Raw genomic sequence first — 57,671 nt, 5'->3', positions numbered from 1 at the left:
CAGTTCGTCCGCCACCAGGGCGATGCCGCCGCTGCCCACCTCCAGGTACGCCAGCGTGCGGATCCCGCGGTCGGCCACCTGCACGCTGCCGTTGGACCGGGTGACGCACACGTCCAGGTCGCGGTGCAGCGCCTGGAAGGCCAGGTCGAGATGGCGCGGATCGCCGTCGGCCTCGTACATGCGCTGCAGGAACAGCGCGCAGCCGGACCAGCCGTGCATCAGTCCCGCGCGGGCGGCCGTGGGAGCCGCGGGGTGCCCGGGCTCGTTCAGCAGGCGCTCGATGCGCGCGGCGCGGAGCCGGGCCTGTTCCCGGTGGCCGGCGTCGTCGTACCGGTCGGCGAAGTACAGGTGGGTCAGACCCTCTCCGGCTGTACCGCCGTACAGTCCGGCGTCGACGGTGGGCGGGGGGTCGCCGGCGTCGGCGAGCAGTTTGGCCGCCTCGTCGGCATGTCCGAGCTGGTCCAGGACGTAGGCGATGCCGTACCGGCCGCTGTAGAAGCCGCGCCGCAGGACCGGCCCGCGGGCGAGGGCGTCCAGGAGCCAGCGCTCGTGCTCGGGGAACCGTCCTGCTCCGGTGGCGTGCAGGGCCCACAGCACTCCGGCGGCGCCGTGCGCGAGGTTGAGTCCGTCGTGCAGGAACTGCTGGACGTCGCCCGGGAACAGGCGGTCCGTCCGCTCCGGTGTCGCGCTGAGCAGGATGGCCTCGGTCAGTGAGGTGCCGACGGCGTCCCAGTCCGGGTCGGGCGCGTCGAGATCCACATCCAGCGGTGCGTCGAGCAGCTCGCTGCGGCGTCGCACCAGGGCGGCGGGCAGGGGTGAGGCGGCCGGGACGGTGCCGGGACCAGCGGGTACGGCGGTGTCCTCGCGGAGCCGGGCGACGAACCCGTCCGGCAGGTCGGCGAAGCGTCGCTCGACGGTGTCGATGGTCTCCGCCAGCTTGGTCCGCGACAGCGGGAAGAGGCGGTTGACCGGCAGGAACAGCCACAGCCTGAGCATGGCGAGGGCGTAGCGGTCCACAGCGGTGCCGGTGACGCCGGGGGGTGCCACGAAGCCCTGGGCGCCGAGCGCCGGGCGGGCGGAGTCCTCGGACGCCTCGAACGCGGCCTCGAAGTCGATGAGGGACAGCTCGCCGTCCGGTGTGATCAGCACGTTGCCCGGGTGCAGGTCACCGAAGACCACGCCTCGCTCGTGGACGGCGGCGAGGAGCGCTTCGAGGCGCTGGGCCACGTCCACCGCCTTGGCCGTGTACGCGGTCTCCTCCGCCCGCCCGGTGCCGAAGTGGACCATGGGGTGGAAGGTGGCCAGCCACAGCCAGAGGACGTCGCCCGCCATGTACTCCATGGCGAGGAACTGGTGACCGTCGGCCTCGAAGCTGTCGAAGAGCCGCGGTATGCCGGGTATGCTGGCCAGTCGCTCGAGGGCCCAGCGCTCGCGCTCCAGCCGCTCGACCGCGTCCCGCCCGGACATGTCCAGGCCGGCCCCGGGGCGCGCCTCCTTGAGCACGACCTGCCGGCCGTCCGTCAGCCGCTCGGCGAGGTAGACACCGCCGCCGTTGGAGAAGTGCAGGGCGCGCAGCACCCGGTAGGGGAAGTCACCTCCGCCGGACCTGCGGCGCTCCAGATGAGGGCGCAGGAAGTCGGGGATCTCCACCCACGGTGGGGCGTAGTGCCCGGGGCGGCGTTCGTCCGGTACCAGCGTTCCGTCGGCGTCCTCGATGGCGAGAACCCGGTCACCCTTGGCATCGGTACAGAAACGCTGGCGAAATCCCCCGTACCGGACATGGAGCGGACCTGCTCCCCATCGCAGATCACTGAGGATGTAAGGTCCAGAGGTGCCCTGGAGCAATGACGCCAGCTCCTCGAGCGTGCGCTCGAGCTGTTTGTCGTCGGCAGGGTAAATGGTGACGAGTTTCCCGCTCGCCTGCCGCGGCATGTACTTCGAGTTGTACATCCGAAACAGGTGCCGGTCGCGCAGGAATTTGAAGGGTATTTCTCGCTCGACACAATAGGACCATGCCACGTCCACTATTCGCTCGGCGTCGGCCGTCACCGCGGAGATGTGAATTTTCCAGCCCTGCGCGGGAAGCTCGGCGCCGTCCGGTTTGAGGGACACCCAGACGTCCTGCCCGGTGCGGGACCACCCGACCGGCGCCTCGCGGTCGGCCGCGGGGAATCGGCCCTGGTCAGCAGCCCATTGAGCAGGCGTCTCATAGAAGACGAGGTCTGCCCAGCCGTACAGCTGGCGCTGCTCGATCACTTGGCCTCCTGACAGGTCCATGACGCATAACCCGGGTTGTGCGGCAGAAACCGCGTTCCGGTGCCTCCGTTTTCCAGGCAGACATAGCCTGCAGTTCAGGAGGGTCCGAGCGCGTCATTCCAGCCAGTGAAGTCGGCTAGTTCTTAGGTTTACATTCCGGGTCACCCGAAAGGAGGATTCCTTCACCGAAAGATCATGTTGTGATGATCAGAGATGGGCACACCGGACCCCTCTACCCCACATGGGAGCTCACGGTGTGCCTTCGACTCGGGGGTTAGTTCAGTACATGACCATTCGCATACTGGTGGCACACACCGAAGGACTCGCAAGAGCCGGCATTGTCCGGATCCTGCACAGCGACGACGACATAAGCGTCGTCGCCGAGGCCTCCTCGGGCAGTCAGGCAGTGCAACTCACTCAACGTCTGCGACCGGACCTCACCATCATCGACGGCGGCCGGCTGGGACTCGGCAGTCCGGACGTGATCAGAGCCATCGCCGACCCCGGCACCACCGACGTCCTGGTGCTGACACCGAACCAGGTGGACGGCGCGATCCTGCAGTCGCTGAGCGCCGGTGCCGTCGGCTTCCTGCCGATGGACACCGACGCACAGCAGCTGATCCACGTCATCCGGCTCATCGCCGACGGACTGGGCTTCATGGATCCCACCGTCATCAGGGCCCTGGTGAACGCCGCGACCAGCCTGGGGCCCGAGGAACTGGTGACGTTGGACGACCGGTTCGCCCGCGTGCTGACCCCACGCGAGCAACAGGTACTCGCCTACGTGAGCCAGGGCCTCTCCAATCTTGAGATCGCCGCCCTCTTGACCGTGTCCGAGAACACGGTCAAGACGCATGTCAGCCGCGTCCTGGGGAAGCTCGGCCTGCGCAGCCGGGTGGAGGCGGCACTCAGCGTTCGTGACAGCTGGGTGAGACAGCGGGCCAGTTGACCACCCCGCACAACCCTCAGCGCCCAAACCGACGCACGAAAAGATGGGAACAAACATGACCACTCAGTCCGCCGATGCCCTCGACCAGGAGCTGTTCGGTGCCGTCGCCGACCTTCTCGTGGAGATAGCCGAGATCCCCGCCGAGGACATCACGCCCGAGGCCCGCTTCCGTGACGACCTCGACGTCGACTCCCTGCTGATGGTGGAGTTCGGCGTGTCCATCGAGGACCGCTTCGGTGTGGCCATCCCCGACGAGGAGTTCACGCAGCTGCACACCGTCGGGGCGCTCGTCGCCTTCGTCCAGCGGCACAAGTCCGGCTGAACCCGCGGAGGTTGCCGCGGTCCGGTCCGCGGGCGTCTGCGCGGCAGGCACCCGCGGACCGGGGCCGGTGAGGCGGTCACCCTGCGGTCCATGCCGCGCAGCGCTGACACCCCCTGTCGATCACCCGGCGGCACGAGTACCTCTGCGGACCACCACCGACGGCGCCCCGCGGCAAGGGGCCGGCGGGGCGCGGGTGTCCTGGACGCCGGGCTCCGAGCCGACCGACCATCGACTCGGAGCCCGGCGTCCTCTGCACGGTCCACACCAGTCCTCGTCCCGGTGCAGGGCCTGTCCGGCGGATCATGCCGGCGTCGCGGGGCCTGGCACGCCCATCTGCGCTGATGAGATGCCGTTTCGTGCAGCCGGCCTGATCCGCCGGACAGGCCCTAGGCGGATACGGACGGGTCCGCGCCCTCCGGCGCCTCGGGCCGCAGGACGGCGGCCGCGAAACGCAGCGTGGTGTTGATGTCCGGCATTCCGGCGGCCACCCCGACCTTCGCCTTGTGGACGGAGACGCCCGGCTGCATGGGGGCCACATGGAAGCCGTCCTCCGCCAGCCGGCTCAGGTTGCGCCGCACGGACGGCCGCTCGAAGGCGCCTTCCGGGATGCTGGGCGCCAGCACCACAGGCGCCCGCGTGGCCAGTACGGCGCTCAGCGCGAGGCTGTCCGGCATGCCGAGCGCACACTTGGCGACGAAGTTGGTGGTGGCCGGAGCGACGATCACGAGGTCGGCCCACTCCGCCAGTTCCTGGTGCGGTGTCACCCCGCGGGCGGTGTCCCAGTCAGGGCCCTCGACCGGCGCCTGCGTGGCGGCGGCCAGGGCCTGGGAGGACACCAACTGGGACGCGGCATGGGTGAGACAGGCCCGGATGTGCCAGCCGTACCACATCCTCATCAGCACCGCCCAGCTCGGCAGCGCCGTGACACCGAACGCTCCACAGCCCACGAGCAGCAGCCGTGAGCGCGGCAGGTCGATGGCGGGGGGACCCGCCTTCGCGGTGCCGGCGCGGCTCTTTTCCGGTTCTGCGGCCATGTCACTCCTCAGGGCTTCCTGTTTTCTTCCGCCCCATTCCATCGAAAGCCCCATAATCCCCGGATCCATCGCACGCATGACTCCGGCGTCACCTTTGGAACTACCCGTCGCCAACCTTTCTATGATTTGTCGCCGAAGACCGGGAGACGGCTTGCCGTTTGCGCGCCGACCTGCCTAACGTTCGAGTGCACCGGGCCAGATGAATCCGTTCAGCACATGTCAGGAATGAGACCGGTCACCGATGAATTCCGTTGATTCCGCAGGGGATTCCCGCATCTTATGGGAGCTTCAGGAGGTCGTCGAGAAGGAGCTCAACCGGCACCTTTCGGCAACCCGGGAATGGTTTCCGCACGAGTATGTTCCGTGGAGCCGCGGCCGTGATTTCGACAGCCTGCCCGGCGGTGAGCCGTGGTCCCCGGAGCAGTCCCCGGTCGGCGAACTGACCGCCATCGCCCTCAAGGTGAACCTGCTGACCGAGGACAACCTTCCGACGTACCACCACCAGTTCGCGACGCTCTTCGGAGCGGACGGCGCCTGGGGCACCTGGGTGCACCGGTGGACCGCCGAGGAGGCCCGGCACTCGGTGGTGATCCGCGACTACCTGCTCACCTCCCGCGCCATCGACCCGGTCGACCTGGAGCGGGCCCGGATGGCGCACATGTCCACCGCCCCGCCCAGCAACGACGTCGGAGTGCTGGAGAACGTCGCCTACGTCGCCTTCCAGGAGCTGGCCACCAGGATCTCGCACCGCAACACCGGCCGGGTGTCGGGCGACCCGGTCTGCGAGCGGCTGCTCGCCCGGGTCGCCATGGACGAGAACCTGCACATGGTCTTCTACCGCAACGTCCTGGCTGCGGCGCTGGATCTCGCGCCGGACGAAACCATGCGAGCGATCAACAACGTGGTGTCGTCCTTCGCCATGCCGGGAGCCGGCATTCCGGGATTCGCCCGGGCCGCGGCACGCATGGCCGTGGGAGACATCTACAACATCCGGATCCACCACGACGAGGTGCTCCAGCCGGTACTGCGCCATCTGAACGTGCTCAACCGCTATGGACTCGGTGCCGAGGGCCGGCGATTCCAGGACGAACTCGGCCGCCATCTGGAGGCGGTGGACACACAGGCGAACCGCTTCGACGAAAAGCGCGCCACCGTGCTGGCCCGTATGGCCGACCGGGAAAAGCAGGGCCGGTAGGCCGGCACCGTCAGACGTGAATGCGCTGATCCCGATTTCACGCATTCACCGTGCAGACGGCGACGTACTGCACGACGTTCTCACGAACATCCATATTCGACTCACAGGAGATATCCGTGGACGTAGCCACCCAACTGAACAAGCAGGCCGAGCTCCGCAGCGTCGCCATCGACGACGAGGAGGGCGTGGTCTTCAGCCGCCAGGAGCCGGTTCTCGCCACTCCCACCCTCATCATGGCCGCCCGTGTCGCCGTGGCCACGGCCCTCGTCTACACGGCACGGCGCTGAGCCGGAACTCGAAGAACGACCCTGGTGAGCCGCCCCGTTGACCGGTGGTCACCAGGGTGACCCTCGCCGGGCCGGACCACAGGTCCGGCCCGGCGAGGCGGCTCGCGCGCCCACCCGTTTCCCCCTCTCCACCGCTCGTGGTACCGGAGGCCACCCTGTGAGCATTGCCAGAAAGATCGCCTCGGCGTTCCTCGGGCCGATACCCGTGTCCCGGAGTCGCGCGCTGGGCACCTCGGAGCGGCTGGCCGCCGCGACGGCCCTCACCTCCTCCCTGGAGTACCTCTCCCAGCGCAGGCAGATCCGCAGGGGAGGATTCAACGACTGGTCCGTGGCCCGCCAGGCCCACGTCGACTCCTCCCCCGTCACCCGGAAGCTGCTGGACCTCGTCAGCGGCGAACGGACCACCACCGCCCTGCACCTGGCCCGGGTGGCCGTGAGCACCGGCATGCTGCTGCCCGGCGACAGCCGGCTGCGCGGCGCCGGCAGCCTCTTCCTCGGTGCGACGGCCCTCGCCCTGTACCCCCGGCACCGCTACGGCACCGACGGCTCGGACCAGGTCTCGACGCTGGTGCAGACCGCCATGGGCGCCGCCCGGCTGTCCCGCTCCCCGGCCACGCAGGACGCCCTGATGTGGTACGTCGCGCTCCAGGGCAACCTCTCCTACGTCGTCGCCGGCTGGGCCAAGCTGCTCGGCACGTCCTGGCGGGACGGCACCGCCCTGGGCGGCATCATGCGCACCCGTACGTACGGGCACGGGCCGACGTACGCGCTCACGCAGAAGTACCCCCGAGCCGCGAGGTACCTCACCCACGGGGTGCTCGCCCTCGAGTGCCTGTTCCCGGTCGCCTACCTCGCCGGTGGCCGGCTCGCGAAGCCGGTGATCAGCGCTGCGGCCGGTTTCCACCTGGCGAACGGCTTCGTCATGGGGCTCGGCCGCTTCGTCAGCGCGTTCGTCGCGATGCACCCGGCGATCGCCTACACCTCGGCGCCGAAGAGCCATCCGCTCGTCGCCGGCCGCGACGACCGCGTCCTGAAGACCGCCGCCGTGGTGTTCGCGTCGGCCGTGTCCGCGGCCGGAGCCGTCGCCGCGCACCGGCGGCTGCGGGCGATGGAGGGCTGGCCGCGTTCCCTTCGCGCGACCACCCGGCACGGCAACGAGCTCCAGTACGAGATGAACCAGGGCGATCCGGGCTTGCCCGTCCTGGTGTTCGCCACCGGCATGCTCTCGACCTCCGAGCACTTCGGCTGGATCACCAACAGGATCCGCGAGGACGGCCGGTTCGGCTTCCTGACCTACGCCCGGGCCGGGTACGCGGGCAGCCGGTACCGGAGCACGGCTCCCTACCGTCTCGCCGAAGCGGTGGACGACCTGGTCGACCTGGTCGGCGCCGCCGTCCCGGCGGACCGTGACGTGGTGCTGGTCGGCCACTCCCTGGGCGGCGAACTGGCGCGGCGCGCGGCCGCCGAACTCGGCGGGCGGGTGCGGGCGGTGGTCTACCTGGACTCCTCCCACCCGGGTGAGCTGAACCGGTCGCAGCAGCAGAGCGCGTCGGCGAAGCCGCTGGGTGCGTCCCTCTCCCTCATGGTGTGGTCCCTGCGATGCGGCGCGGGCGTCCTGCTGGCCCGCCCCGGGTGGCTGGAGGCCCTCCCCGTCATGTTCCGCAAGCGGGTCTTCGACCAGTACGCGGACGCCCGGATGTGGGAGGCCGGGCACCGTGAATGGAAGGCCGTGGAACGGGAGTTCCGCGCCCATGCGGGCGACCTGGCACCCGTGGGCAGCGACGCCCTGGTGGTCTCGGCGCAGCGAACCGTCGACAAGGATCCCGAGCACCTGCTCATGCATCACGAGATCGCCGACGCGCACCGCGGTGCCGGGCGCACGGTCGAGACCGTCGTGCTGGAAGGGGCCGACCACGACTCCCTGCTGACCGACGGCCGGTACGGCGTGGAGGTCGGCCGTCTCCTCCTGGACTTCCTGACCCGCACGGCCGAACCGGCGGACACCGTGGAGAGGAAGGAACAGACCGCATGAAGAGGTTCCTCGTGGAGGCGTTCCGCGGCCCGGGGGCGGCGGCTCGTCTCGCCGGCACCGCGCTGCTGCTCGGAACCGTGGCGATCCAGCACCCCAACACCGCCTTCAACCGGCTGGAGGCCAGGGACAGGTTCTCCCTCCTGCCCAACTGGCGCTTCTTCGCGCCCAATCCGGCGACGTACGACTACCACTTCTTCTACCGCACGCAGGACACCTCCGGCTCGACGTCCGAGTGGCGCACGGTCGACGTGATCGAGGGCCGCAAGGTCCACCAGATCCTGTGGTTCCCGACGCGGCGGCCGGAGAAGGCCGTCTTCGACATCTGCACCGAACTGCTGGGGCCGATGAACGCGGGCATCGACGCGATGACCGAGACCACCGGCTACGCCGTGCTCGTCGCCCATCTGCGGGAGCGGATCCGCGCCGAGAACGCCCCGGGGAGCATCCAGGGGTTCCAGTTCGGCCTGGCCCGCGCCGCCGGGTTCGCCGAGACGGATCCGGAGACGATCTTCGTCTCGCCGTTCACCCCCATGGACCCCCGTCCCACACCCCCGCGCGTGCGCCCCAAGGCCCCCGCCGCGCACGCCTGAGAGGGAAGGACTCCTTGAGCACCATCGACGACATCGGCTACGGCCGGCAGTTCAGCGGCTGGTACGACCGGATCTTCCCGCGCGACGAGGCCGCCCGGCTGACGGCACAGCGCCTGGCCGAGCTGCACCCGGCGCCCGGCACGGGCTCCCTCGAGCTCGGCGTGGGCACGGGCCGGATCGCCATCCCCCTGGCCGGGCTGGCCGGGCCGGTGACCGGCGTGGACTCCTCCCCCGAGATGCTCGCCGTACTGGCCCGGGAGGCCGACAGCGCCGACGCCGCGGTGACGGGTGTCGTCGGCGACATCCGCCTCCCGACCGGTGACGACACGTACGGGCTCGTCTACTGCGTCTGCGCGACCCTCTCGATGCTGCTGACCGCGGAGGAACAGCAAGCCGCGGTCGGGCACGCCGCCGCCCGGCTGGCCCCGGGCGGCCGACTGGTGATCGAGACGCACAACCCGGCCGCCGTCGTCGAACTGCACGACGGGCAGCGGCACATCAGCTACTTCGTTCCGTACCCGGAGCCGGGCACCGGTCTGCAGACCTACTCGACGCTGGTCGCCGACGCCGGCATGTGGCATGTCTCCCACATCTGGCACGAGAAGGACGGCACCACCCGGGTCGGCACCGAGGCGAGCCGGCTCACGACTCCGGACGAGGTCGACGCGTACGCGACGGCGGCGGGGCTGCGCCCGGCCGACCGGTGGGCGGACTGGCTGGGCACGCCCTGGGACGGGCGCAGCGCCCTGTTCGTCAACGTCTACGAGCGCCCGGCATGAGCGGATGGGCCATCGCCCGACGGCACGGGCGCCTGCTGGCTCTCGGTGTCACCGTCGGCCTCCTGGGGACCGCCGCCTCGCTGGCGCAGCCGCTGGTCATCAGCGACCTGATCGACGCCGCGGGCGGTGGCAGGCCCCTCGCCCCGGTGATCGCCCTGGTCGCCGCCCTTTTCTGTGCCGACGCGGCCCTGGCCGCGCTGGAGGCGTACCTGGTGGGCCGGGCGGGAGAGAACACGGTCCTCGTGATCCGCCGCACCCTGACGGCGCGGCTGCTGCGGTCGACCCTCTCCGGCTACCGGCGCTTCGATCCCGGCGACGTCTTCACCCGCATGGTGGCGGACACGGCCCTCGCCAGGATCGCGATCACCCAGTCGCTGTCACAGATCACCACGAACGCCTTCATGGTCGTCGGCGGCATCGTGCTGATGGCGTGGATCGACCTGCCCTTGCTGCTGCTGACCCTGCTGTGCCTGGGTGCGGCGGCCGCCGTCTCGCTGCTGCTGGCCCGCCGGGTCCGGGTCGCCGCGGCCGACAACCGGGAGGACACCTCGCAGTTCGGCTCCGCACTGCAGCGGGCGCTCGGCGCTCTGACCACCGTGAAGGCGTCACGCGCCGAAGAACGGGAGACCGAGCGCATCGCCGGCCTGGCCCGCGACGCACACCGGTCCGGCGTACGCGTCAGCGCGTACTCCGCACTGCTCACCCCTGCCATGAACGTCGGCACCCAGGTGGCCCTCACCGCCGTGATCGGCTGGGGAATGACACGGGTCGCCGCCGGACACCTGTCCACGGCCGACCTCACCGCGTTCATGATGTACCTCTTCTACCTGATCTCCCCGCTGGTCACCCTGTTCATGGCCATCGGGCAGTTCCAGCAGGGGCGGGCGGCCGTCGACCGGCTCACGGAGCTGGCGGAGATCGAGCAGGAGGAGGATCCGCGGCACGACGCCGACCCGGATCCGACGGGCCGGGGCGGCGGGCCCGCGCGGCTCGCCGACTCGGACGTCCCGGCGGTCGAGTTCCACGGCGTCACGTTCGGCTACGGCGCCGAACCCGTGCTGCACGACATGACGTTCTCGGTGCCCGCACGCGGCCTGACCGCCCTGGTGGGCCCGTCCGGCGCCGGGAAGACCACCGTGTTCCAGCTGATCGAGCGCTTCCACCAGCCCGACGCCGGCACGGTTCGCGTCGGCGGCGCGGACGTGGCCACCCTGCCCCTGGACACCCTGCGTGGCACGGTCGGATACGTGGAGCAGGAGCATGCCCTGCTCAGCGGCACGATCCGCGAGAACCTGCGCTACGCCGCACCCGACGCCGACGAGGACGCGATCGCCCTGGCCGTGGACCGCGCGGGGCTCGCCGAGTTCGTCGCCCGCCTGCCCGAGGGCCTCGACACCGAACTCGGGGACCGCGGCACCGGACTGTCCGGGGGGCAGCGACAGCGGCTCGCCATCGCCCGGACACTGCTGCAGCAGCCCTCGGTCGTCCTGCTCGACGAGGCGTCCGCCCACCTCGACGGGGAGACGGAGGAGTCACTGCGCCGGGCGGTCGCCGAACTCGCACGGCAGTGCGCGGTCGTCACCATCTCCCACCGCCTGTCGAGCGTGACCGACGCCGACCAGATCATCCTGCTGGAGGGTGGCCGGGTCCGGGCGGTCGGCGTACACGGTGACCTCCTGGCCGACGACCCGCTGTACCGGCGTCTGGCCGGGACGCGGCTCGCCGTCGGCGGCGACGACCCGGCCGCCGGCAGCGGCGCTGCCGTCGCGGAGGCGGTCAGGTGAGCGCCGTGGACGCCGCGATCGTGGGCACCGGACCCAATGGGCTGGCCGCCGCCGTGACACTGGCCCGGGCCGGGCTGCGGGTAGAGCTGTACGAGGCGGCCGACGAGATCGGCGGCGGCCTGCGCACGCGCGCGCTCTTCGACTCCGACGTCGTGCACGACATCTGCTCCGCCGTCCACCCCATGGCCGCCGCCTCCCGGTTCTTCCGCGAGTTCGACCTCGCCGCCCGCGACGTCGAACTGCTCCAGCCGGACATCGCCTACGCCCACCCCCTGCCGGACGGTCCGCCCGGGATCGCCCACCGCGACCTGGCCCGCACCTGTGCGGGCCTCGGCCCCGACGGGAAGCGCTGGCACCGGCTGATGGCGCCGCTCGTGGAGCGCGGAACCGCCGTCACCGACCTGGTCATGGCGGGGGGCCGCGCGCTGCCGGGCGACCCGGTCGCCGGGGCGCGGCTGCTCACCCGTGTCCTCGCGCACGCGAGCCGGTTCGTCCCGGACGGGTTCACCACCGAGCGGGCCGCGGCCCTGCTCACCGGGGTGGCCGCGCACGCCGTCGGCCCCCTGCCGAGCCTGTCCTCGGCGGGCGTCGCGATGCTGCTCGGTCATCTGGCCCACAGCTCGGGCTGGCCCCTTCCCCGCGGCGGCAGCGCGTCGATAGCCCGCGCCCTCGCGGCCGACATCCGCGCACACGGCGGCGTCCTGCACACCGGCACCCGCGTCGACGACCTGCGGGACCTGGGCGCTGTGCCCTTGGTGCTGCTGGACACGAGCCCGAAGGAACTGCTGCGCATCGCCGGTGACCGGCTGCCGCCCGCCTATGTCCGAAGGCTCCGGGCCTTCCGGTACGGGCCCGCGGCGGCCAAGGTGGACTTCCTCGTCTCCCAGCCGGTTCCATGGCGCGATCCGGAGGTCGGCCGGGCCGGCACCGTCCATCTCGGAGGCACCCGCGCCGAGATGCACCGCCAGGAGACGCTCACCGCCCGCGGCACTCCCACCGACCGTCCCTTCGTCCTCGTCGTGGAACCCGCTGCCACGGACCCCGGCCGTGCCCGTCCCGGGAAGTACCCGGTCTGGGCGTACGCGCACGTGCCCCACGGTGACAGCCGGGACCCGACCGCGCTCGTCACACGGCGGATCGAGCGATACGCCCCGGGATTCGGCGACACCGTGATCGCCCACCGGGCGGTGTCCGGCCGGCAGTTCGAGGCCTACAACCCGAACTACGTCGGCGGGGACATCGGCGCGGGAGCCATGACGTTGCGGCAGAGCCTGCTGCGTCCCACCGCCCAGCTCGATCCCTACCGCACACCTCTGCACGGTGTGTACCTCTGTTCCGCCTCCACGCCCCCGGGTCCCGGGGTGCACGGGATGAGCGGCCATCTGGCAGCCCTGTCCGCCCTGCGCCGCGCCTACGGTGTGCGCAGTCGGCCCTCGTTGGCTCCTGTGGTGGAACCCGCCGATCCGCTCGGCGGGTAAATCCGGGTCAACTTTCGAACCATGCAAACTCACCCCTCTTTACGATCTTTCTCTTCAGCACTGACGCCGCAATCACGAAACGGATAGCGTTGCCGAGACCTCGTTCACGCCCTCGGGTTTCCCTGGAGAGCAGGACGAGGAATTCCCGGTCGTGGACGAGCGGATGAAGAATCCGAACGTCGCACACGGGATAAGACACAGTGCGAGAAAGGACCCATGAACTCATGCAGGACATAGCCGAGTACATGAACAACCACCCCGACCTCCAGGGCGACATCACCGACGCCGACGGTGCCGTGCGCACCGAGATGCTGCCGGTCCTGGCCACGCCGGTCATCGTCGCGCGGACCGCCCTGGCGACCGTCGCCGCGTACACCGTCACCAGGAACCACATCGGCTAGCAGGCGACGTCCGCTCATGAACATCCGTCGGGCCGGGAGCCGGAAAGAGGCCTCCGGCCCGACGGGCCGGGGAGAATTCCTTGAAACTCGTAAAGAGGCTCGGCTCACTGCTTTTCGGGCCCATTCCGGTGTCGCGTGACCGCGCCATCGGCATCTCCGAACGGCTCGCCGCAGCCACCACTCTCACGTCGTCGGTCGAATACCTCGCAGGGCGCGGAGAAATACGCGAGGGCGGGCTCAACGACTGGAAAGTCATACGGCAGGCGCACACCGAGTCCTCGCCGATCACCCGCCGGCTACTGGACCTGATCAGCTCGCCTCGGACGACAACAGCCCTGCACCTTGCGCGCACCGCCGTCAGCGCGGGTCTCCTCCTGCACCCCGGCAACAGCCGCTGGCGCGGAGCGGGCAACCTCTTCCTCGGCCTGAGTTCGGTCGCGCTGTACCCCCGGCACCGGTACGGCACCGACGGCTCCGACCAGGTGGCGATCCTCACCCAGCTGTGCACCGGCCTGGCCCGGACGACCAAATCCCCGCAAACCCAGGACGCCCTGCTGTGGTACCTCGCGGCCCAGTCGAACCTGTCGTACGTGGTCGCGGGCTGGGTGAAACTCATGGGCGAGTCCTGGCGGGACGGCTCGGCCCTGCCCGGGATCCTGCGGACCAGGACGTACGGGCACGAGCCGTCCTTCCAGCTCGCCCGGAGGTACCCGCGCGCGGCGAAGGTGCTCACGCACGGCGTACTGGCGCTGGAGTGCCTGTTCCCCCTGGCCTACCTGGCGGGCGGCAGGTTGGCCCGGCCGGTGATCGGCGGCGCGGCCGCGTTCCACGTCACCAACGGATTCGTCATGGGGCTGGGCCGCTTCGTCACGTCGTTCCTGTCGATGCATCCGGCGGTCGCCTATACGTCGGCTCCGAAGGACCACCCTGCCGTCGCGGGCCGCGACGACCGCGCGATGCTCGCCAACGCCCTGCTGCTGGCGGGGGCAACCGCGGGGGCCGCCGCCGTCGGCCTGCACCGTCGGCTGCGCGTACTCGCCGGGCCCGGCTCCACCCGCCATGTGACGACGCGTCACGGCAACCGGCTGCAGTACGAGTCCGTCGGGGGCGAGGCGACGGAACAGCGTCCCGTCCTGGTCTTCGCGGCGGGTATGGCCTCGACGCCGGAACACTTCACCTGGCTCGTGGAGAAGATCGTCGCGGAGGCCGGCTGCGCGGCCGTCACCTATGCCCGCGCCGGGTACGCCGGAAGCCGGCGCGGCGCCACGGCCCCCTTCCGGCTGAGCGAGTCGGTCGATGACCTCGTCGACCTCGTACGGAGCGTAGTGCCCCGGCACCGCAAGGTCGTCCTCGTGGGCCACTCGCTCGGCGGAGAACTCGCCCGGCGTGCCGCCGCTCAGCTCGACGACCAGCTGCACGGCGTCGTGTACCTGGACCCCTCCCACCCGGACCAGCTGAACCGCTCGGCACAGCAGAGCGCGACGGCCCGGAACTTCGGCGCCTCGCTGTCCCTGATGATCTGGTCGCTGCGCTGTGGACTGGGTGTGCTGCTGGCGCGCCCGCAATGGCTCCAGGACCTGCCGCCCAGCTGCCGGCGGCGCGTCTTCGACCAGTACGCCGACAGCCGTCTGTGGGAGGCGGGCCGACGGGAATGGCGTGCCGTGGAGAGTGACTTCCGCGGCTTCACCGGCCCCATCGGGCCCACGCCGGTGCACGCCCTGATGATCTCCGCCCAGCAGACGGTGGACCGGGACCAGGAGCAGTTGCTGATGCACCACGAGCTGGCCGAGGCACACCGGGGCGAGGGCCGCCACGTCCGGACGGTCGTCCTGGAGGGGGCGACCCACGACTCGATGCTGACGCACGGCAGGTTCGCGGCCGAGGCGGGCCGCCACATGGTCGATTTCCTGAACAGCACGGCCCCGTCGCTCGACCACGTCGGCACGGACGTCGAGATGGAGCCCCGGCGATGAATCAGCTGCGTACCCTCAAATCCCTGGTCAGGACCGCCTTCGCCACCCCCGGCGGTGTCGCGAGGGCGGTCGGCGCCGCGGCACTGGTCGGCACCCTCGCCGTGCAGCACCCCAACTCGTCCTTCAACCGCCTCGCTCTGCGGGACAGGTTCTCGCTGCTCCCGAACTGGCGCTTCTTCGCACCGACCCCCGCGGTGCACGACTTCCACCTCCTGTACCGGACGCTGGACCTGCAGGGCCGAACATCGCCGTGGAAGACGGTGGACGTCATCGAGGGGCGGAAGCTGCACCAGATCGTCTGGTTCCCCGGCCGACGGCCGGAGAAAGCCGTGTTCGACCTGTGCAGCGACCTGCTGCCCGTGCTGGACCAGGGCTTCACACAGACGAGCAAGACCCCCGCCTACCAGGTGCTCGCGGCCTACCTGCGCCGGTGTATCCGTGCCGACGGGGCACCCGAGGTCAGGGGGTTCCAGTTCGCACTGACCCAGGCCGCAGGCTTCGACACCGGGCACGAACCGCAGATCATCTTCGTCTCCCCGTACATGGAGATGGCGTCCGACCAGACCGGTAGCCCGTCGGCATCCCGCCAGGACCGCGCTCAGCCCTGAGCACCCCTGAACATCCGGAGCAACCCCCGCCACCGCGAGGACCAGCGACAGCACACCAAGGCGCCCCCGACCCGCAAAGGAGCAGGTCGGGGGCGCCGTAGTGGATCTGGCTCAGTCGAGGTAGTCGCGCAGCACCTGCGACCGAGACGGGTGTCGCAGCTTCGACATGGTCTTGGACTCGATCTGGCGGATGCGCTCACGCGTCACGCCGTACACCTTGCCGATCTCGTCGAGGGTCTTCGGCTGACCGTCGGTGAGACCGAAGCGCATGGAGACGACGCCCGCCTCGCGCTCGGACAGCGTGTCCAGGACCGAGTGCAGCTGCTCCTGGAGGAGCGTGAAGCTGACCGCGTCCGCCGGGACGACTGCCTCCGAGTCCTCGATGAGGTCACCGAACTCGCTGTCGCCGTCCTCGCCCAGCGGGGTGTGCAGCGAGATGGGCTCGCGGCCGTACTTCTGGACCTCGATGACCTTCTCCGGGGTCATGTCGAGCTCCTTGGCCAGCTCCTCCGGGGTGGGCTCGCGGCCCAGGTCCTGGAGCATCTGGCGCTGTACGCGCGCGAGCTTGTTGATGACCTCGACCATGTGCACCGGGATACGGATGGTGCGGGCCTGGTCGGCCATGGCGCGGGTGATCGCCTGGCGGATCCACCAGGTGGCGTACGTGGAGAACTTGTAGCCCTTGGTGTAGTCGAACTTCTCGACCGCGCGGATCAGACCGAGGTTGCCCTCCTGGATGAGGTCCAGGAAGAGCATTCCGCGGCCGGTGTAGCGCTTGGCCAGGGAGACCACCAGACGGAGGTTGGCCTCCAGGAGGTGGTTCTTGGCGCGGCGGCCGTCCTCGGCGATGATCTCCAGCTCGCGCTTGAGCTTCGGGGCCAGCTTGTCGGCGTTGGCCAGCTTGTCCTCGGCGAAGAGGCCCGCCTCGATGCGCTTGGCGAGCTCGACCTCCTGCTCGGCGTTGAGCAGGGGGACCTTGCCGATCTGCTTCAGGTAGTCCTTGACCGGGTCGGCGGTGGCGCCGGCCGCGGCGACCTGCTGCGCGGGCGCGTCGTCCTCGTCCTCGTCGGAGAGCACGAAGCCGGCGCTCTCGGCGCCCTCCGGCTCGTCGCCGACCTTGGTTTCCTCGAGGACCTCGTCCTCGAGCAGCTCGGCGTCGTCCTTCTTCGCGGTGGTCTTCTTGGCCGCGGCGGTCTTCTTGGTGGCGGCGGTCTTCTTCGCGGCCGCCTTCTTGGTGGGGGTCGCCTTCTTGGCGGCGGCCTTCCTGGGCGCCTCGTCCTCGACGGCGGGTTCGGCGGCGGGCGCCGCGGGGGTGGCGGTCGCGGTGGCCTTCTTGGTGGTCACCGTCTTCGCCGCGACCGTCTTGGTGGCGGTGCGCTTGACCGGACTCTTCGCTGCGACGCTCTTTCGGGTGCGCTTGGGCTCCGCGGCACTGACCATCAGCGTCACACCCTCTTCCTCGAGGATCTGGTTGAGGCTGCGCAGTACGTTCTTCCACTGAGTGGCCGGAATCTGGTCAGCTTCGAAGGCCCGACGCACATCGTCGCCGGCGATCTGCCCCTCAGCCTTTCCCCGCTCGATAAGAGCCATGACAGAGACGGACTCGGCGATCTCCGGCGGGAGCGTACGGGATGTGCTGGCCGACACGAACAACCTCTCGGAACGTTGGAAAACGGCTTCCGGCCCCGTCCACGGCGGACAGGAGCCGACCACCGGCTTGGGGATGGGCCGACGGTGCGGGCGGGGGCCGGGAAGATGCACAGCGCCTTGAGCGGCGTCCGTATTCCCTCCTCGGCTGTCACCTCTTAGGTCATCGCGCTGTTCCCCAGAGCGTTACGCCCAATCTGCGTGGCCCGAGTCACATCCCGTAATCGGTCAAAGACGGGCGGATACCGACAGAAGGGTGCACCCATGGCCTCAACCATGCACTGTACGGCGATTCCGCGGCCTCGTCGCACCGTCGGACCCGCAGGATCCGGGGTGGATCCTGCGGGTCCGACGGGAGGGCGCGCAGACCGGGCGAAGCCCCAGGAGGGGGGAGGCGTCGTCCTCGGCCGCGCGGCCCGGGTGTGCGGTCAGTGCTCGCGGGGTGCGGGCACCACGCGCTCCACCTCGGGGTGGACGGTGAGCAGCTGCCGCATGGCCGCCTCGGCGGCAGCGCCGTCTCCGGTGGCGAGGGCGTCGACGATCCTGCTGTGCTGCGCCAGCGACGTCTCGTTCGGCCGGTCACAGCCCGTGACGGGGCCGCCGGAGACCTGGAGGGCGGCCGAGACGATCCCCGACAGGTGCTCCAGCATGCGGTTGCCCGCGACCTGGATGAGCAAGCTGTGGAACTCGGCGTCGGCACGGGAGAAGGTGAGGACGTCGCCCTGCCCCATCGCGTGACTCATGATCTCGACCATGTCGGCGAGCCGCTGCTGGACGTCGTCGCGCCCGTGCCCGGCGGCGAGGCGGGCGGCGAGCGGCTCGATCGTCCAGCGCAGCTCGCTCAGCTCCCGGCGCTGGTCGTCGCGCTGCGGCCCGAAGGCACGCCACTCGATGATGTCCGGGTCGAGGAGGTTCCAGTCGCTGACGGGACGCACGCGCGTGCCGACGTTCGGGCGGGCGCTGACCAGGCCCTTGGCCTCCAGGACGCGGAGCGACTCACGGACGACGGTGCGGGAGACCTCGAACCGCTGGCCGATCTCCTCGGGCACGAGCGGACGGTCGGCGCCCAGGTCGCCGGAGACGATCATCTGGCCGAGCTGCTGGACGAGTTGGCCGTGCAGCCCGCGTCCGCGGCTGCCGGCGGCGCGCCTGCCGACACGGCCCAGGTCCGGGTCCGCGCCTTCCCAGGCGGGGGATCCGACGCGGTCGGCGACGGAGGCCTCGGCGTACGGGTAGCGGTCGAGTTCGCCCGGGCCGGCGAGACCGGAGTCGGCGGCGCGGGCGGCGGTCATCATGGTGTGCGCAAGGGTACTCACGGATCCTTTGTCGGCGCCGTCCTCAACTCCCTTGAGGTCTTTGGTGAAAAGCACACGAAAGGGTGATCGCTCACCCCGTCGCAATTGACGCCTTATCGGAAAGAAATGGGCTTTCCCCGGGGAGTTGTGTGCATGACGGGGCCGAGAAGTGCACGGACGGTCGTCATCGGACCCTGCTGCGGGCGGTCGTGAGCAGATAGGCAGCGAGCAGCGCGGCCAGCGACAACGTCAGTGCGCCGCCGACGGGTTGGGCGATGAGGCGCGCGGCGGCGGCGAGATAGCGCTCTCCCCCGAACGGCCACTGCGACAGCAGCACCTCCCGCAGCCGCAGCGGAAAACCGGCCGCCGTGCGCACCGACGGCCCCTCCATCACCTTCTGCACCAGGGGTACGAGCAGAACTGGTACGGCGACCACCGCCGCGAGCCCCGCCGTGGTCGAGCGGAACAGACCCGCGGCCAGCACGCCGGCCCAGGCACAGCCGACCAGGAGCCCGATCCAACTCGCGCTCAGCGAAAGCCAGTCGGCGGGAACTTCCGCGAGTTCCCGTCCGTAGACGAGATAGAGCACTTCGATGTCGCAGCCGACGGTGAGGACGGCCAGCACCAGCGCGGTGGCGGAGGCGACGAGGAGTTTCGCGGCCAGCAGCCCCAGCCGGCGGGGGACGGTGCCGCGGTCCGCCGCCAGGGCGGGATGGCGGAACTCCTCGCCGAACGCGATCGCACCGAGCAGCCCGGCCCCGAGCGCCGCGGGCGGCAGCGGGAGCTCCCGCGGCCACGCGACCAGCAGGCGGTGATGCGGGGTGTGCCCGACACGGGCGAGCAGTACGGCGGTGAGGGCGGACACCACGAGCACGGCGCCGGCGGTGAGGAACCCGGTGCCCACGCCGGCGGCCCGACGGAGTTCGTAGCGGAGGGGGCGGAGGGGGCTGGGGGCGGGGCGGACGGAGATGGGCGGCGGGAGGTCGGGAAGGCGGTCGGTAGTGGAGTCCGCGGGGCGCGAGGCAGCGGGTTGCGGGGCGGTGGCTTGCGAATCGGCGGGTTGAGTGGCGGACTGCGGAGCGTTGGGATGCGGTGCGGCCTGCGAGGAGGGCCCGTAGCCCTCGGTGACCTCGTCGTCCTGTCGCGGCTCGCCGGTGGCCGCCTGGTGCGTGGTCGGCTTGCCGTCCGGCGCGGGTGACGCCTCGCGCGGCGCCGGGAGATCATCGGCCGTGGCCGACCCCTTGTGCCGCATCGGCACCGGTACCTGCGACGTGGCCGCACGCCCGTGCTCCCGGACTGCGATCGCCTCACGGACCGGCGTCAGCGGCGCCTCGTCGGCTCGCGGCTCCGTCGAGAGGCCCGCCGCCGCGGCCGATCCCATGTCGCCGATCTCGTCGGCGAGTTGGTGGACGAGGATGCCGTGACGGTATGCGGTCTCGCCGACCGCGGCGCATGTACTGCCGTACACGGAGAGGCGGTTGCCGCCCTCGCGTACGACCTCGACGGAGCGCCGTGTGGTGCGCGCTTCCTTGGCCAGCAGAGCGGCGAGGCGGGATGCGTGCGGCGTACGGACGGCGACGCGGGGGCGCAGCCGGGTGCGGGAGAAGTCGGCGGCATCCTGGTCGGCGGCGAGTCTGCCCTGCTCCAGGGTGACGACCTGGTCGGCGGTGCGCGCTGCCTCCTTGGGGTCGGCCGTGGTCAGCAGGACCGTGCCGCCCTGGGCCGCGTGTGCGCGCAGCATGCCGTGCAGCCAACGGCCCTCGCGGGACGAGAGCCCGTCCGCGGGTTCGTCGAGCACCAGGGTGTGCGGGTCGCCGAGCAGCGCGCAGGCCAGACCGAGGCGGCGGTCCATGCCACGCGAGAGGGTGCCGAGGCGTTCGTCGCGCAGACTGACGAGGCCGACGACCTCCAGGACTTCGTCGGCGCGCCGTGCCGGGACGCCTGCGGCGGCGCACAGCATGCGCAGATGGCCTCGGACGGTGCGGGCCGGGTGCCCTGGAACATCGCCCAGAAGGACACCGACCTCGCGCGACGGATGGGCGATGCGGTGGAGCGGACGACCTCTGAAGTAGGTGATCCCCCGGCCGCGTTGGAGTTCGAGCATGAGTCTGAGCGCCGTCGTCTTGCCCGCTCCCGCCGCCCCGAGCAGCGCGGTGACACGGCCCGCGCGCGCCTCGAAGGACACGTCGTCGACGGCGGGAGGAAGCTGCTTGCGAGTCTCGCTGGTCAGTCCGATGGCCTGGATCACCCTCAGCAAGATAGCGCGTTATGTCCGTTTTTCCGGGCAGCGCAAGGCCCGTAGCCCGGGCGGCAGTCGACCGGACCGGATCCTTGTTCGCCTGCATCCGCCCATATCCGGCCTTCGCCCCGGCCGTTCCATTGCCCGGATCGCTGTGGTTCCAGCGTCCGGATCGCTGTGGTCCGACTCCGGCGGGCGCCTCGCCCAAGGCGCTCTGGTCAGACCTCGGGGCGCAGCATCGGGGGGTTGAGCAGTGTGGCTCCGCCGGCGCGGAAGAGCTGGGCGGGGCGGCCGCCCTGACGTGTGGTGGTGCCGCCGGTGGGGACGAGGAAGCCCGGCGTGCCCGTCACCTTGCGGTGGAAGTTGCGGGGGTCGAGCGCCACGCCCCACACCGCCTCGTAGACACGGCGCAGCTCGCCGACCGTGAACTCGGTGGGGCAGAACGCCGTCGCCAGCGACGAGTACTCGATCTTGGAGCGGGCGCGCTCCACTCCGTCTGCCAGGATCTGCGCATGGTCGAAAGCGAGCGGCGCGACCGGCTCGCCGTCGCGGCCATAGCCGCCCTGCTGCAGCAGTTCGTCGACCGGCGCCCAGCGGGCGTTGCTGGCGTCGCCACCCGCCCGGGGGGCGGGCAGGTCGGGGGCCAGCGCGAGGTGGGCGACGCTGACCACGCGCATCCGGGGATCCCGCTTGGGGTCGCCGTACGTCGCGAGCTGCTCCAGGTGAGCACCGTTGTCCTGCGCGGGCACGGCCGGGTCGTGGGCACGCAGCCCGGTCTCCTCGGCCAACTCGCGCGCCGCGGCCTGCGCCAGGTCCTCGTCGGCCCGTACGAACCCGCCGGGCAGCGCCCAGCGCCCTTGGAACGGCGGTTCGCCCCTGCGCACCGCCAGCGCGCACAGGGCATGGCGGCGCACGGTCAGCACGACCAGGTCCACGGTGACGGCAAAGGGCGGAAAGGCTGACGGGTCGTAGGGCATGCGGCGATCATAGTCGTCTGCCTGACGATAAACACTCCCTTCGCCGGCCGCATCGACGGCTGATCCAATTCGGCCATATGCGCCTCGCCGCCCCTCCGGCATGTCGTTCCCTGTCGCGTCGCAGGGCTGCTCGCGGCCGCTGTGGCTGGTGGGCGGCGCGGCGGTCATGTACGTCGTGCCGAATGGCGTCGTCCCAGGTCACGCCCGCAGCTGGAGTCCCTCGGCCGCCTCCTCGACCATGGCGAGGCCGAGTCTGCTGACGCGTAAGGAAAAGGGGGCTCCGGCGATACGCAGGCCCGTCAGGACGATCTCGCCCAGCGGGGCGCTGCGCATCGGCCGCAGGGTGACCGTCCCTCCGGGTGCGTCCGGGCGGATGCCCGCGAGCGTCGTCAGCAGGAGAACCCCGGCGGCCGCCGACGTCGCAGCCGGGCGGCAGGCCGCGGGGTGCGGGAGGGGAGCGCTCCCGTCGGTGCGCTGCTCCCCCGCGTACATTTCGGGAAGCCGGTGCCCGAACGCCGCTGCCGCCGCCAGCACACCCCGCAGCAGCGCGCTCGCCTCCCTCTCGTAGTCGGCGCCGGCCAGGCCCGCGATGGCGAGGGCGGTCGCGTGGACCCGCACGGCGCCGCTGCGATGACCGAACGGGTTGTGTCCCGCCTCCTTCGCGCCCAGTCCGCGAAGGCCCCAGCCCGAGTCCATGGCCGGAGCGCCGAGCAGCCGGGCGAGCTGTTCGGTCTGCACCTTGTCGAGCAGGCCGGGCGCCTGTTCTCCCCCACCCAGCAGGCCGGTGTCGAGGAGATGGACGGCGGCGGCACCCAGCTGCGGCACGAGGCGTCCGTCCGGGGTCCGGGCTGCGGCGGGTCGGCCACCGCCCACGTCGTCGATCCAGAGGTCCGCGCGGAACGCCGTCCGCAGTGCCCCGGCCAACTCCCGCAGCTCGGCACCGCCCGGTCTGCCACAGGCGTCGAGGAGATCGGCGCCGAGCAGTGCCGCACGATGGGCGTGGGCCTGGGTCTCGCAGCGGACGGGGCCGCCGGGGTGCGGGTCGCGCAGGTACGTACCGTCGCCCACGGTGGTCCGCAGCCAGGTCAGGCACCGCTCGGCCGCCGGGAGGAGCTCCTCGGTCTCGGGCTCCGGCAGCCCCCAGCGTCGGGCCTCCGCGAGCAGCGCGGGAAACAGCAGCGTGGCCTCTGTACCGGTGCAACTCGGTGGCAGATGCGTGCCCGCGTCCCGTATCGGCCCGGGGATCATCCCGGATCGCGCTCCCTGAAGCCGGAGTTGGGTGCGGGCGAGGGTGCGGAGTGTGCCCACGGCGAGCCGGGTACCCAAAGGCAAGGTCATCCTGGCCGCGGCCAGGGCGTCGGCCGCGGCCGGACCGCAGCGCCAGGGCACCCCGGCGGCCAGGTGGGTGCCGGAGGGATGGGCGGGGTCGCGCAGCAGGAGGGCCCGCAGGTCCTCGATGCTCGTCCGCAACAGGGGCTCCACCCGGGGGTCGTCGCCGGACGCCCGCGCGGCGGCCAACGGGCTCGTCGCCGCGCGGCCCACGGCCCGCACGGGTCCTGCCCCGTCCGGCCGCACCCGCAGTTCGATGCTCGCGGTGCCGCCCGGGGGCAGTGCGAGCTCCCAGCGCAGCAGCCCTGCGGAGGCCAGCGCGTCGGCGGGCGGAGGGTCTGCCGTCACCACTGAGCTCCCCCTGGCGGACGACCACCGCAGTCCGGAATCGTGGACAGTGGCGGGGAGTTCCGGTCCGACGTCGCCGCATGCGATCGCCCCGAGGTCGGCGAGGTCCGTCCCCAGGGCGACCTCCACCGGCACATGCAAGGGCCGAACGGCCGCACTGTGCAGCGTGATCCGCTCGGTGCCGTCCGCGTGCCGGGTCCGTTGGACGACCACGTCCGGATCGGGGCCCGCCTGCGGTGAGGCGCGCAGTGTGCCCACGAAACGGGCGCAGTCGGCTCCGCTCATCCTGGCCTGCACCGCCAGCGGTTCGCGTCCGGCCACTCGCACCTGACAACGCGAGAGCACCCGCCGCCCCGCGCGGTAGAACCCCTCGAGCCCCCGACCGGTCAACTGCCCTTGGTCCGAGGAGATGGCGAGGCCCGGGAGGGCGACGCAGATCATGGCGTTGTGGGTGGGAGGGAGGTCGGTGGGCCGGCGTGCGGGGGACGGTGGTGTTGGTGAATGGGCCGATGGCCGAGTCGGCCTGGGAGGCGATGACAGCGCCTGAGAAGGGACCGACGGCGGTACAGGTGAGGGCTGCGAAGACCGCCCAGACGCAGAGGTCGCAGTCGGCACCTGTGAGGACATCGGCTGTGGTGCGGCCGCGCGAGCCGACGGCCCAGGGGGCGCCGGGGTCGATGACGGTGGCGGCGAGGTGGCCGACGGTCGAATCGGCGAGGGGGCGTCTTGAGTTGGCTGGGCAGGCTGGAAGGAGCGCCGCATGGGGTCGGCATGCGGCGATGTCCCGCCCTGTCCGACGGGCGATGAGGACGCGGGGCTTGGACTCCGGTGTGTCGGCCTCGCGCGTCGTGTCGGCTGTACAGGCAGCTCGGACCGCCCTTCCCACGCGTAGGCACGACCGTCCTGGTCTGCCGTCGGCCGCCACACAGGAGGTGGAGTCCGGTCCGCCGATCGGGCAGCGGGCCCCTGATCCATCGCGTCCGGAGGAGACCAGCCGCGACTGCTTGGTGGGGAACTGCGAGCGGAATCGCCCGGAGACCTGGACCTGCCCTGCGTCGAACTGCCTCCGACCGCAGGCTGCCCTTCCCCCAGGAAGAGGGCCGGCACCGGTCCGTCAGTCACGGCGCGACCGTCGGCGGCCCGGGAGGTCGGAGTCGGCTGTGGCATGGCGGCTTCCTCTGTTCTCAGTGCGCCTCAGGCAGGTGCGGCGCCGGCTGGGGGATCCGGAGTGACAGGGGCGGTGCGGCGGCACGGTCGGTCCAGCCGTTCCGCCACTCAGGTGAACGGGGCGGGACTCCTGCAGGTCACGCCCGGTATGGGGCAACCCCGCCGAAGGGGAGCGGCGTTCAGCGTGTTCGCCCGGCGGGTTGAGGCGGTGCGGGGCGCCGAAGCGCAGCCCTGCTGCCGGCCCCGGCTGTCCGGGCCGACTCGGATCGGGGAGTTGCTCGTCGCGCCCCGGGGCATGGACACCCCCGGCCGATCGGCGCCCGCGCCCCGTCCCACAGCCACCGTCCCTTGATGGCATCGCCGAGTGCGCCTGCCGCGACGGCCGTCATTTCGACGGGATCCGGCAAGCGTCTGGCCGGGGGTGATGCGGCCCTGGGCGAGTCCCAGTCCGGGCTGCCCTCGGGAGCTCATGCATCCCCCTCAGCGCCGGTGTTCTTGGAACCCACACCATCCGGACGGGGCCCGCTCCGACGCACGCCTCCCTTCTTCGGTGTGCGCGGAGCCGTGCTCTTCGGCGTGCGCGACGCCGTGCCGGCCGGGCGCGGGCCACCGAGGTGAGCACCTGCCGAGGTTCGAGGGCGCAGGACGCGGCTAACCCGCTCTCGCCCGGCGGCCGTTACCGAGCGCCGACGGCTGTCGGCCGAACCCGCGGGGTGCCGAGCCCGGCGACGGACACCCGAGCCAGCTGTCGGGCCGGCGTTCACCTCCTCATCCCGTACCGGCTCTTCGCCGCCCCCCGGCTCGTCGAGCCGCCCGACGCCCCGCTCCTCTCGGCCCGTACGTTCGGCTCGCAGGCAGCGGCGGATCGACTCGGGATCCAGCCCCTCGTTGCAGGCCTGGTGCAGAAGACGGGCGAAGAGGTAGTCGGAGTCGGCGCCGAGTGCCATGGCAAGGGCTTCTCGGGCCTCCAGGTCGTCGCCGCTGGACCAGGCGACCCAGCCCGCGAGAGTGAGGGGCGCCGCGGCGTGCTCGCGGTACGGTCCGACACAGCGACGAGCCAGCGCTCGCCACAGCCGGAGCGCGGGAGCGGCCTCGTCGCCCTCCATCCACTCGGCCGCGCGGTCGCGGGTCGCGCGGTCCTGCAGGCCAAGAATGAGCCTCGCGGCCTCGTCGTGTCCGAGCAGTTCGTCGTCTCGGAGATCCGCGGTGAGCGTCCCGGACACGGGCGGTGCTGCGGCGAACCTGCTCATCAGCCGTTCGGCCAGCCGCAGCGTCTCCTCCGCCACGCCCGAGCGTGTCGCATCGTCCAGGATCCTGGGGACCAGTGCCATGCCCGCGGTGTCCAAGGCGATCTCCTGCTCCAGGGCGGCGGCAGTCTCCCAGGGCAGCAGCCTGGCCCGCAACTCGCGCAGTGTGCCGCGCACCTGAACTCCGGCGTACGTGGCCGCGGCGGCCAGTACGGACGTACCGGGCAGGCCCATCGGCCGGCCCTCAGGCGGACAGCACTCCTCCCTGTCGCAGCAGTACGACCAGAAGCGCCCGTCCGAGATGCACAGGGCCTCGATCACCGGCACGTCCAGGCTGCCGCACGCGACACGCATCCTCTGGGCCAGTGGCCGAAGCCGCTCCATGACCTGTCGGCCCGTCTCCCCCTTCACCGGTTCCTGGCAGATGAAGGCGACCATCTGCTCGGGCCGGGCTCCCCTGCGCTCGCTGCCCCTCACCAGTCCGTCGGCCAACTGCCTTGCGGCGGACTCCCAGTCGTCCGTACTCGCGGGAATGCCGAGCCGCGCACGGCCGCCGAACCGGCCGCGCCCGTCGCTGTCGTGCAGGGCGACGAGCACGACGCTGTCCTCTGGGCGGTATCCGAGGAGATACGGCAGCGCGTCGGCCAGTTCGGCGGGTGTACGCAGGGTGACCTGATGCTCGGCCGGCGGGCCGTCGTACCCGGTGCAGTCGAGTTGGTCCGCTCCCGGTGAGCGCCCCGGGTGCTCGCCATGCCCACCCCGCACCCCGTGAGCCTCAGACACCTCAGCCGCTTCATGTGCCTGATGCACGCTCTTCGACTCGGTTGCCTCAGGGGCGAGATGCTGGTTGCTGTCTGCGGTGTTGTCGTATTCGGGAGTTCCACTGGCTTCGCTGTGATTCGTCATGCGAAGACGATCTCGCGGATCGCAAGACTCCGGTTTGCCCTGTGGATAAGTCCGACCAGGGACACGACAACCCGCCCACGGTCAGCGACTCGTAGGCGTACGTTGGCGTCAGATTCCCTCTCCGCACCGGCCAAGGCGACCTACCGGCACTGCAGAGTTCCGACGCGCCCGTCGCGCCTCGCCGATACGGCTCCAGAAACAACCGCCAACCAGCCCGCACCAGTTCACGGGGGACAGAGAAGAGCCCGCCCGGGGAACTGGAGAGGGAGCGCAACGAGGAGGATGGGAAGGCATCTGCCCGGCACCTTCCCCTTGGCCACGGAGGGCCCTGCGCCCTCGCGCAGCCAACGGTCGGCCGCGTCGCCCAGAATCGCGTGCTGCCCTGGGTCAGCCCGCGGCCGCGAGGACCAGCGGGAGAACCTGCTCGCTGCCTGCCCGGCGGAGGAGGCGGGCGGCGACCGCGAGGGTCCAGCCGGAGTCGGTGTAATCGTCCACGAGCAGGACAGGGCCGGGAGAACGAGCCAGGGCAGCGGCCAGTTCCTCGGAAACGGTCAATGCGCCGACCAGCCCGCTGAGCCGTTGGGCGGAGTTGCTGCGACGCGCGACGTGCGCGCCACCCTGCCCGACGTACGTCAGTGTGCCCAGGAAGGGGAGGCGGCCGACGGCCGCGATTCCCTGCGCGAGCGAACCGACCAACTGCGGGCGGCTCATGGACGGTACGGCGACGACCCCCACCGGCCGGGCGGAGGCGTCCGGGACATCGGGCGCCCAGCCGCCCGGGGAGCGCGCCCAGTCGGCGAGGACCGCCACCGCGGCCCGCAGGACATCGTCGGGCACCGGACCGTCGGGCGCGTTCTCAGCCAGCAGCGGGCGCAGCCGATTGCCCCAGCCGATGTCCGAGAGCCGTCCCAGGGCCCGCCCGGTGGAGCACTGCTCCTTGACCGGGATGCGCCCCTTGAGGTCGATGCCCAGCGCCGGCATCCCCGTCGGCCACATGCGGCGCGGCTCGATCTCCACGCCCGGGCGATCCAGCTCCTTCACCGCCCCGGTCAAACTCTCCGCGGAAACGTCGGAATCGACCCAGGCGCCCGCGCAGTTGTCGCAACGGCCACACGGGACCGCCCCCTCGTCGTCCAGCTGCCGGCGCAGGAACTCCATCCGGCACTGGGACGTGCTCACGTAGTCACGCATGGCCTGCTGCTCGGCCGCCCGCTGCCGAGCGACCCAGGCGTACCGCTCGGAGTCGTACTCCCACGGCTCTCCCGTGGAGATCCAGCCGCCCTTCACGCGTTTGACGGCCCCGTCCACGTCGAGCACCTTGAGCATGGTCTCCAGCCGGGTGCGCCGGAGGTCGACCACAGCCTCCAGGGCCGGCACGGACAGCGGCCGTTCCGCACCGGCGAGGGCCGACAGAGTCTCGCGGACCCGCGCCTCGGGAGGGAAGGCCGTATCGGCGAAGTAGCGCCAGATGGCCTCGTCCTCCTTGCCCGGCAGCAGCAGCACATCGGCGTTCTCCACGCCGCGCCCCGCGCGCCCCACCTGCTGGTAGTAGGCGATCGGCGAGGACGGCGAGCCGAGGTGCACCACGAAGCCCAGGTCCGGTTTGTCGAAGCCCATACCCAGCGCCGAGGTCGCGATCAGCGCCTTGACGCGGTTCCCCTGCAGGTCGGACTCGGCCTGCAGCCGGTCGGCGTTCTCGGTGCGCCCTGTGTAGGAGGCCACCCGGAAGCCACGCTGCCGCAGGAAGGCGGTGGCTTCCTCGGCCGCGGCGACCGTGAGGGCGTAGACGATCCCGGAGCCCGGCAGGTCGTCCAGGTGCTCGGCGAGCCAGGCCAGGCGATGCGCGGCGTCCGGCAGCCGGACCACGCCCAGCCGCAGGCTTTCCCTGTCCAGCGGGCCACGCAGCACGAGGGCCTCGCCGCCACCGGTGCCCAGTTGCTCGGCCACATCCGCGGTGACCCGCGCGTTGGCGGTCGCGGTGGTGGCCAGGACCGGCACACCGGCGGGCAGCTCGGCGAGTATCGCCCGCAGCCGCCGGTAGTCCGGGCGGAAGTCGTGGCCCCAGTCGGAGATGCAGTGCGCCTCGTCGACCACCAGCAGTCCGGTCGTGGCCGCAAGCTTGGGCAGCACCTGCTCGCGGAAGTCCACGGAATTGAGACGTTCCGGACTCACGAGGAGGACGTCGGTCTCGCCGCGCTCCACCTCGCCGTGAATGGCCTCCCACTCCTCCGGATTGGCCGAGTTGATCGTGTGCGCGCGGATACCCGCCCGCGCCGCCGCCTCGACCTGGTTGCGCATGAGCGCCAGCAACGGCGAGACGATCACCGTCGGCCCCGAGCCACGTCGGCGCAGCAGGGCGGTGGCCACGAAGTACACCGCCGACTTTCCCCAGCCGGTGCGCTGCACCACCAGGGCGCGCCGACGCTCCTCCACCAGAGCCGCCACCGCCTGCCACTGGTCCTCCCGCAGCCGCGTCGGCCCACCGGGGTCACCGACGAGCTCGGCGAGGATGGCATCGGCTTCAGCGCGCAGCTCCAGAACGTCCATGCCTCCATGCAACCCGACGGCACTGACAATCGGCCACTTCACCCCGCGCACCAGGGCAGAGTGCCCGCTCCTGACCGCCCGCGACCGGCCGCTGGACCGAGCGGTCGGGTGTGCGTGGGCATGGCGGGACACCCGCCCGAGCTGTCGGTGCGGCGCGAATCCCAGCCGCACCGACGCGCCCCGGATCGCTCCCGCGGCAAAGCCGTACGACCTGGTTGTGCGCGGTTGCCGCATGCGTCGCGCGGTGGCCGACTGGGTAGGGATATAACCCACACACCATTGGATATCGGGCGGTGGCCCCAATTGCTCGTTGCCGCATTCCGGTTCGGCAGGAAGAATTGAGGTCCGCTCCCCGCACGGCTCGCCCGTGATCCGGTAGGGCTCTGCTGCGGTGCGCGCTCCCCCGATTCCGACCCCGCCCGCAGTGTGGGCGCGTAGCCGAAGGGAGGACCGTGACCTTCGGATTCGCTCCGTCCTCCGCGGCAGCCACGTCGACGTCAGCCGACCTGTCCGCCGCATCCGCCAACCCTCTGGCCCGCATGCTCGAGCCGGCGGAGTGGGCTGCCGCCGGAATCCCGCTGCTGCGCAACCCTCGGGAGGTCGTCAGCGGTCTGCACTCCCGGCACCGCCCCGAGCCCGCCACCGCGATCGTGGCCGTGCTCGACCCGGACGAACGGCTGCGGGCGAGCGCCTCGTTCACTCGCCGCCAGGCCGCTGCCGACGGCTGGATGTTCCGCAACGCAGTGCTCGCCCAGTTGCGTCGCGTCATCCCGCACGACCTCCGCCGCCGTACCCCGGTGCGCACCGCGGTGCTGCTCTACTGCCGTGATGGGGACGCCCGTTGGACGGAGGAAGACGGCGCCTGGATGTGGGGCCTGCGTGACGCCTGCACCCTGCACGGCCTGCGCTGTGGCGCGTACATCACGCTGACCCGTGACGGCTGGCAGGTCCTCGGCGAGGGTCGCGGCGGCCGCCGCCCCAACGCCGAGTCGCAGCCGGAGCCTTTGGGCACGTCCGAGGCACCGCTCGCGCTACCGCGCACCGGCGGCGCGGCCTCGGAAGTCCTGCGCCGCGCGGCGGCCCGCTGAGAGAACACCCACAGAGGTCTTCGTCCACGGCACGGACGGTCGCGCCGTATCGTGCCTGCGATACGGCGGCGTAAGGCAGCCCTGGCCACGACGACCACGGCCGACGTGCGTCTGGACGCCTCCACGACGACACATGCGTACGGCATGGAGGCGCATCCCGCCCCGGCGAGGACCGCGCACGGCGAACGCCGCACACCTCCGCCGCACGTCGCGCACGCCGAGTACCCCGCTGTGCTGAGAACACCACGGCGGCAACCTGTTCCCCGGTGTTCCGCGAAGTCCCCCCGGACGAACCGGAAACGGCTCAGACGCCGGCGCCCAGCACCGAGTTGATGCGCTGCGGGTCGCCGCAGACGATCAGCAGGGCGCCCGCCCGGCTCAGGGCCAGAGGCAGGGCGGTGGCGGCAGCTGTGTCCGAACCGCCGTTGACGGCGACCACGACCACGGGACGCGACGCGGCCCGGCCCGCAGCCGAGGCATCGGCGTAGAAGACGTCGTCACCGGCGTCGTGCTGCGCCCAATAGGAGGCTTCACCGAAGGACAGTTCGTGGGCAGCCCACGGGTGCTGTTCGCCGGTGGTGACCACCAGGACCTCGCCGGGAGCACGGCCCGACTCCAGGAGCAGGTCGACGGCCTCCTCGGCGGCGTCGAGCGCACCCTCGGGCGAGGCCGGGATCAGCTGGATCTGCGGAGTCGCCACAGCCTGGGCGGAGGCGGCAGGGGCAGCCGGGCCCGAGGGGCCGGGCTTGGTAGCGGCCACGTCACGCGGCGTACGTTGCACCGGCGGCGCGGGCCGCGGGGGCCCGGGTCGGCCGGGACGCGACGAAGCCGCGGGGCGGGGGCCGGGTACGGGGCGGGGGGTCGGCGCGGTACGGCCGCTGGCCGGGGTGGCGCGGGGACCCTGGGCACTCTCGTGAATCTGAGGCTCCTCGGGAATGAGAGGCATGAGCTGATGTTTATCAAACGCTGGTACGGCTCGCGCGAGCGGGTGGCACACAAGTGCGAGCGGAATCGTCAGAAATCGAAGCCGAGCTGCCCCTCGATCTCCGGAACGCTTCCTTCCACCCAAGTGCGGACCTTCTTGAGATGCCGCCACTGGGGCAGCGCATCAAGATACGCCCACGACAACCGGTGGTACGGGGTGGGTCCCCGCTCCGCCAGTGCGGCCTTGTGCACGGGCGACGGATACCCGGCGTTGTCCGCAAAACCGAAGTCTGCATGGTCGATACCCAGTTCGGCCATCATTTTGTCGCGCTGAACCTTGGCGATCACCGAGGCCGCCGCGACCGCCACGCAGGACCGGTCGCCCTTGATCACCGTACGGACCCGCCAGGGGTCCCCGAGGTAGTCGTGCTTCCCGTCGAGGATCACGGCTTCGGGACGGACCGGCAGGGCCTCCAGGGCGCGCACGGCGGCGAGCCGCAACGCGGCCGTCATCCCGAGCTCGTCGATCTCCTCCGGAGAGGCGTGCCCCAGGGAGTACGAGGTCACCCACTTCCGCAGCTGCTCGGCAAGCTCGGTGCGCCGCTTGATGGTGAGCAGCTTGGAGTCGGTGAGGCCTTCGGGGGGCCGGCGCAGTCCGGTGATCGCCGCACAGACGGTGACGGGCCCGGCCCACGCTCCCCGCCCCACCTCGTCGACACCGGCAATGATCTTCGCTCCGGTCGTGGCTCGAAGGGAGCGCTCGACGGTGTGAGTAGGCGGTTCGTACGGCATGGCGCCCTTAGCGTACGCCGCCCGGAACCTGCTTCGACACCCTGGTCCACCGAAGCAACCTCCGGGCCGTCGAAGCGATCGCTCAGCGCCCCGTCGAGCGGACCGTCAGCGCCCTGTCGGACGGAGCAGAGGAACCATCAAGTGGTCGATCATCTCCTCCAGATCCCGATCGTCCCATTCACTCCCGCACATCTTTGACCGGTACATCATCATCGCCGGGATGGCATCGAAGACATAGCCGTTCGCCGCGTCGGCCCGCACCTCCCCTCGCTCTATTCCGCGGGTGATCACCTCTCGAAGCAAGGCGATGGTCGGCTCCACCACCCCCTCGAAGATCACGCCATGAAAACGCTCGGCCTGGAGGCTGTCGCATTCGTGAATCACCGAGCGCAGCGCGAAACCGGGGCGCGAGAACATCGCCTCCCGTGCCTGGCGGCACAGCTCGAGCAGATCCTCGCGCACACTGCCCAGGTCGGGAGCCGACTCGAAGCGCGGCAATCCGGCCCGCAGCGCATCGGCGACAAGGTCTTCCTTGGACGGCCAGCGGCGGTAGACGGCCGCCTTGCCTGTCTGGGCGCCGGCGGCGACGCCCTCCATGGTGAGGCCGTTCCAGCCGACCGTACTGAGCTGCTCCAGCGCGGCATCGAGGATCGCGCGTTCGAGCACGGCGCCGCGCCGACGGGGGGAGGCCGCCTGAGCGGAGGCGGCCGTCCAGCGCGAGGTAACCATCTGAGCGTCTCCAACGAACAAGGGAAGCGGGGACTTCGGGGAACACAGAACCACCACCACGCGGCAACTGCTGGGGACGCACCGCGCGGCGACAACACAAGTGAACGCTTGCGTTCACTACCGGGGACTCACTACGGTTGACGCGACAGTGAACGCGAGCGTTCACTAACGCTCTTGTGGGGGACCCATCGTGACAACCTCTCAGTTGATCAAGGATCAGAAACCTGGTGCGGCCCGCCGGGAGGGGCATCCCGGCATCGCGCTCACCGTCATCGCGGCCTGCCAACTCATGGTGGTCCTCGACGCGACGATTGTGAACATCGCGCTGCCGCACATTCAAAACGCGCTCAAGTTCAGTACCACCGACCTCACCTGGGTCGTCAGCGCCTACACGCTCACCTTCGGCGGTCTGCTGCTGCTGGGCGGCCGCGCCGGTGACATCCTCGGGCGCCGCCGGGTCTTCATGGCCGGCATCCTGCTCTTCACCCTCGCCTCGCTGCTCGGCGGACTCGCCCAGGAACCCTGGCAGTTGCTGGCCGCACGCGTGCTCCAGGGCGTGGGGGGCGCGATCGCGTCGCCCACCTCGCTGGCGCTCATCACCACCACGTTTCCGGAAGGCCCGGAACGCAACCGCGCGTTCGGCGTCTTCGCCGCCGTCTCCGCGGGCGGTGGGGCCATCGGCCTGCTCGCGGGCGGCATGCTCACCGAGTGGCTCGACTGGCGGTGGGTTCTCTTCGTCAACGTGCCGATCGGCATCCTGATAGCCGTACTCACACCGCTGTACATCAGCGAGTCCGAACGGCACACCGGCCGCTTCGACATAGCCGGCGCCCTGACCTCGACGCTGGGCATGGCCTCCTTGGTCTACGGCTTCATCCGCGCGGCGGACGAGGGCTGGCGGGACAACCTGACCATCGGGTCCTTCGGCGCCGCGGTGGTGCTGTTGCTGGCCTTCGCGTTCGTCGAGTCGCGGGCCAAGGAGCCCATCACCCCGCTCAGGATGTTCGCGGACCGCAATCGCTCCGGCACGTACGTGATCATGCTCAGCCTGGCCGCGGCGATGTTCGGCATGTTCTTCTACATCGTGCTGTTCGTGCAGAACGTGCTGCAGTACAGCCCGATCGAGGCCGGTCTCGCCTTCCTGCCGGTGACGGTCGTGATCGCGCTCGGCGCAGGGCTGTCGCAGCGCTTCCTGCCGGTGCTCGGCCCCAAGCCGTTCATGCTGGTGGGCTCGGCGCTCACGGCGATCGGGCTGGCCTGGCAGACCCTCATCAGCGCCGACAGCTCGTACGTCGGTGGGGTGCTCGGGCCGATGCTGATGTTCGGCTTCGGTATGGGACTGAACTTCGTGACGCTGACGATCACCGCGGTCTCCGGCGTCGCACAGCACGAGGCCGGTGCCGCGTCCGGGCTGCTCAACGCCACGCAACAGGTGGGTGGTTCGCTCGGGCTGTCCATCCTGACGACGGTGTTCGGCTCGGCCAGCAGGGACGAAGCGGAGAAGCAGGTGCAGGCGTTCATGGCCGAGGCATCGCCCGAGCAGAAGGCGGAGTTCGCCAAGACGCAGCAACTGCCTGGTCCGTGGGGTCACGAAGTGCTCACGCACGGCATCTCGATGGGTTTCGTGGCGGCCGCCGCGATGGCCGTGCTCGCCCTGGCCACCGCGTGGTTGGTGATCCGGGTCCGCAAGAGCGACCTGGAAGCCCTCGCCGGGACTGCGGGGCCGATGGCCGGCTGACCCGGCCGGGTCCGCGAAGGGCCGCGGATGGCCGGATCGCGTCCGGGGGACCGGCGGGGAGGACGATGAGCCGGCCATCCGCACCACCCTCACGACGATCGGCGGCGGGCAGAACAGGGCGGCGCTGGGAAGCCGAAGCCCGGCCCACACCGCAGCCGCCACGAGGAACAGTGCGCTCAGCACCGACATGAGTCCCATGACCCCACCCCCGCGCGACTTGAGTGTCACCTGCCTGTGCGGCCCCAGCGGTCGCACACCAACTGCCACGACAACGGCCCCACGGTCACGCAGAGTTCCCAGCATGCACAGAAAGTATTGAGGGTCCGGCAGGGCAACGATTCGCGCGGGCCAAAGACGCCGAGCTACGCCGACGTCGGCATCCACTCCGGGAACGCCTCGGTGCGCTCCACCCACGCGACCGGCACCGAACCCGCCTTCCCGGAGCCGATCACGCCGCCCACGATGGCGCACGTGGTGTCCACGTCACCGCCGACCTGCGCGGTCGTCCAGAAGGCTTCCTCGTAGTCGCCGAGGGCCCGCGCGGCCGACCAGAGCGCGAAGGGCACGGTGTCATGGGCCGTCGTGCGCCGGCCGCAGCCGAGCACAGCCGCGACAGTGGCCGCGTCGCCGTAGTCGAGCATGTCCCGGGCGCGCCGTAGACCCGCTCCGACCGCACTCTTCGGTACGAGGGCGATGACGTCGTCGAGGAGCGCTTCGGGCCTGGGCGGACCGCCGGGCGCGGCGGCCAGCGAGGCAGCCGCGGCGACGGCCATGGCGCCGACCACGGCCTCGCGGTGCTGATGGGTTGGGTAGGCCGAGATCTCGGCCTGGTGGGTCGCCTGCTCCGGGTCATCGGCGTACCAAGCACCGAGGGGAGCGATGCGCATCGCGGCACCGTTTCCCCAGGATCCCTGTCCGTTGAAGAGCGCGGCCGAGAGCTCACGCCAGTCCCCGCCCTCCCGGACCAGGCGCAGCAGCCGGTTGACCGCAGGGCCGTAGCCCCGGTCGAAATCGTGGTGCACGGCGAAGGAGCGGGCCAGAGCGTCCTGGTCGATGCGGTGGTGAGTGGCCAGGACGGCGACCACGGAGCAGGCCATCTCCGTGTCGTCCGTCCACTGCCAGGGGCCGGAGGGCAGCTCGCGGCGCTTGAGCAGCGGATAGTTCGCCGGGACGAAGAACTGCGAGCCCAGCGCGTCTCCCACCGCGAGTCCGCGCAGGCTGGCGAGGGCGCGCTCCAGGCGCCCTTCGGTAGAGGAATCAGCGGTCATCGCTCTGCCACTCTATCCGGTGATCCCGTACGGTTCCGGATCCCGCCAGCGGTCGAACGGCCGGTCCAGTGTGTACTTGCCGTCGTCCCCGAGAACGAGCATCCGCATCTCGGCGTTCCCAGGGTTCGACAACGACTCGAACTCCGCGACCGTCCAGTGAAACCAGCGCATGCAGAACAGCCGCATGGCCAGGCCGTGGGTCACGAGCAGCACGTTGGGCGGGTGGTCGGGGGCCTCGAAGCTGCGGTACAGGCTCTCCAGGAAGTTGCCGACCCGGTCGTACACGTCGGCGCCGGACTCGCCCTGGGCGAAGCGGTAGAAGAAGTGGCCGTAGGCGTCACGGTAGGACTTCTGCAGGCGTACGTCGTCGCGGTCCTGCCAGTTTCCCCAATCCTGCTCGCGCAGCCGGGGCTCCTCGCGTACCCGTATGAGCTCGGGATCCAGATGGAAGGCGCGCAGCGTGTCGTGCGTACGGCGGTAGGGCGAGACGTACACGCTGACGCGCTCACGTCCGAACACGTCCCGCAGCCGTTTTCCCGTCTCCTCGGCCTGCCGCCAGCCCCGCTCGGTCAGGGCAAGCGCGTGGTCGGGCTCACGCTCGTACACGGTGTCATCAACATTGCCCGTTGACTCGCCGTGCCGGACAAGGACGATGCGCCGTGGTCGTGCCATGCCAAAACCCTAGATCGGGTGAGGGCCGATCGAGCACTCGAACGGGCCCCATACGGCGTAGGTCACACACTTCCTGCACCATCAGCCACATCAGAGCGCAGGTTTAACGGTCCGGAATTCAAACGGTCCAGGTGGATTCGAGTTCCACGATGTCACCCGTGAGAGCTGCGACGTCCGCCTCCGTCTGGGCCCGCAGCGCCAGTCGCTCCACGCGCTCCGTGCGGTACTTGCCGTGCTCCGCGGCGGAGTGCCACATCGACAGCACCAGGAACTCGTGACCCGGCGCCTCGCCGAACAGCCCGCGGACCATGCCGGGTGAGCCGGCCATCGCGGGGTTCCAGACCTTCTCCTGCATGAGGGTGAAGTGCTCGGCGCGCTCCTCGTGCACACGGCAGTGCGCCACCCTGACGAGGTCCGCGTCGGTGAAACGCGGCTCGAAGCCGGTCTTCACGTCGAAGCGGTAGTCGAAGAGTTTGACCTGCATGTCCTTGTAGGTGCCCGACTGGGCCGCCGCCAGCCTGTCGTGGGAGCGGGCCATGAAGGAGTCGTAGAAGGAACGGCTCTCCCAGAACGAGAAGATGTGCGCCACCCCCTGCCGCCCCCGGCTCCAGCCACCCCCCTGCCCCCGAAACCCCGGCTCCCCCAGAAGCCCCGCCCATTTTCGCTGCCCCCGCTCGAACCCGCGGCGGTCCACCACGGTGCAGCGAATCCACTTGACCAGCACCGCGCCATGGTAAGGCCACGGAGCGTGGCGTCGGTCACGCTCGACCGCAGTGCTCCCCGGCGCACGAGCCCGCGCGCGTGGCAGGATGGACAACCGGCCTCTTCTGCTGGGCAGTTCGGGCTGAGGGCATACGCGAAACGGGGAAGGGGAAGCCTGGTGAGCGCCATCAACAAGGGGATCCGGAAAGTCGAGATCTCGGTCAAGTGGGACCCCAGTCCGGCCGGGCAACCGCCCACCGACCTGGACATCGTCGCCGCTACCTACCTGGCGAGCGACCCGTACGGCGATCCCGCCTACGTGGTGCACTTCGACAGCCGCTCTCCCGACGGCACCATCTATCTGAACCGGGACAGCAAGGACGGCAAGGGCTTCGGCTGGGACGAGGTCATGACCGTGGAGCTCAACCGGCTCGACAGCCGGTACGCGCGCGTGATGGTCGGGGTCGTGATCCAGCAGCGCCCCGCCAAGCGCACCTTCGTCAGCGTCGTCAAGCCGGCCCTGCGCATCCGCGAGGACTACACCGTCCTGGCCGAGGACGACTTCGGCGGCGTGCTCGGTGCGACGGCGACGACGGTCGCGGAGTTCGTACGCCAGGACTCGGGCACGTGGGAATTCCGCCCGGGCATCCACGGTTTCGAGGACGATCCGGCGACGTTCACGGCGACCATGGGCAGGCCCCACCAGCCCTGAGCGTCGCGTGTACATACGCGAAGAGGGGCGGGTCGCCGACATAAGGCCGGCGCCCCTCCCTGAAGCAGCCGAGCGGGGAGTCAACTTCGGTGACTCCCCGCTCGGCTCAGTCATTCACGCCTGAAGGCGCTCCTGTTCAGCTGCAGCCGCTCGTCGAGCCGCAGCCCTCGCAGATGTAGCAGGAGCCGGCGCGCTGCATCTTCGTACCGCAGGAGAAGCACAGCGGGGCGTCGGCCTGGATGCCCAGCTGCATCTCCACCAACTCGGCGCTGGTGTGCGCCTGCTGCGGGGCGGGCTTGGCCGGCCCGGCGTCGGACTTCGGGGTGGCGACGGCCCTCAGCTCCTGGGCGCGCGGCGCCGACTGGGCCAGGCCCTCGACGTCGACCTCGTCCTCGTTGGGCTCGTACGAACCCGTCTCCAGATGACGCTGGCGCTCTTCGGCGGAGTGGATGCCCAGCGCGGACCGCGTCTCGAAGGGCAGGAAGTCGAGCGCAAGGCGACGGAAGATGTAGTCGACGATCGACTGCGCCATCCGCACGTCCGGGTCGTCCGTCATGCCGGCCGGCTCGAAGCGCATGTTCGTGAACTTCGAGACGTACGTCTCCAGCGGCACGCCGTACTGCAGACCCACCGAGACGGCGATCGAGAAGGCGTCCATCATGCCCGCGAGGGTCGAGCCCTGCTTGGACATCTTCAGGAAGACCTCGCCGAGGCCGTCGTCCGGGTAGGAGTTGGCGGTCATGTAGCCCTCGGCGCCACCGACGGTGAAGGACGTGGTGATACCGGGACGCCCCTTCGGGAGACGCTTGCGGACCGGGCGGTACTCGACGACCTTCTCGACCGTCTCACGGATGGTGGCCTCGGCCTTCTCCGTGATCTCGGCCTTCTCCTTCTCCTTGGTCTTGGCGGAGAGCGGCTGGCCGACCTTGCAGTTGTCACGGTAGATGGCGAGGGCCTTGACGCCCATCTTCCAGGCCTCGAAGTAGATCTCCTCGACCTCCTCGACGGTCGCCGACTCCGGCATGTTGACCGTCTTGGACAGGGCGCCGGAGATCCACGGCTGGATCGCGGCCATCATGCGGACGTGGCCCATCGCGGAGATGGAGCGCTCGCCCATGGCGCAGTCGAAGACCTCGTAGTGCTCGTGCTTGAGGCCCGGGGCGTCGACGACATTGCCGTGCTCGGCGATGTGGGCGACGATCGCCTCGATCTGCTCCTCCTGGTAGCCCAGGCGGCGCAGGGCCTGCGGGACGGTGCCGTTGACGATCTGCATCGAGCCGCCGCCGACCAGCTTCTTGAACTTGACCAGCGCGAGGTCGGGCTCGAGGCCGGTGGTGTCGCAGGACATCGCCAGACCGATGGTGCCCGTCGGGGCGATGACGGACGCCTGGGAGTTACGGAAACCGTTCTTCTCACCGAGGCGCAGCACGTCCTGCCAGGCCTCCGTGGCGGCTGCCCAGATCGGCGTGTCCAAGTCGTCCATGCGAACGGCCGCGGTGTTGGCGTCGGCGTGCTGCTTCATGACGCGCAGGTGCGGCTGGGCGTTGCGGGCATAGCCGTCGTACGGGCCGACGACCGCGGCGAGTTCGGCGGAGCGCTTGTACGAGGTGCCGGTCATCAGGGAGGTGATGGCACCGGCGAGGGCGCGGCCGCCGTCCGAGTCGTACGCGTGGCCGGTCGCCATCAGCAGGGCGCCGAGGTTGGCGTAGCCGATGCCGAGCTGGCGGAACGCGCGCGTGTTCTCACCGATCTTCTGCGTCGGGAAGTCCGCGAAGCAGATGGAGATGTCCATCGCGGTGATGACGAGCTCGACGACCTTCGCGAAGCGCTCGACGTGGAAGGACTGGTTGCCCTTGCCGTCGTCCTTCAGGAACTTCATCAGGTTCAGCGAGGCGAGGTTGCAGGACGTGTTGTCCAGGTGCATGTACTCGCTGCAAGGGTTCGAGCCGTTGATACGGCCGGACTCCGGGCAGGTGTGCCAGTGGTTGATGGTGTCGTCGTACTGGATGCCGGGGTCTGCGCAGGCCCAGGCGGCCTCGGCCATCTTGCGGAACAGGGCCTTGGCGTCGACCTCTTCGATGACCTCGCCGGTCATCCGCGCGCGCAGGCCGAACTTGCCGCCCTGCTCGACCGCCTTCATGAACTCGTCGTTCACACGGACCGAGTTGTTTGCGTTCTGGTACTGGACGGACGTGATGTCGTCGCCGCCCAGGTCCATGTCGAAGCCCGCGTCACGCAGGGCGCGGATCTTCTCCTCTTCCTTCACCTTGGTCTCGATGAAGTCCTCGATGTCGGGGTGGTCGACGTCGAGGATGACCATCTTGGCGGCGCGGCGCGTGGCACCACCGGACTTGATCGTTCCTGCGGACGCGTCGGCGCCGCGCATGAAGGAGACCGGACCGGACGCGTTGCCGCCGGAGGACAGCAGCTCCTTGGAGGAGCGGATACGGGAGAGGTTCAGGCCGGCGCCGGAGCCGCCCTTGAAGATCATGCCCTCTTCCTTGTACCAGTCGAGGATCGACTCCATGGAGTCGTCGACGGCCAGGATGAAGCAGGCGGAGACCTGCTGAGGCTGAGGAGTGCCCACGTTGAACCACACGGGGCTGTTGAAGCTGAAGATCTGGTGCAGGAGGGCGTACGCCAGCTCGTGCTCGAAGATCTCGGCGTCGGCGGGCGAGGCGAAGTACTTGTAGTCCTCGCCGGCCTTCCGGTACGTCTTCACGATGCGGTCGATGAGCTGCTTCAGGCTCACCTCGCGCTGCGGGGTGCCGACGGCACCGCGGAAGTACTTGCTGGTGACGATGTTGACCGCGTTCACCGACCAGAAGTCGGGGAACTCGACGCCGCGCTGCTCGAAGTTGACCGAGCCGTCGCGCCAGTTGGTCATGACGACGTCACGGCGCTCCCAGGCCACCTCGTCGTACGGGTGTACGCCGGGGGTGGTGTGGATGCGCTCGATACGCAGTCCCTTGGCCGCCTTGGTGCCCTTGGCGCGGGAACTCCGTGCCGGACCGCTCGCCGTCTCTGTCATGCCGCCTCCCTGTACGGGCTAAAACGCCCTGAAGTGCCCCGATGTTCCCCGTGGCACGGTGTTCTGTCTTGTGCTGCGGGCACCCTCTGATCGCCACCCGCAGCAGGTCTTGTGTCGCCGCCTCTCGGCCGGATCCGGAGTCCGAGGACCGGAACCGGCTCGCCCTCAGTCGGCGGCGTTGGCGGGCACGGGGACCTGTGCAGCCCCGCCGGACCCGCGATCGTCTTCCCGGCCCCCCGCGACAGCCTCCGTGTCGCCTTCGCGGTCGTCGTCGTCCGCGGCGGGGCGTCCTGTCGCCTCCCTCAGTTCCGCGATCGCGGCCTCGAAGTCCTCGAGCGAGTCGAACGCCCGGTAGACGGAGGCGAATCGCAGATATGCGACGAGGTCGAGCTCCTGCAACGGGCCGAGTATGGCCAGCCCCACGTCATGGGTGGTCAGCTCGGCGCTTCCGGTGGCCCGCACCGCCTCCTCGACCCGTTGGCCGAGCTGGGCGAGCGCGTCCTCGGTGACGGGTCGTCCCTGGCATGCCTTGCGCACGCCGTTGATGACCTTGGTACGGCTGAACGGCTCGGTGACTCCGGACCGCTTGATCACCATCAGCGAGCAGGTCTCCACAGTCGTGAAACGACGGGAGCAGTCAGGACACTGGCGGCGCCTGCGGATCGACGTGCCGTCGTCGGTCGTACGGCTGTCGACGACACGGCTGTCGGGGTGCCTGCAGAAGGGGCAGTGCATAACTTCCAACCCTCCTCACAGCAGACTCAATAGCCTCGCTGGGCCTCATGGGCCCCTCGAAGCAGCCCCAAGCATAGGCGATCTCCGAGCGTCCGAAGACCGGGGGGACCACAACTTCTGGGCTGCTGCCGCAATCCAACCACTAGATGTGGGGATTGGCTCATACACGCACGCCACGCGCGCGTGTCGCGCGTGCACGGCTGTGCGCGGTGCCGCCTACCGACACGCCGCACGCATGTGTGCACCGCCGTATCGCAGCGACACATACGGAGATACCGTGAGCGCCACACGGAGGGGACGTGGGACTCCCGCACAGATGGGGGTCACTTCACGGTTGAACCGATGCCGGATGGCAGACTGGGCAACGACCCACGAGGTCGCCCACCGGCGGTGAAGGGTACAACAATGGGCTCTTTTGTCCGCCGGCAAGGACGTCAGCCATACACCCAGACACATGATCACGTCAGGTGCTTCGCGATTTTTCACTCGAACGTGTGTTTGGCGCAACCTTTCGAAAGCAACTACCGTTGTGCAGCAGGGAGACCATCGAGAGGGGCCGACGTGACCACCACCGCAGACAGTGCCACCATCACTGCCCAGGACCGCTCCCAGAGCCGACTCGAGCCGGTGCATGCGATGAACGAAGCCATGAATCCCGAGGGACACAAGCGGTCCCTTCCGGGCCGACCTCCGGGCATTCGGGCGGACAGCTCGGGGCTCACGGACCGGCAACGCCGCGTGATCGAGGTCATCAGGGATTCCGTGCAGCGGCGCGGCTACCCGCCGTCGATGCGGGAGATCGGCCAGGCCGTCGGCCTGTCCAGCACGTCCTCGGTCGCACACCAGCTGATGGCACTGGAGCGCAAGGGCTTCCTCCGCCGCGACCCGCACCGTCCGCGCGCATACGAGGTGCGCGGCTCCGACCAGGCCGCCTCCGTGCAGCCCACGGACACCGCGGGCAAGCCCGCCGCATCGTACGTCCCGCTGGTCGGCCGTATCGCCGCGGGTGGCCCGATTCTCGCCGAGGAGTCGGTCGAGGACGTCTTCCCTCTCCCCCGGCAGTTGGTCGGCGACGGCGAGCTGTTCGTGCTGAAGGTCGTCGGTGACTCGATGATCGAAGCCGCGATCTGCGACGGCGACTGGGTCACCGTCCGTCGCCAGCCGGTCGCCGAGAACGGCGACATCGTGGCCGCGATGCTCGACGGCGAGGCCACGGTCAAGCGCTTCAAGCGCGAGGACGGCCACGTCTGGCTCCTCCCGCACAACGCGGCGTACGAGCCGATCCCGGGCGACGACGCGACCATCCTGGGCAAGGTGGTGGCGGTGCTGCGCCGCGTGTGACGGCTGCGGCGGGCGAAGCCGACGGCGTCGCCCACTGACCGGGCCCCGGGACCCCTGCGCCGGTTCCGGGGCCCTGTGCTTGTCTCGGGCCAGGTTCTGTGCGGGTCTGGGTTCCTGCGGGTCTGGGTTCCTTGGTGCTTTGCAAGGCCCGACGTCACCGGATTCCGGGGTCGGGGTGGCCTGTCGCAGCGCTGCGACAGGCCACCCCGACCCCGGTCACTGCGGCTCGTCCGCCTCCGTCTGCTTCGCCGCCGCGTCGATCGCGGCCAGCGACTTCCGTACCTGGTTACGGTCCGTCGTGTACCAGAAGTCGGGCAGTGACGCCTTCAGATAGCTCCCGTACCGCGCCGTGGCCAGCCGCTGATCCAGTACGGCGACCACGCCACGGTCCCCCGACGCCCGTACGAGGCGGCCGGCGCCCTGAGCCATGAGCAGCGCGGCATGGGTGGCCGCGACCGCCATGAAGCCATTGCCCCCGGCATCCTCCACGGCCTTCTGGCGAGCGCTCATCAGTGGGTCGTCCGGGCGCGGGAACGGGATCTTGTCCATGACGACCAGCTGGCAGCTGGGGCCGGGCACATCGACGCCCTGCCAGAGGGACAGCGTGCCGAACAGGCAGGTCTTCGGGTCAGCCGCGAAGTTCTTGATCAGCTCGCCGAGCGTCTCCTCGCCCTGCAGGAGGACCGGGAACTCGGGGATGCGAGAGCGAAGTTCCTCGGCGGCCAGCTGAGCGGCCCGCATGGAGGAGAACAGGCCGAGGGTGCGGCCGCCCGCCGCCTGGATCAGTTCGGTCAGCTCGTCGAGCATGTCGACCCGGTCGCCGTCCCGCGCGGGCCGTGACAGGTGCTTGGCGACGTACAGGATGCCCTGCTTGCGGTACTCGAAGGGCGAGCCGACGTCCACTCCCTTCCACTGCGGGAGGTCGTCGCCCTCCGTCCCCTCGGGGGCGAGGCCCAGGGACGCGCCGACACCGTTGAAGTCGCCGCCCAGCTTCAAGGTCGCGGAGGTCAGCACGACGGAGCGGTCCGCGAAGAGCTTCTCCCTCAGGAGTCCCGACACGGACATGGGGGCCACGCGCAGGGACGCGCCGAAGCGGTCGTGGCGCTCGTACCAGACGACGTCCCACTCGGAACCGTTGGTGATCCGCTCCGCCACGTCGTGCACGGTCTCGACCGAGGCGAGCGCCTGCTTGCGGACCGCGTCCTCGTCCTGCACGGACTTGTCGCGGGTGGACCCGATCGCGGAGATGACGGTGCGGCAGGCGTCGCGCAGTGCCATGAGCGCGTAGGCGAGGTCCTCCGGGATCTCCTCCAGGCGGCCCGGGAGGGCCAGCTCCATCAGCCGTTCGAAGCCCTCGGCGGCGGTCTGGAGCTGGTCGGCGGCCTTCTCGTTGACGAGCTTCGCGGCGCGCCGCACCGCGCGGTTGACCTGGCCGGGAGTGAGTTCGCCCGTGGCGACTCCGGTGACCCGGGAAACCAGTTCGTGCGCCTCGTCGACGATCAGGACCTCGTGCTGTGGGAGGACCGGTGCGCCCTCGATGGCGTCGATCGCGAGCAGCGCGTGGTTGGTGACGACGACCTCCGCGAGCTTGGCCCGCTCACGCGCCATCTCGGCGAAGCATTCGGCGCCGTATGCGCACTTCGAAGCGCCGAGGCACTCCCGCGACGACACCGAGACCTGGGCCCAGGCGCGGTCGGACACACCGGGCGTCAGGTCGTCGCGGTCGCCCGTCTCCGTCTCGTCCGCCCAGTCGCGCAGCCGCAGCAGGTCCTGGCCGAGCTTGCTGGTGGGTGCGGCCGCCTCGAACTGGTCGAAGAGGCCTTCCTCCTCGTCCTGCGGGACGCCCTCGTTCAGGCGGTGCAGGCACAGGTAGTTGGACCTGCCTTTGAGCATCGCGAACTCGGGGCGACGCCGCAGCAGCGGGTGCAGTGCGTCGACGGTGCGCGGCAGGTCCCTCTCCACCAGCTGGCGCTGCAGCGCCAGCGTGGCCGTCGCCACGACGACGCGCTCCCCGTGCGCGAGCGCGGGCACCAGGTAGCCCAGCGACTTTCCGGTGCCGGTGCCGGCCTGGACCAGCAGATGGGAGCTGCCGTCGATCGCCTCCGCGACGGATTCGGCCATGGTCACCTGGCCGGGGCGCTCCGTGCCGCCGACAGCAGTGACGGCAGCATGCAGGAGTTCGGGGAGTGAGGGCTTCGTCATAGCGTGACCACCCTACGGCCCGGCACTGACAAGCGGGTGATCACGGTGGAGGCGAGGGGCGGGATCAAGACCGGGGGTTCCTCAGGTGGGGATCGGATCGGTTCGGGTTCGCATGGAGTCGGGTTGTTTGAGGTCAGAAACGGTTCGAGCGCGATCGAAATCAGCCGATCGGTTGGTCGGCAGTGGGAACCGGATCGGCGCGAGCGGTGTGCCAAACGTGACGACGCTGCGACATGGCGTCACAACAGATGGCGCAGACTCCGGTCTCTGACCATGAGCGCGGCCCGCTTGGCGGGCAGCTCAATCTCGGCAGAGAAGCGGAAGCCGGCGCTCAGGAAAGCGGCGATGGAAGGGGTGTTGCGAATGTCGGGTTCGGCGACGACGCGCGCGCAGGCAGGCCGCCTGTCCAGCACGAGGTCGGCGACAGCTCGGAGCAGGGTTCCGCCAAGCCCTCGCCCGCGGTCCCCGACTGCACCGATGAGGAGATGGAGTCCGGTGTCATGGGGCCGGGCCGGGTAGTGCCGGGCCAACGGGTCGAGGTCGGCCCGGTAGATCTCCCAGTAGCTCATCGGCGTGCCCTCCAGCATGCCCAGGCACGGAATGCTGCGGCCGTCGCCGGTGAGCTGGGATCGGAGATGTTCCTCGGCGGTGTCCTGAGGTCCACCGAGCCCCCAGAACGCTGCGACGGCAGGGTCGTTCATCCACCGGCTGATGATCGGGAGGTCTCGCTCGACACTGACGGGGACAAGGTGTAGCACGCCTTCCGGTGTGCTGATCGGCCCCCAGTCGGCAACGCCGTCGAGCAGATCATCGGTGATCGCGAGCACGGAGGCGGGTACAGCCGTGCCGAGACCGCCCGGGCTCCGCTCCCCGTCCCGATGGGCGCCGTCCGTGAGGAGCGCCGCGAATTCGTCGGTCAAGCGCAGTTCCAGCGTGTCCTCACTGTCTGCGCCCTCATCAGCGACCTTGTCGAAGGAGCTCGCACGAGAACCCGGGCTCGTAGCGACGCCGATATCGGAGACGGGGACAGTGCGGGCGTTGGCACTCGCGTCAATGGGAGGCACGGCGACACTCCTCTCAGGAAGCGGGGTGGGTCATGTTCCCCAGGGAGGAAGGGGGTTGGTGGAACGCAGAGGCGTTGGTTCGTGACGAGACGCGACGGCGATGGTCAGGAATGCAGGGGGTTGGCGATGGTGACGTATACGGACTGGGTCTCAACCGGTCCGACGAGTTCATCGAGGCCGCGCAGCCGGGTCAGCAGGTTGGCCTTGCAGCGCAGAACCGGTGAGTCGAGCAGGTGGGCAGGCAGTGACGTGCGCAGCCGATCGGGACCGGAGGCCAGATCACCCAGGAACCGTCGGAAGGCGGCGAGCAGCAGTTGTTCGTCGACGAGACGCTGGGAGCCGAACGCTCCGATGAGACCGAATACGTTGTTGATCGCGAGGTAGTACGCGAAGCGTTCGTCAGTGACCTCGTCCGAGACGAAGGTGTCACTGTGCTCGCCGATGCCGGGCAGCCGGGCGTCGAGATCCGCGCGGCGGGACTCACGGAAGTAGTAGCCCTGGTTGTCGCGGTAGCGGCCGCCCATAGGCCAGCCGTCGCCGTCCAGCAGGAGCAACGTGTTCTGTTGGTGTGCCTCCAGGGCGATCCCCGCCTCGGCGTCCAGCCACAGCACTGGCCGCACGACCTGTTCGAGGTAGCGCAGGAACCACTCCGCGGCTACGGCTCCGCGAGGGCGACCCGTCCGGGCGGCCAGGTACGTGATCAGGTCCGCGAGACGGGACTGCAGGGGTTGCGTGTCCGACCGTCGTGGACCAGCGGCGGCGCCGGCCTGCCCCCGAGGGCGCGGTGAGACGAGTCCAGCTACGCAGGACACGTCGTCGGACGGCTGGAACGGGTTGTGCCGGATCATCACGTCGAGGCCGACGACGGGGTCGCCGCTCGGCGCATCGACGGCGAGCCAGGCCGGGTCGCGAACGATGTCGAATCCGGGGTGTGCGGCCTGCCACTGCGTCGAGAGGCCACTGCGCAGGAGTCGATGGACCTCGACGCCGCGGTGCAACTCCTTGCGGAGGTTCTCCCGCCGGGAATTGGTGATGCTCAGGCCCAGCGACACCTTGAGCATGGCCGGGGCGTCGGATCTGTGGACGGTTCGGACGGAGGAGGTGGGATGCCAGGGTGCCCCGTGGGCGCCGAGGTCCCTGAGCGTTCCGGCATCGAGAAGGGCCGCGGTCTCGGGGCGATGCCGGATCTCACGCGACTGCCAGGGATGCAGGGGCAGTGCCGCGTACCCCTCGGGCAAGGGCAGCCCAGGCCCGGCCAGGCGGGCGGTGAGCTGGGCTGCCGGCACGACACGGCCGCGCTCCGTCCATGCGGAGTCGGTGGCGAGGAGGGAGGGAGCGACAGCCAGCCAGTGCAGAGGGAAGGAGCCGCACAACTCGGGTGAGAACAGCCGTGCTTCAGCCTCGGAAAGACCCTCACGGCTCTTCGGGGCCGGATGGAGTGGATGCCCGAGCATGAGGGCCTGCTCGGCCGTCAGGAAGAGGTCGGAGCCTTCGGCGGGACTGTCCCGGCGCTCGCTCATGAACGCGACGGTTCGTCGGACGGAGTCGGCGACGCGGGCGACGAGGTCGGTGGCAGCGCACGTGGTGTCCGCTCCGCCGCACGTCTCCCGGCTCAGCAGTGCCGCGAGGGTGACAGCGTCGGTAGGTGGGGCGTGGTCGGGTGCGTCGGCGAGGCGCGGGAGGCCGAAGCGGTGCCAACCCGTCGGGGACCAGTAGTGGACCGGGATCAACAGGACCGTACCGGTGGCAGGCAGGGGGATGCGGAGGATCCCGTTGTCGGGAGCCGGGATGGCGGTCTCACGAACCCAGCAGCGGAGCAGGTTCTCCACGGCGGCGGCCTGGGCGGCAGTGTGCGGGGCGGGATGCTCCAGGAGGTCGACGGTGACTCCGTGCGGCCACTCGGTGCGTGCGGCGCCTGTCTGCGTCGGCGGCCGTACCGGCGCCTGCGCACCGGCAGCTACCTGTGCCGAAGCGCGTTCCTGCGGCGCGCCTCCCTCCGGCGCCGGTGCACCATCCTGCGCAGGTGTACCTGCGTGCGGCTCTTGCTGGGGGAGATGTGCGTCGGAGGAGCCTCGCGCGCGGGTGTCGGCCCGGCCGTCGGATGTGGGGGTGGTGATCAAGGCTGGTCCTCTTGAGGTGGTTCCGGCTCGTGCGGGACTGCCGGTGTTCTGCGATGAGGGTGGACGTGGGCTTGAAGTCCGCGCCGGTTGGAGTCCGTGCCGCCGCACCCTCCTGGGCTACCGCGCTACCCCGCCCAGTCGGCCCGATCGTCGCTTCGGCGGTGCTGCGGGATCGGCCGACGCGTCGGATGGCCGGCGGTGCGGTCGCGGGAGACCGCATCCACGGCGTCGGCCAACCGGTCCAGTACCGCGTCTGCCTGTTCGTCGCTGATGGTCAGGGGCGGCAGCAGCCGCACGACGCTGGAGTGGCGGCCGCCGAGTTCCACGATCAGGCCACGTCGCAGGCACTCGCGCTGGACGGCGACGGCAAGTTCTGGGGCGGCGGGCCGAGGGTGACGATCCGTGCCCTGCGCTGTCGCGGCTCCCTCGGCTTGGTGAGGGGCATCCCTGTCCCCTTCAAGTTCAAGAGCAGCCAGAAGCTCCAGCCCGGGCCCGCTGCCCGTCCTGTCGATCCCGGGCAAATTCGCCGGGGGCTCCTCGGCACGCTCGCGGTCGGTCTCCGGCTCCACCACCTCGACGCCGATCATCAGCCCCCTCCCCCGCACATCCCCGATACACGCGAACTCACCCGCGAGTCCGCGAAGTTGGCTGAGCATCCGCGAGCCCAGCTCGGCCGCCCGCTCGGCGAGACGGTTCTCGCGGACGTAGGCGAGCGTCGCCGTGCCGGCGGCCATGGCGAGCTGGTTGCCGCGGAAGGTGCCGGCGTGGGCACCGGGCTGCCAGGCGTCGAGGTCGTCGCGGTAGACGATGACGGCCAGGGGAAGACTGCCTCCGATGGCCTTGGAGAGGACCATCACATCGGGGGTGACGCCACTGTGCTCCACCGCCCAGAACGAGCCGGTACGCCCGACCCCCGTCTGGACCTCGTCGGCGATCAGCGGGATGGATCGGTCGGCCGTGATCTGCCGCATGCGCCGCATCCAGCCGTCAGGCGCGGGGATCACCCCGCCCTCCCCCTGGACGGGTTCGAGGATCATCCCGGCGGGACGCGGTACGCCCGACTTGGGATCGTCGAGGACGGATTCCGTCCAGCGCGCGGCGAGTTCGGCGCCGCGTTCGCCGCCAACGCCGAAGGGGCATCGGTAGTCCTGGGGGTAGGGCAGGCGCGCGACCCGTACGTCGTAGGCGCCCCCGGATGCTTCGAGCGCTCCGGCGGTCATGCCGTGGTAGGCGCCGCTGAAGGCGAGTATGCCGGTGCGTCCGGTCGCGGCCCGGACGAGCTTGAACGCGGCCTCCACCGCATCCGTGCCGGCCGGTCCGCAGAACTGCACGCGCGCGTGCCCGGCGAGACCGGGCGGAAGGGTGTGGAACAACTCGGTGATGAAGGCGTCCTTGACGGGGGTCGCCAGGTCGAGGACGTGCAGTGGTGCGCCCGAGTCGAGGACCTTGCGGATGGCCTCCAGGACGACCGGGTGGTTGTGTCCGAGCGCCAAGGTGCCGGCGCCCGAGAGGCAGTCCAGGTAGCGGCGTCCGTCCGCGCCCTCGATGGTCAGCCCACGCGCCCGCACCGGCACGATGGGCAGGGCGCGCGCGTAGGTGCGCGCCGCCGACTCACGTGCCGACTGCCGCCGCAGGATCCCCTCGTGCACGGAGCGCACCCCCGCCGGCTCGGATGTCCCCCCGCGCAAAGATTCGGTCACGGCCATGGCTCCCTGTCCTCCCGCTGTCCCGGGGCGAGCAGGTCTCTCGCATCCTCGCCCGACCCGACATACGAAGCCCCGCGAGCGTCCACTCGAAACTCCGGGGAACTGGGCACTGGAGGCCGCCCACGGGCGGCGGGCCCCCAACCGCTACCAACCCCGGACCGTTCACCGGGTTACGGGTTGCTTCAAGATCCTTGTCGTAGCGAAACCGTTGCCGTTCCATCGGAACTCCCCCACAGAGAACGCATAGTGTGTGATGCCGTCCCAACGCGCCGTGACATCACGTGGAACCAGTGAGTGATCAGCGGGAGTTCATGACCGCGGCGCCTTAGTACTTGCACCCCAGGGGGAGTTAGATCATGCGATCGATACGGCCGTCGTTCACCGCTCGCCGAGGGAGGAGCGCGCGCCGCAGAACCTCCCCGCTGCCCGTGGTCGCGCTCGCAGCGGCGTTGGCCCTCACCGTCACGGCCTGTGAGTCGGGCAACGCCGAGGTGAGCGGCGAGGCCACCGCGTCCGCCGTGGCCGAGGGCGACGGCAAGATCACGATCCCGGACGACATCAAGGACAAGCTCAAGGAGCACGGGATCGACGTCGACAAGTGGAAGGACGGCGCCTGGAAGGAATGGGACAAGGAGGACTGGCTGCGTGAGGCCAAGGACTTCATCAACCCGATCATCGAAGGGCTTTGGGACCCGGACCGCATGCGGGAAGCCGAGGACCCCGACCGCGGTGTCGACGACAGTGACCTCGCCGGCGACCAGGGTGTGACCGACCCGACGCCGGCGCCGGTGGACGCGCAGGCCGTGTCGCCTACGTACCACGCCAACGCCCCCGAGCTGGGCAAGGTGTTCTTCGACTCCCCCGACGGCCCGTCCGTCTGCTCGGCGACGGTCGTGCAGGACCCGGCCAACCCCGGCAAGTCCAACATGGTGTGGACCGCGGGCCACTGTGTGCACGCGGGCAAGAGCGGCGGCTGGTACCGCAACATCACGTTCGTGCCCTCGTACAACGACGCGGGCATGGAAACGGCGAAGTTGAAGGGCGCCACCCGGGAGCAGATCGCTCCGTACGGTGCGTGGTGGGCCGACTGGGCGAAGACCTCGGACCAGTGGATCGCGCAGGGCGGTCTGACGGGCGGGGACGGCGCGCCGTACGACTTCGCCGTGCTGCATGTGCAGCCGGAGGCGGGCGGTAACGGCAAGTCCCTGGAGGAGACGGTGGGTTCGGCTCTGCCGGTGAACTTCAACGCCCCCGCGGTGCCCGACGTGGCCGGCATCAAGGCGATGGGCTACCCGGAAGCTGCGCCGTTCGACGGCCAGAAGATGTACCAGTGCCAGGACAAGCCGGGTCGGCTGTCGCTCAACGCCTCGGACCCGACGATGTACCGCATCGGCTGCACGATGACCGGCGGTTCGTCCGGTGGTGGCTGGATCGCGACGGGCTCGGACGGCAAGCCTGCGCTCGTCTCCAACACCTCGATCGGCCCGGAGGACAACACGTGGCTCGCGGGCCCGCGGCTGGGCAAGGAGGCCAAGGGCATCTACGACGCGGTGAGCGAGAAGTACGCCGGTCGGTGATACTCCCCGCATCGCGACCTGACACATGCTGAAGGCCCGCTCCCCAGGACAGGGGGCGGGCCTTCGGCCGTTCTGCGCCTGCTCGGGCCGCCTTCCGACGACGGCCCAGGCAGTCGGCCTACGACAGCTCGGACGGTCGAGCCGAGACGTACGGCTCAGACGGTCGGGGCCGGAGCGTACGGCGCGAGATCCGCCGCCAGCTCCTCATGCACGCGCACCTTGAGCAGCGTGCCCTCCGGGGTGTGCTCCTCGGAGATCACCTCGCCCTCGGTGTGGGCGCGGGCGACCAGCTTGCCGTGCGTGTACGGCACGAGCGCCTCGGTCTCGATCGACGGACGCGGAAGCTCGTTGTCGATCAGCGCGAGCAGCTCGTCGATGCCCTTGCCGGTACGGGCCGAGACGGCGATGGAGCGCTTCTCGATCCGCATGAGCCGCTGCAGCATCAGCGGGTCGGCCGCGTCCGCCTTGTTGATCACAACGATCTCCGGTACGTCGGTCGCGCCGACGTCCCTGATCACCTCGCGCACGGCGGCCAGCTGCTCCTCCGGGTTCGGGTGCGAGCCGTCCACCACGTGCAGGATCAGGTCGGACTCGCCGACCTCCTCCATGGTGGAACGGAACGCCTCGACCAGGTGGTGCGGCAGGTGCCGTACAAAACCGACCGTGTCGGCCAGCGTGTACAGCCTTCCGCCCGGGGTCTCGGCCCGGCGCACGGTCGGGTCGAGGGTCGCGAACAGGGCGTTCTCGACCAGCACACCCGCGCCCGTGAGGCGGTTGAGCAGGGAGGACTTGCCGGCGTTGGTGTAGCCCGCGATGGCGACCGAGGGCACCTTGTTGCGCTTGCGCTCCTGGCGCTTGATCTCGCGGCCGGTCTTCATCTCCGCGATCTCCCGGCGCATCTTCGCCATCTTCTCGCGGATCCGTCGCCGGTCCGTCTCGATCTTGGTCTCACCGGGACCACGTGTGGCGAGGCCGCCGCCCTTGCCGCCGCCCATCTGCCGGGACAGCGACTGACCCCAGCCTCGCAGCCTCGGCAGCATGTACTGCATCTGCGCGAGCGCGACCTGCGCCTTGCCCTCTCGGGACTTGGCGTGCTGGGCGAAGATGTCGAGGATCAGGGCCGTACGGTCGATGACCTTGACCTTGACGACGTCTTCGAGGTGGATGAGCTGGCCGGGGCTGAGTTCACCGTCGCAGATGACCGTGTCCGCGCCCGTCTCGAGCACGATGTCCCGCAGCTCGTCGGCCTTGCCGGAGCCGATGTAGGTGGCCGCGTCGGGCTTGTCGCGGCGCTGGATCACGCCGTCGAGCACAAGGGCGCCCGCGGTCTCCGCGAGGGCGGCGAGCTCGGCCAGCGAGTTCTCGGCGTCCTGCACGGTCCCCGAGGTCCAGACACCGACGAGCACGACGCGCTCCAGACGGAGCTGGCGGTACTCGACCTCGGTGACGTCCTCGAGCTCGGTGGAGAGGCCCACTACGCGGCGCAGAGCCGCGCGCTCGGAGCGGTCGAACTGGTCGCCGTCCCGCTCTCCGTCGATCTCGTGGCTCCAGGCGACGTCCTCTTCCATCAGGGCATCGGCCCGGAGACCTTCGGCGTAGCTGTGCGCGAAGCGCTGAGTGTCCTGGGAAAAGGAAGAAGAGGAGGTCATTGGGTCCTTACGTCCATGGGGAATCCGTTTGCGCCGACGGTGGCAGTGACGTCCGCGCTTCGGAACGCGTCCGTAGCGCCCGGAAACTGATCCGTCACTGCTCCCAACGCACGAGTGCCCCGGAAGATTCCCGTGCCCCGTGCCGCGCCGACCCGAAAATGGTCGCACGGCACGGGGCGTCTCGTCACCGCCTTATTTCGCGGTCCTCGTGGTCTTCCCGGCCTTTCCGGCCTTCGTGGTCTTGGCCTTCGCGGCCGTCTTGGCCTTCCCGCCCTTCGCGGCCTTCTTCCGGGGATCCGCGGCCTTCCACTCCGGCTGACCGGGCATCGGCGGGGTCTTCTTCCCGTACAGCCAGGCGTGCATGAACCCGTCGAGGTGGCGTCCGGAGATCTCCTCCGCCAGCGCGACGAAGTCCGCGGTGGAGGCGGAGCTGTCCTGGTGGCGGCTCACCCACGCGCGTTGCAGGCTTTCGAAGGCCGACTTGCCGATCTCCTGGCGGAGTGCGTACAGAACAAGGGCCGCGCCGTCGTAGACGTTCGGCCGGAAGATGCCGTTCTTCTTGCCGGCCGCGGGCACCTTGGGGGCCGCGGGTGGCCCACCGGCCGCGCGCCAGCTGTCCGAGGCGGCATACGCGGCCTTCATCCGTGCCTCCAGCGGTCTGTCGGCCTTCTCCGCCGCGTACAGGGCCTCGTACCAGGTGGCGTGCCCCTCACTGAGCCACAGGTCGGACCAGGTACGCGGACTGACGCTGTCGCCGAACCACTGGTGCGCCAGTTCATGCACCATGATCGACTCGACGAACCACTTGGGGAACGCGGACTCGGTGAAGAGCCCTCTCTCGAAGAGAGAGAGGGTCTGGGTCTCCAGCTCGAATCCGGTGGCGGCGTCGGCCATGAGCAGGCCGTACGTCTCGAAGGGGTACCGGCCGAGCTTGCTCTCCATCCAGGAGATCTGTCCGGGAGTCTTCTTCAGCCACGGTTCGAGCTTTTCACGGTGCGCGGTGGGTACGACGTCCCGAAGGGGCAGTCCGTGCGGCCCGGTTCGGTGCAGCACGGTGGAGCGGCCGATGGAGACCTGGGCGAGCTCGGTGGCCATGGGGTGCCCGTTGCGGTACGTCCATGTCGTCGTCCTGCCCGCGCGGTCCACATCGGTTCGCAGACCGTTGGCGACGGCGGTGTAGCCGTTGGGCGCGGTGACCCGGATGGTGAACATCGCCTTGTCGGAGGGATGGTCGTTGCACGGGAACACCACATGGGCGGCGTCGGCCTGGTTGGCCATCGCGAGGCCGTCGGCGGTCCGCACCCAGCCGCCCTCCCGCTCCTTCCCGTACACGGGATCGCTGGTGTGCCGCACGGTGATCCGCGCCCAGCTGCCGTCGGGCAACGGCTCCTGCGGCGTGACCACGAGGTCCTCACCGGCGCTGCTGAACGACGCGGGCTCACCGTCGACCTCGACGGACTCGACCTTGCCGTGGGCGAAGTCCAGATTGATGCGGTCGAGGTCCGTGGTCGTCCAGGCGTCGATCGTGGTGACGGCCTGGAGGGGCTTGGTGTTGGTGCCCGGATATGTGAAGGAGAGGTCGTACGACTCCACGTCGTAGCCGGGGTTGCCCAGGTACGGGTAGAGACGGTCGCCGACACCCAGGGGTGTGGCAGGGGCGCTCGCGGCGAGGAGACAGGTGGAGACGGCCACGGCGAGCAGCGCGGGCATCTTGAGGCGCCGGGTGGATCGGGTTCCGGAGTGAGTGGCGCCAGGGACTGGTCGCCGGGCCTCGTTGCGGGGGGTGAGCAGCATGAACCACGGCTATCAGCGCGCGTGCGCGAGGCGTGGACGACGCGCGACCGGCACACTCGAACGGGTATGTCAGGTGGGTGCAGGGTTTGAGGGACGGTGTCGTGGGCCAAGAACCACCACGCCCGGCGTGAACCCTGCCCGTCACGCCCCCTGCATCTGCGGCTGCGCCCTGCTCACGTCATACACGCCCGCCACGTTCCGCATGGCTCGCATCAGCCCGGGGAGTTGGGCGGCGTCCGGGAGCTGGACGGTGTAGGTGTGGCGCACACGCTGCTGGGTGGGTGGCTCGACCGTCGCCGAGACGATCTCCGCGCCCTCCAGGGCCATCGCCTCCGTGAGGTCCGCCAGGAGGTGCGGGCGAACGAACGATTCGGCGACCAGGGTGACCCGGCACTCGGTGGTGTCACCCCAGCGCACGCCGACCCCCGAGCGCCCCGCGCTCTTCATCCGCGCCACCGCCGCGCACTCCACGCGGTGGACGGTCACCACTCCCCCACGCACCGAGAACCCGGTGACCTCGTCGGGCGGTACCGGTGTGCAGCAGCCGGCGAGGCGTACGGTCGCGCCGGGCGGGTCGACCAGGACGCTGGCAGTGCTGGAGCGACCGGCCGGACCCTGATCGACCCGGCGGGCATCCGGTCCGCCTGCGTCCCGACGGGCGTCCACCGCTCCTGCGCCCCGACGGGCGTCCGGATCCCCGTCGGCAACGCGGCCGGCCGTCCCCTCCGCAGCCGGGGCGACACCCGGTCCCTCGTCCTCGACAGCCTCCCGGCCCGACAGGCCGTCCGCCGTGGCCCGGAACGGCACCGTCCCGGCCCGCTCGCCGCCGGCGGGGTCGCCCTGCGACGGGTGGGCGGCCAGCCACCGTTGGATGGCGATGCGGGCGGCGGGCGTGTGGGCGTGCTCCAGCCACTCCCTCGAGGGCTCCGAGGCAGGGTCCTGGCCCATGAGGAGCTGGACGGTGTCGCCGTCCCGCAGAACCGTGCTGAGGGTCGCCAGGCGGCCGTTGACGCGGGCACCGATGCACGCGTGCGCGTCCTCGCCGTACTGCGCGTAGGCGGCGTCCACACAGGTCGCGCCCTCGGGCAGGCCCAGGGTGCCGCCGTCGGGCCGGAAGACGGTGATCTCGCGGTCCTGGGCGAGGTCCTCGCGCAGGGTCGACCAGAAGGTGTCCGGGTCGGGAGCGCCCTCCTGCCAGTCGAGCAGGCGGGACAGCCAGCCGGGGCGGGTGGGGTCCGCGCGCTCGCCGTCGTTCGAAGCGGCCTGCTCCTCCGAAGGAGGAGCGTAGGGATTGCCGAGCGCGACGACACCGGCCTCGGCGACCTTGTGCATCTGGTGGGTGCGGATGAGGACTTCGGTGACCTGGCCGTCCTCGCGGGCGACGGCGGTGTGCAGCGACTGGTACAGGTTGAACTTGGGAACGGCGATGAAGTCCTTGAACTCCGAGACGACGGGCGTCATACAGGTGTGCAGCTCGCCCAGGACGCCGTAACAGTCCGCGTCCTCGTTCACCAGCACCAGCAGCCGCCCGAAGTCGGCCCCCCGCAGCCGCCCACGCTTGCGGGACACCCTGTGCACCGAGACGAAGTGCCGCGGCCGGATGAGGACTTCGGCCTGGATGTCGGCTTCGCGCAGGACCTTGCGCATCTCGTCGGCCATCTCCGCGAGCGGATCGTCAGCGCGGGAGGCGTTCTCGACGATCAACTCCCGTGTGTGCTCGTACTCCTCGGGGTGCAGGATCGCGAAGACCAGGTCTTCCAGTTCGGTCTTGAGCGCCTGGACCCCGAGCCGTTCGGCGAGCGGGATGAGCACGTCGCGGGTCACCTTGGCGATGCGGGCCTGTTTCTCGGGGCGCATCACGCCGAGGGTGCGCATGTTGTGCAGCCGGTCGGCGAGTTTGATCGACATCACGCGGACGTCGTTGCCGGTGGCGACGAGCATCTTGCGGAAGGTCTCGGGCTCGGCGGCGGCGCCGTAGTCGACCTTCTCCAGCTTCGTCACGCCGTCGACGAGGAAGCGGACCTCCGCGCCGAACTCCTCGCCGACCTGATCGAGCGTCACGTCGGTGTCCTCGACGGTGTCGTGCAGCAGTGAGGCGGTCAGGGTCGTGGTCTCGGCGCCGAGTTCGGCGAGGATCAGGGTCACGGCGAGCGGGTGCGTGATGTACGGCTCGCCGCTCTTGCGCATCTGGCCGCGGTGCGAGGACTCGGCCAGGACATAGGCGCGGCGCAGCGGTTCGAGGTCGGCGTCCGGGTGGTGGGCGCGGTGGGCGTCGACGACATGGCTGATCGCGTCGGGCAGCCGGTCGCGCGATGCGGGGCCGAGCAGCGCCGCCCGGCCGAGGCGGCGCAGATCGATCCGGGCGCGGGCCTTCCTGCGGGGCACGGCAGGCGTCGCAGGGCCTGCTACCGGGCCTGGCGTCGCGGGGTTCGTGGCC

Annotated in this window: 41 protein-coding genes (2 of these 41 cut by a window edge); 17 read left to right on the top strand and 24 right to left on the bottom strand. The window is 70.3% G+C overall.

Going from position 1 to position 57,671, the window contains the following annotated elements; genetic code table 11:
• Nucleotides 1–2,256 carry the 5' portion of a class III lanthionine synthetase LanKC gene (lanKC, locus tag IF78_RS0119225; RefSeq protein WP_051828006.1) on the bottom strand. The gene continues 375 nt to the left of window position 1, outside the view, so only the first 2,256 of its 2,631 coding nucleotides appear in the window; its start codon is at nucleotides 2,254–2,256; its stop codon lies beyond the left edge, outside the window.
• 286 nt (nucleotides 2,257–2,542) lie between these two features.
• Between lanKC and IF78_RS0119220 the strand changes: the two genes are divergently transcribed.
• Together IF78_RS0119220 and IF78_RS0119215 are read left to right on the top strand one after the other, a co-directional pair.
• On the top strand, nucleotides 2,543–3,205 hold the full coding sequence (locus IF78_RS0119220) for a LuxR C-terminal-related transcriptional regulator (protein WP_031486377.1): 663 nt from the start codon (nucleotides 2,543–2,545) through the stop codon (nucleotides 3,203–3,205).
• 55 nt (nucleotides 3,206–3,260) lie between these two features.
• On the top strand, nucleotides 3,261–3,527 hold the full coding sequence (locus IF78_RS0119215) for an acyl carrier protein (RefSeq protein WP_031486378.1): 267 nt from the start codon (nucleotides 3,261–3,263) through the stop codon (nucleotides 3,525–3,527).
• A 386-nt stretch (nucleotides 3,528–3,913) separates the two neighbouring features.
• Here the strand turns inward: IF78_RS0119215 and IF78_RS0119210 are convergent, their stop codons facing one another.
• Nucleotides 3,914–4,561 (bottom strand): flavoprotein, encoded by a 648-nt coding sequence (locus IF78_RS0119210; protein ID WP_051828004.1) that lies wholly within the window; start codon nucleotides 4,559–4,561, stop codon nucleotides 3,914–3,916.
• A 241-nt stretch (nucleotides 4,562–4,802) separates the two neighbouring features.
• Between IF78_RS0119210 and IF78_RS0119205 the strand changes: the two genes are divergently transcribed.
• From IF78_RS0119205 to IF78_RS0119160, 10 genes are all read left to right on the top strand, one after another.
• Nucleotides 4,803–5,756: an acyl-ACP desaturase gene (locus IF78_RS0119205; protein WP_031486380.1), complete on the top strand. Its 954-nt coding sequence runs from the start codon at nucleotides 4,803–4,805 to the stop codon at nucleotides 5,754–5,756.
• Between the two features lie 116 nt (nucleotides 5,757–5,872).
• Complete coding sequence (locus IF78_RS48475; protein ID WP_158751434.1) at nucleotides 5,873–6,043, top strand: hypothetical protein; 171 nt, start codon at nucleotides 5,873–5,875, stop codon at nucleotides 6,041–6,043.
• A gap of 157 nt (nucleotides 6,044–6,200) precedes the next feature.
• Nucleotides 6,201–8,075: an alpha/beta fold hydrolase gene (locus IF78_RS0119195; protein WP_051828002.1), complete on the top strand. Its 1,875-nt coding sequence runs from the start codon at nucleotides 6,201–6,203 to the stop codon at nucleotides 8,073–8,075.
• A complete protein-coding gene (locus IF78_RS0119190; RefSeq protein WP_031498384.1) occupies nucleotides 8,072–8,665 on the top strand; it encodes a hypothetical protein in 594 nt (197 codons plus the stop codon). Before IF78_RS0119195 ends, IF78_RS0119190 begins: the two co-directional genes overlap by 4 nt.
• Nucleotides 8,666–8,679: 14 nt before the next feature.
• Entirely contained in the window at nucleotides 8,680–9,444 is a 765-nt protein-coding gene (locus tag IF78_RS0119185) for a class I SAM-dependent methyltransferase (protein ID WP_051828000.1), read from the top strand.
• Nucleotides 9,441–11,228, top strand: coding sequence for an ABC transporter ATP-binding protein (locus IF78_RS0119180; RefSeq protein ID WP_051827993.1), 1,788 nt, complete (start codon nucleotides 9,441–9,443; stop codon nucleotides 11,226–11,228). Before IF78_RS0119185 ends, IF78_RS0119180 begins: the two co-directional genes overlap by 4 nt.
• Nucleotides 11,225–12,706 carry a phytoene desaturase family protein gene (locus IF78_RS0119175; protein WP_031486385.1) on the top strand — a complete coding sequence of 494 codons (1,482 nt, stop codon included), beginning with the start codon at nucleotides 11,225–11,227 and terminating at the stop codon, nucleotides 12,704–12,706. Before IF78_RS0119180 ends, IF78_RS0119175 begins: the two co-directional genes overlap by 4 nt.
• A 224-nt stretch (nucleotides 12,707–12,930) precedes the next feature.
• On the top strand, nucleotides 12,931–13,107 hold the full coding sequence (locus IF78_RS48470; RefSeq protein WP_158751433.1) for a hypothetical protein: 177 nt from the start codon (nucleotides 12,931–12,933) through the stop codon (nucleotides 13,105–13,107).
• A gap of 80 nt (nucleotides 13,108–13,187) precedes the next feature.
• Nucleotides 13,188–15,080 (top strand): alpha/beta fold hydrolase, encoded by a 1,893-nt coding sequence (locus IF78_RS0119165; RefSeq protein WP_051827992.1) that lies wholly within the window; start codon nucleotides 13,188–13,190, stop codon nucleotides 15,078–15,080.
• Complete coding sequence (locus IF78_RS0119160) at nucleotides 15,077–15,688, top strand: hypothetical protein (protein WP_031486387.1); 612 nt, start codon at nucleotides 15,077–15,079, stop codon at nucleotides 15,686–15,688. Before IF78_RS0119165 ends, IF78_RS0119160 begins: the two co-directional genes overlap by 4 nt.
• 111 nt (nucleotides 15,689–15,799) lie before the next feature.
• Here IF78_RS0119160 and IF78_RS0119155 read toward each other — a convergent pair whose 3' ends face one another.
• From IF78_RS0119155 to IF78_RS0119125, 7 genes are all read right to left on the bottom strand, one after another.
• A complete protein-coding gene (locus IF78_RS0119155; protein WP_031486388.1) occupies nucleotides 15,800–17,335 on the bottom strand; it encodes an RNA polymerase sigma factor in 1,536 nt (511 codons plus the stop codon).
• 428 nt (nucleotides 17,336–17,763) lie between these two features.
• A complete protein-coding gene (locus tag IF78_RS0119150; protein WP_031486389.1) occupies nucleotides 17,764–18,651 on the bottom strand; it encodes a FadR/GntR family transcriptional regulator in 888 nt (295 codons plus the stop codon).
• Between the two features lie 163 nt (nucleotides 18,652–18,814).
• Entirely contained in the window at nucleotides 18,815–20,878 is a 2,064-nt protein-coding gene (locus IF78_RS0119145; protein ID WP_031486390.1) for an ATP-binding cassette domain-containing protein, read from the bottom strand.
• Nucleotides 20,879–21,087: 209 nt separating this feature from the next.
• Nucleotides 21,088–21,846, bottom strand: coding sequence for an NUDIX hydrolase (locus IF78_RS0119140; RefSeq protein WP_031486391.1), 759 nt, complete (start codon nucleotides 21,844–21,846; stop codon nucleotides 21,088–21,090).
• 198 nt (nucleotides 21,847–22,044) lie between these two features.
• Entirely contained in the window at nucleotides 22,045–23,964 is a 1,920-nt protein-coding gene (locus IF78_RS0119135; RefSeq protein WP_078662504.1) for a glycogen debranching N-terminal domain-containing protein, read from the bottom strand.
• Between the two features lie 1,193 nt (nucleotides 23,965–25,157).
• Entirely contained in the window at nucleotides 25,158–26,843 is a 1,686-nt protein-coding gene (locus IF78_RS0119130; protein WP_031486393.1) for a DUF4192 domain-containing protein, read from the bottom strand.
• A 387-nt stretch (nucleotides 26,844–27,230) separates the two neighbouring features.
• Nucleotides 27,231–29,390, bottom strand: a complete 2,160-nt coding sequence (locus IF78_RS0119125; protein WP_031486394.1) for a RecQ family ATP-dependent DNA helicase — start codon at nucleotides 29,388–29,390, stop codon at nucleotides 27,231–27,233.
• Nucleotides 29,391–29,842: 452 nt separating this feature from the next.
• Here IF78_RS0119125 and IF78_RS0119120 point away from each other — a divergent pair, with 452 nt between their 5' ends.
• Nucleotides 29,843–30,478, top strand: a complete 636-nt coding sequence (locus IF78_RS0119120; RefSeq protein ID WP_031486395.1) for a hypothetical protein — start codon at nucleotides 29,843–29,845, stop codon at nucleotides 30,476–30,478.
• Between the two features lie 304 nt (nucleotides 30,479–30,782).
• Here the strand turns inward: IF78_RS0119120 and IF78_RS0119115 are convergent, their stop codons facing one another.
• The 3 genes from IF78_RS0119115 to IF78_RS0119105 form a co-directional block, all read right to left on the bottom strand.
• A complete protein-coding gene (locus IF78_RS0119115; protein WP_078662503.1) occupies nucleotides 30,783–31,424 on the bottom strand; it encodes a hypothetical protein in 642 nt (213 codons plus the stop codon).
• A gap of 68 nt (nucleotides 31,425–31,492) precedes the next feature.
• On the bottom strand, nucleotides 31,493–32,194 hold the full coding sequence (locus tag IF78_RS0119110) for a ribonuclease HII (protein ID WP_031486397.1): 702 nt from the start codon (nucleotides 32,192–32,194) through the stop codon (nucleotides 31,493–31,495).
• Nucleotides 32,195–32,299: 105 nt separating this feature from the next.
• Nucleotides 32,300–32,923, bottom strand: a complete 624-nt coding sequence (locus tag IF78_RS0119105) for a TetR/AcrR family transcriptional regulator (protein WP_031486398.1) — start codon at nucleotides 32,921–32,923, stop codon at nucleotides 32,300–32,302.
• Nucleotides 32,924–33,113: 190 nt separating this feature from the next.
• On the opposite strand from IF78_RS0119105, the gene IF78_RS0119100 reads away from it, so the two are divergent.
• Nucleotides 33,114–34,661: an MFS transporter gene (locus IF78_RS0119100; protein WP_031486399.1), complete on the top strand. Its 1,548-nt coding sequence runs from the start codon at nucleotides 33,114–33,116 to the stop codon at nucleotides 34,659–34,661.
• A gap of 362 nt (nucleotides 34,662–35,023) precedes the next feature.
• Here the strand turns inward: IF78_RS0119100 and IF78_RS0119095 are convergent, their stop codons facing one another.
• The 3 genes from IF78_RS0119095 to IF78_RS0119085 form a co-directional block, all read right to left on the bottom strand.
• Complete coding sequence (locus tag IF78_RS0119095; RefSeq protein ID WP_031486400.1) at nucleotides 35,024–35,929, bottom strand: ADP-ribosylglycohydrolase family protein; 906 nt, start codon at nucleotides 35,927–35,929, stop codon at nucleotides 35,024–35,026.
• Nucleotides 35,930–35,941: 12 nt separating this feature from the next.
• Nucleotides 35,942–36,601, bottom strand: coding sequence for a histidine phosphatase family protein (locus IF78_RS0119090; protein ID WP_031486401.1), 660 nt, complete (start codon nucleotides 36,599–36,601; stop codon nucleotides 35,942–35,944).
• Nucleotides 36,602–36,719: 118 nt separating this feature from the next.
• A complete protein-coding gene (locus tag IF78_RS0119085) occupies nucleotides 36,720–37,325 on the bottom strand; it encodes a YdbC family protein (protein WP_031486402.1) in 606 nt (201 codons plus the stop codon).
• Between the two features lie 156 nt (nucleotides 37,326–37,481).
• Between IF78_RS0119085 and IF78_RS0119080 the strand changes: the two genes are divergently transcribed.
• Nucleotides 37,482–38,015: a TerD family protein gene (locus IF78_RS0119080; RefSeq protein ID WP_031486403.1), complete on the top strand. Its 534-nt coding sequence runs from the start codon at nucleotides 37,482–37,484 to the stop codon at nucleotides 38,013–38,015.
• 136 nt (nucleotides 38,016–38,151) lie between these two features.
• Here the strand turns inward: IF78_RS0119080 and IF78_RS0119075 are convergent, their stop codons facing one another.
• On the bottom strand, nucleotides 38,152–41,046 hold the full coding sequence (locus IF78_RS0119075; protein ID WP_031486404.1) for a vitamin B12-dependent ribonucleotide reductase: 2,895 nt from the start codon (nucleotides 41,044–41,046) through the stop codon (nucleotides 38,152–38,154).
• A 165-nt stretch (nucleotides 41,047–41,211) separates the two neighbouring features.
• The gene (gene nrdR, locus IF78_RS0119070) at nucleotides 41,212–41,781 is read right to left on the bottom strand and encodes a transcriptional regulator NrdR (protein WP_031486405.1); all 570 of its coding nucleotides are present in this window, start codon (nucleotides 41,779–41,781) and stop codon (nucleotides 41,212–41,214) included.
• Between the two features lie 561 nt (nucleotides 41,782–42,342).
• Between nrdR and lexA the strand changes: the two genes are divergently transcribed.
• Entirely contained in the window at nucleotides 42,343–43,122 is a 780-nt protein-coding gene (gene lexA / locus IF78_RS0119065) for a transcriptional repressor LexA (protein ID WP_031486406.1), read from the top strand.
• 216 nt (nucleotides 43,123–43,338) lie between these two features.
• On the opposite strand, the gene IF78_RS0119060 is transcribed toward lexA, so the two are convergent.
• The 4 genes from IF78_RS0119060 to IF78_RS0119045 form a co-directional block, all read right to left on the bottom strand.
• Nucleotides 43,339–45,324, bottom strand: a complete 1,986-nt coding sequence (locus IF78_RS0119060; protein ID WP_031498377.1) for an ATP-dependent DNA helicase — start codon at nucleotides 45,322–45,324, stop codon at nucleotides 43,339–43,341.
• Nucleotides 45,325–45,563: 239 nt separating this feature from the next.
• Nucleotides 45,564–46,388 carry a GNAT family N-acetyltransferase gene (locus tag IF78_RS0119055; RefSeq protein WP_031486408.1) on the bottom strand — a complete coding sequence of 275 codons (825 nt, stop codon included), beginning with the start codon at nucleotides 46,386–46,388 and terminating at the stop codon, nucleotides 45,564–45,566.
• Nucleotides 46,389–46,492: 104 nt separating this feature from the next.
• Nucleotides 46,493–48,508, bottom strand: a complete 2,016-nt coding sequence (locus IF78_RS0119050) for an IucA/IucC family protein (RefSeq protein WP_031486409.1) — start codon at nucleotides 48,506–48,508, stop codon at nucleotides 46,493–46,495.
• A gap of 125 nt (nucleotides 48,509–48,633) precedes the next feature.
• On the bottom strand, nucleotides 48,634–50,214 hold the full coding sequence (locus tag IF78_RS0119045) for a diaminobutyrate--2-oxoglutarate transaminase family protein (protein ID WP_031486410.1): 1,581 nt from the start codon (nucleotides 50,212–50,214) through the stop codon (nucleotides 48,634–48,636).
• 356 nt (nucleotides 50,215–50,570) lie between these two features.
• Here IF78_RS0119045 and IF78_RS0119040 point away from each other — a divergent pair, with 356 nt between their 5' ends.
• Nucleotides 50,571–51,791: a trypsin-like serine peptidase gene (locus IF78_RS0119040; protein ID WP_031486411.1), complete on the top strand. Its 1,221-nt coding sequence runs from the start codon at nucleotides 50,571–50,573 to the stop codon at nucleotides 51,789–51,791.
• A gap of 155 nt (nucleotides 51,792–51,946) precedes the next feature.
• Here IF78_RS0119040 and hflX read toward each other — a convergent pair whose 3' ends face one another.
• From hflX to IF78_RS0119025, 3 genes are all read right to left on the bottom strand, one after another.
• Nucleotides 51,947–53,440 (bottom strand): GTPase HflX, encoded by a 1,494-nt coding sequence (hflX, locus tag IF78_RS0119035; RefSeq protein WP_031486412.1) that lies wholly within the window; start codon nucleotides 53,438–53,440, stop codon nucleotides 51,947–51,949.
• A 192-nt stretch (nucleotides 53,441–53,632) separates the two neighbouring features.
• Nucleotides 53,633–55,234 (bottom strand): M1 family metallopeptidase, encoded by a 1,602-nt coding sequence (locus tag IF78_RS0119030; RefSeq protein WP_078662501.1) that lies wholly within the window; start codon nucleotides 55,232–55,234, stop codon nucleotides 53,633–53,635.
• Between the two features lie 141 nt (nucleotides 55,235–55,375).
• A protein-coding gene (locus IF78_RS0119025; protein WP_031498375.1) for a RelA/SpoT family protein crosses the window boundary here: on the bottom strand, nucleotides 55,376–57,671 show its 3' portion. Its footprint extends 11 nt past the window's final position; only the last 2,296 of its 2,307 coding nucleotides appear in the window; its start codon lies beyond the right edge, outside the window — the gene reads right to left on this strand; its stop codon occupies nucleotides 55,376–55,378.

This window comes from Streptomyces bicolor (assembly GCF_000719285.1).
Classification (GTDB): Bacteria; Actinomycetota; Actinomycetes; order Streptomycetales; family Streptomycetaceae; genus Streptomyces; species Streptomyces bicolor.
Note: the sequence above shows the minus strand (reverse complement) of the source record. Positions and strands in the feature narration are given on the sequence as shown.

Bases quoted from the DNA above. Each gene is read 5' to 3' on its own strand.
- IF78_RS0119215 (WP_031486378.1), top strand. From the start codon at position 3,261: ATGACCACTCAGTCCGCCGATGCCCTCGACCAGGAGCTGTTCGGTGCC.
- IF78_RS0119095 (WP_031486400.1), bottom strand. From the start codon at position 35,929: ATGACCGCTGATTCCTCTACCGAAGGGCGCCTGGAGCGCGCCCTCGCC.
- IF78_RS0119060 (WP_031498377.1), bottom strand. From the start codon at position 45,324: ATGACGAAGCCCTCACTCCCCGAACTCCTGCATGCTGCCGTCACTGCT.
- IF78_RS48470 (WP_158751433.1), top strand. From the start codon at position 12,931: ATGCAGGACATAGCCGAGTACATGAACAACCACCCCGACCTCCAGGGC.
- IF78_RS0119160 (WP_031486387.1), top strand. From the start codon at position 15,077: ATGAATCAGCTGCGTACCCTCAAATCCCTGGTCAGGACCGCCTTCGCC.
- IF78_RS0119135 (WP_078662504.1), bottom strand. From the start codon at position 23,964: ATGATCTGCGTCGCCCTCCCGGGCCTCGCCATCTCCTCGGACCAAGGG.
- nrdR (WP_031486405.1), bottom strand. From the start codon at position 41,781: ATGCACTGCCCCTTCTGCAGGCACCCCGACAGCCGTGTCGTCGACAGC.
- IF78_RS0119130 (WP_031486393.1), bottom strand. From the start codon at position 26,843: ATGACGAATCACAGCGAAGCCAGTGGAACTCCCGAATACGACAACACC.
- IF78_RS0119045 (WP_031486410.1), bottom strand. From the start codon at position 50,214: ATGGCCGTGACCGAATCTTTGCGCGGGGGGACATCCGAGCCGGCGGGG.
- IF78_RS0119075 (WP_031486404.1), bottom strand. From the start codon at position 41,046: ATGACAGAGACGGCGAGCGGTCCGGCACGGAGTTCCCGCGCCAAGGGC.
- IF78_RS0119110 (WP_031486397.1), bottom strand. From the start codon at position 32,194: ATGCCGTACGAACCGCCTACTCACACCGTCGAGCGCTCCCTTCGAGCC.
- IF78_RS0119030 (WP_078662501.1), bottom strand. From the start codon at position 55,234: ATGCTGCTCACCCCCCGCAACGAGGCCCGGCGACCAGTCCCTGGCGCC.
- hflX (WP_031486412.1), bottom strand. From the start codon at position 53,440: ATGACCTCCTCTTCTTCCTTTTCCCAGGACACTCAGCGCTTCGCGCAC.
- IF78_RS0119140 (WP_031486391.1), bottom strand. From the start codon at position 21,846: ATGCCCTACGACCCGTCAGCCTTTCCGCCCTTTGCCGTCACCGTGGAC.
- IF78_RS0119205 (WP_031486380.1), top strand. From the start codon at position 4,803: ATGAATTCCGTTGATTCCGCAGGGGATTCCCGCATCTTATGGGAGCTT.
- IF78_RS0119115 (WP_078662503.1), bottom strand. From the start codon at position 31,424: ATGCCTCTCATTCCCGAGGAGCCTCAGATTCACGAGAGTGCCCAGGGT.
- IF78_RS0119180 (WP_051827993.1), top strand. From the start codon at position 9,441: ATGAGCGGATGGGCCATCGCCCGACGGCACGGGCGCCTGCTGGCTCTC.
- IF78_RS0119220 (WP_031486377.1), top strand. From the start codon at position 2,543: ATGACCATTCGCATACTGGTGGCACACACCGAAGGACTCGCAAGAGCC.
- IF78_RS0119190 (WP_031498384.1), top strand. From the start codon at position 8,072: ATGAAGAGGTTCCTCGTGGAGGCGTTCCGCGGCCCGGGGGCGGCGGCT.
- IF78_RS0119105 (WP_031486398.1), bottom strand. From the start codon at position 32,923: ATGGTTACCTCGCGCTGGACGGCCGCCTCCGCTCAGGCGGCCTCCCCC.
- IF78_RS0119210 (WP_051828004.1), bottom strand. From the start codon at position 4,561: ATGGCCGCAGAACCGGAAAAGAGCCGCGCCGGCACCGCGAAGGCGGGT.
- IF78_RS0119125 (WP_031486394.1), bottom strand. From the start codon at position 29,390: ATGGACGTTCTGGAGCTGCGCGCTGAAGCCGATGCCATCCTCGCCGAG.
- IF78_RS0119040 (WP_031486411.1), top strand. From the start codon at position 50,571: ATGCGATCGATACGGCCGTCGTTCACCGCTCGCCGAGGGAGGAGCGCG.
- IF78_RS0119090 (WP_031486401.1), bottom strand. From the start codon at position 36,601: ATGGCACGACCACGGCGCATCGTCCTTGTCCGGCACGGCGAGTCAACG.